Here is a 55,565-nt window from a genome sequence, read left to right on the forward strand (position 1 = left end):
CGCAGCTGGAGCGGCAGGGCAAGCTGACCCCGGACGCGATGGCGGGGGTCGAGGCCTATGCGCGCGGCGATTACCTGCGCGACCTGATGCGCGGGCGGTCGGATACCCAGGCCGTCGACCGGATGGTGACGCGCGTGACCGAGTTGACCGGGCTCGACCCGGCGCTGGTCCGTCGGTTGGGCGGGCGGATCGACACGCGGACGTACCTGCGTGAGATTCACCGCAACGATTCGACGATCGGCAGCATCTACGACTCGAACGTTACCGCTTTCGACCCCTTCCCCTGGTCGTCGCAGCAGCGCTCCAACGACCCGCTGCTCGACTCGCTGATCGCGCCGACGACCAGCGCGATGGTCGATTTCGTGACGCGCGAGGTGGGGTGGAAGACCGACGCTCGCTATCATGCGCTGTCCTATGAGGTGAACAGCGCCTGGGATCGTGGCAAGCCCGACGACACCCCCGTCACCGACCTGCGCAAGGCGATCGCCAACGATCCGAAGATGAAGGTGATGATCGTCCATGGCTGGGACGACCTGTCCTGCCCGTATTTTGCGTCGCGGCTGATCGTCGACCAGATGCCGAGCTATGGCGTGGCGCAGCGGGTGCATCTGAACGTCTATCCGGGCGGGCACATGTTCTATAGCCGCACCGACAGCGGCGCGGCGTTTCGGCGCGATGCAATGGCGATGTACGGGGGGTAACCATATCCCACAGCCGTTCAGGCTGAGCGAAGTCGAAGTGCAAGCCCAGCCCTGTGCACTGGGCGACGTTCTCCCTTGGCCTTCGACTTCGCTCAGGCTGAACGGGGGTTGGCGTGTGGATTACCCTCGGCTCCCCCGCTCCGTTCGGGCTGAGCGCAGGCGAAGCCCATGCCCCGTCTGGCGCCTCACGCCAACCCGCGCTAACACGCCAACCGTATACGAAACGGAGCGAGTGACATGGCGGGAATGATCGGCGGATCGACGGCGGAGCGCGAACTGGCGAGCTTGTCGCCTTGGGCGAACTCCGCGCCGGTCATCACCGCACAGGAACGCGCGCAGCGGCTGACCCGCGCCCGCGAGTTGATGGGCCAGATGGGCGCCGACGCGCTGCTGATCGGTACGGGGGCCAGCTTGCGCTATTTTACTGGCGTCGCCTGGGGCGCGACCGAGCGGCTGGTGGCGATGCTGCTGCCGATCGCGGGCGAGCCGGTGTTCATCTGCCCCGGCTTCGAACTGGGCTCGTTCGAGGCGAGCCTGTCGATCCCCGCCCCCGACATCCGCCTGTGGGAAGAGGATGAAAGCCCTTCCGCGCTGGTCGCCGACGCGCTGAAGGCGGCGGGGGCGAGGACGCTCGCGATCGACCCTGCCATGGCGTTCCAGTTCGTCGAGCGTATCCGCGCCGCCGCGCCGGGCGTGTCGCTGGTCGATGGCGGGCCGGTCGTCGATGGCTGCCGCCAGATCAAGTCGCCCGCTGAGATCGCGCTGATCCAGCAGGCGATGGACATCACGCTGGAGGTGCATCGTCGCGCCGCCCGCATCCTGCACGAAGGCATTCGCGCGTCCGAAGTGATCCGCTTCATCGACGCCGCCCACCGCGCGCTGGGCGCGTCGACCGGCAATACTTTCTGCGCGGTGCAGTTCGGCCGCTCGACCGCCTTCCCGCATGGCCTGCCGCAGGATGACGTGCTCCGCGACGGGGACCTGGTGCTGGTCGACACCGGCACGCTGATCGACGGCTATCACAGCGACATCACCCGCACCTATGCGTTCGGCGAGGTCGGCGATGAAGTCCGCCGCATCTGGGACATCGAAAAGGAAGCGCAGGCCGCCGCCTTCGCCGCCGTCCGGCCGGGCGAGCCGTGCGAAGCCGTAGACTACGCCGCCCGCGCGGTGCTGGAGCGCGCCGGGCTAGGCCCCGACTACCGCCTGCCCGGCCTGCCGCACCGCACCGGCCACGGTATCGGCCTGTCGATCCACGAGCCCGCCTATCTGGTGCGCAGCGACAAGACGCCGTTGACGCCGGGCATGTGCTTTTCCAACGAGCCGATGATCGTCGTGCCCGACCGCTTCGGCGTGCGGCTGGAGGATCATTTTTACGTCACCGAGACGGGCGCGGCCTGGTTCACCGAGCCGCAGCCCGCCATCGACGATCTGGGCTGAAGGATCGCCTCGGCTGAAGCCGGGGCTGGTTCACGCGAAGCCGCGAAGAAGAAGAGGTTCGCGCGGAGACACGGAGACGCGGAGGGTTGGGACTCGCCGCGCCAGCGGCCCTGCCATCTCGACCTGTCGATGATGTCCAAGCGCTGCCGCGCGGGCCGTGATCTCCGTGCCTCCGCGTCTCCACGCGAACAAAGTCCTTCGCGACTTCGCGGCTTCGCGTGAGCGATGGCCTCATACCACCGTGAACCCCGCCCAGAACGGATCCTCGCGGTCGATCCAGATCGTGTTGTAGCCGGTCGACACCGCCGAGCCCTGGATCGACGGCACGATCGCCGCCTGACCGCCCAGTTCGGTCGCTTCCTCGACCCGGCCGATGAAGCGGCTGCGGATATAGCTTTCGTGGACGAAGCGGTCGCCGACCTTCAGCCGCCCCTTGGCCGCCAGATGCGCGAGCCGCGCCGAGGTGCCGGTGCCGCACGGGCTCCGATCGATCGCGCGCTCGCCATAGAAGACTGCGTTACGCCCGTCGGCATCCTCCGCAGAGGGCTTGTCGGCCCACAGCACATGGCTGACCCCCCGGATTGAGGGTTCGAGCGGATGCACGGGCTCGAACTTTTCGCGCACCAGCTCGCGGATCGTGCGGCTCAGCTCGACCAGCTTCGACGCGCCCAGATCGTCCAGCCCGGTATAGGCCCCCTGCGGCTCGATGATCGCGTAGTAATTGCCGCCATAGGCGACATCCAGCGTCAGCGGGCCGAAGCCCGGCACGTCGATCTGAATCCCCTCCGCCGCCAGATAGGCGGGCACGTTGCGGATGCGAACGGCGGTGACTTTCGCGCCGTCCTTTTCATATTCGATATGGATGGTGCCCGCCGGCACCTCAACCTTCAGCTTGCCGGGCTCGCGCGGGGTGATGAGGCCGTTTTCCAGGCCGAAGGTAATCATCCCGATCGTGCCATGCCCGCACATCGGCAGGCAGCCGCTCGTCTCGATGAACAGGATGGCGGCGTCGCTGTCGGGCTCGCAGGGCGGATAGAGGAAGCCGCCCGACATCATGTCATGCCCGCGCGGCTCGAAGCACAGGCCGGTGCGGATCCAGTCGAACCGCTCCAGGAAATCCAGCCGCCGCTCGGCCATGCTGGCCCCGCGCAGCAGCGGCGCGCCGCCCGCCACCAGCCGGACGGGATTGCCCGCCGTGTGGCCGTCGATGCAGAAAAAGGTATGGCGGATCGTGGGTGACGTCATCGGGATTCCCTTGCTGTAAAATCCGTATACGATATGACCGGCGTCATGCCCAAGCCGGAAAATCACGCGTCCCCATCGGATCGTCGCAGCGCCATCGTCGTCGGTGGCGGCGTCATTGGCACCACCACGGCGCTCGCCCTGCAACGCGCAGGGTGGACGGTGACGCTGATCGAGGCGGAGGAAACCCCGCGCGCCGCCTCCTGGGGCAATGCGGGCCATATCGCGACCGAACAAGCCGAGCCGATCGCCTCGCCCGCGATGGTGCGCGGTTTCGCCAAGCGACTGTTCTTCCGTGGCGGTGCGCTCGCCCTGCCGCCGCGCGAGATGGCGACGTGGCTGCCCTTCTCGCTGCGCCTGCTGAAGGCCGCCCGCCCCGCCCGCTATGATCGCGCGCATCAGGCGCTGGCGGGGCTGCTCGCCCAGGCCATGCCCGCCTGGCAGCGGCATGTCGCGGCACTCGGCGCGCCGGACCTGCTGCGCGCCGAGGGTCATGTCGTCCTGTGGGAAACGCCGGAAAGCGCCGCGCGAGGCCTCGCCAGCTGGCAAGCGGCGGACACCGGCACCGCGCGCTTCCGCCCGCTGACCCCCGCGGAGCTGGACGACTGGCGCGCCCGCGTGCGCGCGCCGATCGCAGGCGGCATCCGCTTCGAGGGCAGCGGCCAGATCGCCGACCCGACCCGCCTCGCCGAAACCACGACCGCGCGCTTCGTGGCGGACGGCGGCACCCGCCTCGTCGCCCACGTCGAGGCGGTCGGCGACGGCGAGGTTCGCCTGACCGACGACCGCCGCCTGACCGCCGACCAGATCGTCGTGACGGCAGGCGTGGCGAGCGCGGCGCTGCTCCGCCCCTTCAGCCTGAAGGCCCCGATCATCGCCGAGCGCGGCTATCACCTCCAGACCGGCCCGGACGTCGACTGGCCCGCCGACCTGCCCCCTGTGGTGTTCGAGGACCGATCGATGATCGTCACCCGCTTTGCAGGCGGCTTACGCGCCGCCAGCATCGTCGAGTTCGCCCGCGCCGAAGCCAGGCCCGACCCCGCCAAGTGGAACCGCCTGCGCCACCACATCGCCGCGCTCGGCCTGCCGATCGGCGAGGATGCCAAGCCTTGGATGGGCGCGCGGCCGACGCTGCCGGATTACTTGCCCGCGATCGGTCGGGTGCCGGGGACGCGCGGGGTGTCCTATGCGTTCGGGCACAACCATCTGGGCCTGACGCTTGCCCCGATTACGGGAGAGTTGGTGGCGGCGATGCTGGATGGAGGCGAAACTGCGGTGCCGATGACTCAGTTTGGATTGGCCCGGTTCAGATGACCGTCAGCCTGTCCCATCCTCCGAAAGGATGACCGGAATTGGTGGAAAGCTGCCGTTCAGCCCAGCGCCGCCAGCGCAGCCAGCGTCTCCGTCTGAGAAGGACACCACTCATCGTCGCCTGTGGCAAACCGTGCGGTATCATCTTCGATGAAGAAGAAAGCGTCTCTCGTCGCTTCATCTGCGAACTCGAAGTCGTCGTTCATGACGATACAGTCCGCAAGGTAGCTCGCCGTATCGTAGGGCAGACGATTATACGCCACGGCTTCAAGCAGGCGTCGTGCACCCTGTCTTGTGACCACGAACGGCGGTCCAGCCAAGGCTGGGACTCGGCCTTCCCCCGTCTTCTTCAACGTCGCCCTAAAACGAGCGACCTCCGGTCTAATCTCCGCAGCCAGAGTTTCCGGAGAGAGAGTTCCTGAGAGGAAGGCGACGATCGAGCCGTATTGCATCCCGCTAGGCTGCACGCTCGAGCCAAAGTCCGCAATCGAGAACCGAACATTTGTCCGCAATTGGGCGGAAGCCGCCATGCTACAATACCGCACTCCGATAGCTCACCCCTCGACATCCCGCCCCCATTCGCTATCGGTTAACCACACATCGGGGGAGCGGCGACCGGGTCCGTGCAGATCAAGCGGCTTCGCATTTCGGGTTTCAAGAGCTTCGTCGATCCGGCCGATCTGGTCATCGAACCGGGGCTGACCGGCGTTGTCGGGCCCAATGGTTGCGGCAAGTCCAACCTGCTCGAAGCGCTCCGCTGGACCATGGGCGAGAACAGCGCGCGATCGATGCGCGGCGCGGGCATGGAAGACGTGATCTTCGCAGGTACCGCCACCCGCCCGCCGCGCGACTTTGCCGAGGTGACGATCCTGGCCGAGCGCGAGGGCGAGGAGACCGAGATCGTCCGCCGGATCGAGCGCGGCGCAGGGTCCGCCTACCGGATCGACGGGCGCGACGTGCGGGCCAAGGACGTGGCCCTGCTCTTCGCTGACGCTGCGACCGGCGCACATTCGCCCGCGCTGGTCAGCCAGAACCGGATCGGCGCGGTCATCGCCGCCAAGCCTGCCGAACGCCGCGCGATGCTGGAGGAAGCGGCCGGGATCGCCGGGCTCCACGTCCGACGCCGCGATGCCGAAACCAAGCTGCGCGCGACCGAGGCGAACCTGACCCGGCTGGACGAGGCGATCGCCGACCAGGACGCCCGCATCGCCACCCTGCGGCGACAGGCGCGCGCGGCGGAGCGCTATCGCCTGCTCTCCGACCAGATTCGCGTGGCCGAGGCGCGGATGATCTTCGCCCGCTGGCGCGACGCGGCCGAGGCGGCGGGACAGGCAAAGATCGAGGCCGAGGCCGCCGAGCGCCGGGTGGCCGAAACCACCGCCGCCGAGCGCGAAGCCGCCGCCGCGCAAGCGCAAGCGGTGGAACGTGCCGCCCGGACCCGCGCCGCTTCGCTCGCCGCGCGCGATGCGCTGAGCGAGGCGGGTCACGCCCTGTCGCGCACCCGCGACCGCCGCCACGGGCTGCAACGGCGGATCGAGGAACTGGCCGCCGCGCGTACCCGGATCGACGAGGATCGCGCGCGTGAGGACGCGCTGGCGCATGACGCGGCCGCCGCGATCCGGCGGCTGGCCGAGGAATGCGAGGATCTGGAGGCGCGCATCGCCCATGCGGTGCAGGCCATGCCCCGGCTCGACGCGCTGCTGGCCGAGGCGGAGACGAAGAACCGCAATGCCGAGGTCGCGCTGGCCCGCGCCCTGTCGGCCCAGGCGGCGGAGGCCGCCGAGCGCCGCATCGCCGAGGCCGCACTGGCCGCCGCCCGCGCGCGCCATACCCGCGCCGAACGCGATGCCCGCGCCGTTGCGTCGGCGATCGAGGCACTGCCCGACATGGCCGAGCAGGAAGCGACACGCGAAGCGGCGATCGCAACCCAGGCCGCCGCCAGGGTCGATGCCGACAAGGCGCGCGCGGCTTTGGGCTGGGCCGAGGAAAGCGAGCTGACCGCCACGGCCGAACGCGATTCCGCCGAGGGAGCCCGCGCCCGTGCCATCGCCGCCCTTGCCGCGCTGGAGGCCGAGGCCGCGACGCTGATCCGCGCGACCGCGAGCAAGGGCGGCGACCGGCTGCTCGACGAGGTGCAAGCCGAGCCGGGGTTCGAGCGCGCGCTGGCCGCCGCCCTGGGTGACGAACTGGAGACGCCGCTGGTCGACTGGCATGGCTCCCCCGTCGCGCCCGACGATCCCGCCGCGCCGGTCGGCACGCTGCCGCTGGGCGAACGGATCAAGGCGCCGTCGACGCTCGCCCGGCGGCTGTCGCAGATCTTCCTGGTCGAGGCGGATTCGGGCCAGCATCTCAGCGTCGGGCAGCGGCTGGTCACGCGCGAGGGGCGGCTGCGGCGCTGGGACGGCTATATCGGCGAGGGCGGCGGCGCGGCAGCGGCGGAGCGGATGGAGCGGCGCAACCGGCTCGCCGCGCTGGAGGCCGAACGTCCGGCGACCGAGACGGCGGTGCAGACCGCGACCGAGGCGCGCGCCGCGATCGAGGATCGGATCGCCCGTGCCCGTGCCGCCGCCGCCAGCGCGCGCAACCTCCATGCCCAGGCCGAGGCGTCGCTTCGCGATGCCCAGCGCGCCGAGGACCGGGCCCAGGCGGTGATCGAACGGCTGTCCGCGCAACGCACCGATCTCGCCACCCGCGCCGAACGGATCGCCGCCGAGATGGACGAGGCGCTGGCCGAATGCGACCGGGCGCAGGCGACGCTCGCTGGACTGCCCGACGGCACCGCCAGTGCCGCAGAGACGGCACGGCTCCAGCAGGAAACGCAACTTGCCCGCTCGGCGGTGGCGCTGGCGCGGTCGGAGCGGACGACGCTGGAGCGCAGCCTGGCGCAGACCCGCGACCGCCTGTCCGCCGCCATGGCCGAGGCGCAGGGCTGGGACCAGCGGGCGGGTCAGGCGGCGGGCCGGATCGCCGAGATGGACGACCGCGCCGCGACGCTCGACCGTGACACCGCCGCGATCGCCGACCAGCCGGACCTTTTGGCCGACGAGATCGCCCGGCTCGCCGCCGCGCACGACACCGCCAAGGCCGAGGCGGAACGGACACAAATCGAGGAAGCCGACGCCGAACGCGCGCTGCGCGCCATCGAGGCGGCCCATGCCCAGACCCACGCACTGTTGTCCGCCGCGCGAGAGGCGCGGGCGGGGGCGCTGGCGCGGGTCGAAAATCACGAACTCCGCCGGGTCGAGCTGGGCCGGGTATCGGGCGAACGCTTCGCCTGCCCCGCGCCGGTACTGCCCGAGAAACTGGCCTTTGACAGCGCCGGTGTCGGCTCGCCCCAGGCCGAGGCGGCGGCGCATGACAAGCTGTCCGCCGACCGCGAACGCATCGGCCCGGTCAATCTGGTCGCCGAGCAGGAACTGGCCGATCTGGAAGCGAGCGGCGCGGCCAGTGCCGCCGAGCGCGAGGATCTGGTCCAGGCGGTCGCGCGGCTGCGCGGCTCGATCGGGCTGCTCAACCGGGAGGGACGGCAGCGGCTGCTGGAGGCGTTCGAGGCGGTGAATGGCCATTTCCAGACGCTGTTCGCGACGCTGTTCGACGGCGGCTCGGCGCATCTGGCGCTGATCGATTCGGACGATCCGCTGGAGGCGGGGCTGGAGATCATGGCGCAGCCGCCGGGCAAAAGGCTCCAGTCGCTGACCCTGTTGTCGGGGGGCGAACAGGCGCTGACGGCGGTGGCGCTGATCTTCGGGCTGTTCCTGACCAACCCGGCGCCGATCTGCGTACTGGACGAAGTCGACGCGCCGCTGGACGATGCCAATATCGACCGCTTCTGCGGCCTGCTCGACCGGATGACGCGCGAGACCGATACGCGCTATCTGATCGTGACCCACAATGCGGTGACGATGAGCCGGATGCACCGCCTGTTCGGGGTGACCATGATCGAACGCGGAGTCAGCCGATTGGTGTCGGTGGATTTGCAGGCGGCGGAGACGTTGCTGGCGGCGGAGTAGCTCCATTCCTCCCCATCTCTGATGGGGAGGGGGACCGCCCGGCATAGCCGGGTGGTGGAGGGGCCTTACCCGCCGCTTCTCCAGTCAGGGACGGCGACGCCCTGCCCCTCCACCACCGCTTCGCGATGGTCCCCCTCCCCAAGCGAGCTTGGGGAGGAATAAAGCTTACGGCAGCAGGAACGCCCCCTCGATCACCGTGACGCATCCACCGCCCAGCACCACCCGGTCGCCCTCAAGCCGACAGGTCAGCCGCCCGCCCCGCGCACTCGCCTGCTCCGCAACGAAGAACTGGCTGCCCAGTTTTTCCGTCCAATAGGGGGTCAGCACCGCATGCGCCGCCCCCGTCACCGGGTCCTCGTCGATCGCGAAGGCGGGGACGAAGACGCGGCTGACCACATCCGCCTCCCCCGCCCCGCCGCGTGCGGTGAGGATCACGACATAGCGCCCGGCCTTGGCCAGCGTGGTGAAGTCCGGCGCACAGCCGCGCACCGTCTCGGCGGCGTCCACGACCACGACCGCATAGCCCGCCGGATGGCGCAGCGTCTCGACCACGCCGTCCACCCCCAGCGCCTCGACCACCCCCGGCAATGCCTCGGGCAATGGCGTGCGTTCCGGTAGGGACAGACTGTAGCCCAGCCCGTCACGCGCGACCTCCAGCACCCCGGCATGACGCGTTGCGAACCGCACCCGCTCGCGCGTGGTATCCGACGACAGCACGACGTGCCCGCTCGCCAGCGTGGCGTGGCCGCACATCTCCACCTCGTCGCCCGGCGTAAACCAGCGCAGTTCGAAATCCGCCTCGCCGCCGTCCACCGCCACCAGGAAGGCGGTTTCCGACAGGTTGTTCTCCTGCGCGATTCGCAACAACGTGGCGTCGTCCAGCCACGACGGCAACATCATCACCGCCGCCGGGTTTCCGCCGAACGCGGCATCGGCAAAGGCATCGACCTGGGTGAAGGGAATGCGCATCAATAGCCGACGCGCTTGCCGAACCAGTGCGGGGTCACGTCCGCCTCGACCAGTGGATTGTCGGTGTCGACATGACCCTCGGGATCGAGATGGATCAGCACCTCGACCTTGGGGAAGGCGCGGCGCAGCGCGCGCTCGACACCCTCGACCACGTCATGCGCGGCGGCGACCGTCATGTCGCGGTCGACCTCCATGTGGAACTGCGCGAAGTCGTGGCTGCCCGAGCGGCGGGTACGGAAGTCGTGGATGCCCTTCAGCCCAGGCTGGCGCGCGGCGACGTCGAGAAAGGCGGCGCGCTGGTCGTCGGACCATTCCTTGTCCATCAGCTGGTCGATCGCGGTCGAGGAGGCCTGGAACGCGCCCCAGGCCAGCCACAGCGCGATGGCGATGCCGAAGATCGGGTCCGCGCCGTGCCAGCCGAGATACTGGTCGAGCACCATCGCGACGATGACCGATCCGTTCAGCATCACGTCGGACTGGTAATGGACATTGTCGGCCAGGATCGCGACCGATCCGGTGCGGCGGATGACGCTGCGCTGATAGGCGAGCAGGATGATGGTCGCGGCAATCGCGATCACCGACACGCCGATGCCGAACTCGGCGTCGCCGGTCGGATTGTCCGAGCCCAGCGCCATGACCGCGCGCCACGCGATGCCCGCTGCCGAGGCGGTGATGAGCGCCACCTGGAACAGCGCTGCCAGCGCCTCCGCCTTGCCATGGCCGAAGCGGTGGTCATGATCCGCCGGAGTCGCCGCCAGCCGGACACCGTACAGCGTCACCAGGCTGGCGAGCAGGTCGAGCGCGGTGTCGGCCAGCGACCCCAGCATCGCGACCGAGCCGGTTCGCCAGGCGGCAAAGCTCTTCAGCGCCAGCAGGGACAGCGCCATGCCGACGCTGGCCAGCGCCGCCTTGGTCGCAAGCGGAATGACTCTTTTACGTTCGTCCTGGGTCACGGAAACAGCAATCCTTCGTCCCAGCCCTGTTCGCTGGTGCGGGTAAAGACACGGCGCTCATGCAGCCGATGTTCGCGGTCGAGCCAGAACTCGATCCGCTGCGGAGTGACACGGTATCCGCCCCAATGCGGCGGGCGCGGAACGTCGCCCCCTTCGAAGCGGGCGCGCATTTCTTCGAAGCGCGCCTCGAACGTCTCGCGGGCATCGAGCGGGCGCGACTGGTCCGAGGCCCAGGCGCCCAGCTGCGAATCGCGGCCACGGCTGGCGAAATAGGCGTCCGATTCGGCATCATCGACGCGTGACACCGGACCTTCGATGCGGATCTGGCGGCGCAGCGATTTCCAGTGGAAGAGAAGCGCGGCCTTGCTGCCCTCGCTCAGTTCCTGCGCCTTGCGGCTTTCGCGGTTGGTATAGAACACGAATCCGCGAGGATCATGGCCCTTGAGCAGGACCATGCGTACCGAGGGTTGCAGGCGCGCATCGACCGTCGCCAGCGCCATCGCGTTGTGATCGTTGATTTCGCTCGCTCGCGCCTCGGCAAGCCACGCATCGAACAGGGCAAAGGGATCATCAGCCATGCGCCCGCCCATACGCCCCTCCCGGGCGAAAACCAATGTCAGGAACGGAAACGGCGAATCTCGCCGCGCGCTCCCATGCACGCCACCGATTTCGGTCCCGAAGCCTGCCGCCTCGCCAATCGCCTGTTGCAACCTTGCGCCGATGCGGCGATTTTCCCCGCCGATGGACCCCTCCGAGGACAGCCCCGCACAGGCCGCCGCCTGGATCGACGCCTATCGTGCGAGCGCCGCCGGGGCGGACGTGCTGGCGGGCTCGACCGACCCCGCTTGGCCCGCCATGCTGGAGGAACTGGCCGCCGTCGCCAGCAACCTGGCCCATGCACGCGAGCGGGTGCAACGCCATGCGGCGGACATCGGCACCGGCTTTCGCATCATCGGCGAAACCGACGAGCGCCCCTGGCCCGTCTCCCCCGTCCCCCTCCTCATCGACTCCAGAGAATGGAAGGGGATCGAGGCGGGTGTGGTCCAGCGTGCCGCGCTGCTGGAGACGGTCCTCGGCGATCTCTACGGCCCCGGACGGCTGGTGGCGGAGGGGCATATCCCCGCCGCGCTGGCGACCGGCAGTCCCTATTTCCTGCGCCCCATGGTCGGGGTGACGCCGCCGGGCGGCCATCATCTGAGCTTCGTCGCCTTCGACCTGGCGCGCGGGCCCGACGGCGAGTGGCGGGTGCTGGCCGACCACCTGCGCAATCCGGCAGGTGCGGGCTATGCGCTGGAGAACCGGCTGGCGGTCAGCCGGACGCTGGGCGGGCTGCAGAACCGGCTGAACGTGCAGCGTCATGCCCCCTTCTTCGCGGCCTTTCGCGCCGGGCTGGCCGCGCAGTGCCGTCGCGCCGATCCCCGGATCGGCCTCCTGACGCCGGGCCGGTTCAACCCGAGCTATCCCGAACAGGCGCATCTGGCGCGTTATCTGGGCCTGTTGCTGGTCGAGGGCGCCGACCTCGCCGCGATCGAGGGGCAGGTCTATGTCCGCACCGTCGCGGGGCTGAAGCGGATCGACGCGCTGTGGCGGCGGCTCGATCCCCGGATGCTCGATCCGCTCGCGTTCGACAGCCATTCGCAGATCGGCGTCCCCGGCCTGATCGACGCCTATGTCGACGGACAGGTGGTGATCGCCAATGCCCCGGGCGCAGGCGTGCTGGAAAGCCCGGCCTTCTCCGCCTTCCTGCCGATGCTGGCCCGGCATCTGGCGGGCGAACCGCTCAAGCTGCCCAACATCGCGACCTGGTGGTGCGGCGGGTCGGCGCAGGCGACCCATGTCGCGGAGCATCTGGACGATTTGCTGATCGGCCCCGCCTTCGGTCCCAGGCCGCTGGGCCTGCCGCAGGGTGCGCGACCGGGGTCGAGCCTGTCGCCGGAGGAGCGCGCGGTCCTGCTCGCCGACATGGCCCGGCGTCCGCAGGACTATGTCGGGCAGGAAATGGTGCGCCTGTCGACCATGCCCGTCGTGATCGGCGACCGGCTGGAACCGCGCCCCTTTACCCTGCGTGTCTTTGCCGCGCGCGACGGCGAAGGACGATGGACCGTCATGCCCGGCGGTTTCGGCCGGATCGGCGACCACCCGGAGGCGACCGCCGCGATGATCGGCGAGGGGCTGTGGTCCGCCGATGTCTGCATCCATGGGCCCGAGCCGGTGGTGCCCATATCGCTGCTCGCCGATCCCGATTCGCTGCATGTCCGGCGCAACCCGGGGACGCTGCCCAGCCGGGTCGCCGACAATTTCTATTGGCTCGGCCGCTATCTGGAACGCGGCGAGTCGCTGCTCGCCGCGATCCGGGTGATGCTGGGCAATTCGATCGATGTCGATGGCGGCGCGGTGCTGGACCCGCGCACCGTCGGGCGGCTAGTCGGGCTCATCACCGGCGGCGGCGCGGCCCCGCATCCCGACAGCCTGCACCGTGCCGCGCTCACCCAGTTCGCGCGCACCGCGATGGAGGATGAGGGCTTTCATTCGGTCGCCCGCATCAATCGCCTCGCGCGTGGGATCAGCGAAGGCTCGCGCGACCGCCTGTCCGCCGACATGGTGCGCCTGCTGGAGGCGCCCTTCCCCAGCCATGTCGGGATGCTCGACCGGGCGGGCTCGCTTCAGCGCCGCTATGCCGCCATCGCCGGGCTGTCGGCCGAGCACATGGTGCGCACCGCCGCCTGGCGATTCCACGACCTGGGCCGCCGGGTGGAGCGTGCCATCGCGGTCGCGCGCGCGACCCGGCTGTTCGGCATGGCGGGCGCATCGGCAGACGACCTCTCCACCCTGCTCGACCTCGCCAACAGCCAGATCAGCTATCGCCAGCGCTATCCGACCGGCCTGGCGCGCGTCGCGGTGGTCGATCTGGTCGCGCTCGATCCCAACAATCCGCGCGCGCTCGCCTATCAGACGGCGCGCATCGCCGACTGTCTGTCGCGCCTGCCCGTCCTGTCCGACGACGACATGGCCGAGCCGCAACAGGCACAGGCCATCGCCATCCGTGCCGCGATCGAGACGGCGGATGCGCGCACCCTCGATGCCGACACGCTGGGCGATGTCGAGCGGCGGCTGGGCCTGCTGTCCGAGGCGATCGCGCGCCGCTATTTCCTGCAAGGGGCAGAACCTCTCCGCGCCGGAGGCCTCACACTCGCATGATACAGGGGCGCATGATCTACGACATCCGCCACATCACCCGCTTCGATTACGGCGCGCAGGTCAAATATGCGCGCTGCAATCTGCGGCTGAAACCCATCGACTGGCCGGGCCAGACGCTGGAAAGCTACGACCTGATCGTCGAGCCGGTCGGCCGCACCCGTGCCGCCCATGCCGAGGTCGGGCTGGCGCATGTCACGCGGCTGGTCGTCGACCGCCCGGTGCGCAGCCTGACGATCGAGAGCCGCGCGCGCATGGTCGTCGACCGGCCGGTGCCGATGCCCTCGCCGAACGACCCGACGCTGGCCGAGGTGTCCCTGCTGGCCCGGAGCAGCCGCGATCTGTCTGCGGCAGGCCCGGCCAACTATATTTTTCCTTCGCCGCTGATCCCGCTCGACCCCGCCATTGCCGAATGGTGCGCCGCCGACCTGTCGCCGGAGCGCGGTGCGCTGGAGGCGGGATTCGCGCTCGCCAACCGTATCCAGCGTGAATTCGCCTTCGATCCCGCCGCGACACTGGTCGACACCCCCCCGGCGGAGGCCTTTCGCCAGCGACGCGGCGTGTGTCAGGACTTCGCGCAGATCATGATTACCGGCCTTCGTGCCGCGGGTATCCCGGCGGCCTATGCCTCGGGCTATATCCGCACCCTGCCGCCGCCGGGCCAGGCGCGACTGGTGGGGGCGGACGCGACCCATGCCTGGGTACTGATCTGGGGCGGGCCGCAAATTGGCTGGGTGGGGGTTGATCCCACCAACGGCATCTGGATGGCGGGCGACCACATCATCGTCGCGGTCGGCCGCGACTATGCCGAGATCGCGCCGGTCGACGGCGTGGTGCTGGGCTCGGGCGCGCAGAAGATGGACGTCAGCGTCGACGTCGCGCCACTGGAGGAAATGGTGGCGGGGTAGAGCCATCCCCCCTTTCCTTCAGCCTGAGCGAAGTCGAAGGCCAAGGGAAAACGCTCGCGACTAAGCGCGGGGCGTGCACTTCGACTTCGCTCAGTGCGAACGGAGCGGGCGGGGTGGGGTTAGCCCTCCTCGGTCACCGCATTGGGATTGTCCTTGTCGGGATCGGGGTGGCCGCCCTTGCCATGGTACGCCGCCTCGCTCTGGCCGCCGTGGAAGTCGCCGTCCCGCTTCGGCGCCCCCTCGTAACCGCCGCCCTGGCTCTCGCCGCCATGTTTGCCCGGCGTATCCGACACGCCGTCGGGCGCACCCTTCTTGCCGTCCTTGTCCACCGCCTGCATCGGCTGTGTCATGTTCCGTCTCCTTTGTCATGACTCAACGCATGGGCAACGGATTGCGCTCCGACACGGACTTCCCCACATAGAAGGGTAATACACTGCCAACGGGGAACAGAGTGGCCGATCCATATCAGACGCTGGGCGTGAGCCGCATGGCCAGCGAAGCGGATATCAAGAAAGCCTATCGCAAGCTGGCGAAGGAACTGCATCCCGACCGCAACAAGGACAATCCGAAGGCGGCGGAGAAGTTCAGCCAGGTCACCAACGCCTATGATCTGCTGAACGACAAGGACAAGCGCGCCCGGTTCGACCGGGGCGAGATCGATGGCGACGGCAATCCCACCTCGCCCTTCGGCTATGGCGGCGGGGCGGGCGGCTTCGGCGGCGGCGCGCGGCCCGGCGCGGGCGGCAGCGGGGGTTTTCGCCAGCAATTCGATTTCGGCGGCGAAGGCGCCGACATGTCCGATATCTTCGAGGGGATGTTCGGCGGCGCCGGACGTGGCGGCGGCGGTTTCTCGGGCGGCTTCGGCGGATTCGGCCGGGGGCGCTCGGCCCCCAAGGGTGCCAATTCGGCCTATGCGTTGCGCGTCCCCTTCGTCGATGCGGCGACACTCAGCCCGCAGCGGATCACGCTGGCCGATGGCAAAACGATCGACCTGAAACTGCCCGCCGGGGTCGAGAGCGGCACCCAAATGCGCCTCGGCGGCAAGGGCGAGCAGGGTCCGGGCGGCGCGGGCGATGCGATCATCACGATCGAGGTCGTCCCCCATGCCTTCTTCACCCGCGACGGCGACGATGTCCGCCTCGACCTGCCGATCAGCCTGACCGAGGCGGTGCTGGGCGGCCAGGTGAAGGCCCCCACCGTCGAGCGCCCGGTCATGCTGACCATCCCCAAGGGCACCACCTCGGGCAAGACGTTGCGGCTGAAAGGCAAGGGCTTTCACAAGAAGGATGGCGGACGCGGCGATCAGCTCATCACGCTGATGATCGACATCCCCGCCGATGATGCCGCGCTGCAACGCTTCGCCGCCGAATGGACCGACGGCAGGAACCCGAGGGCCGCCATGGGCGTCTGATCGTTCCATGAGCGATGCGAACGGCCTGACCCCAGAAGAACGCGCCCATCACCCAGGCAAGGCCCGCCAGCGGCTGGACCGGCAGATCGCCAAGGTCCGGCCCGGCTCCTATGCTTTTGAAATCCTAAAGCGAACCAGCCTGGGCGTGTTCAACGACGGCTTCATCCATGCCGGGAACCTCGCCTATCTGGCGCTGATGACGCTGTTCCCTTTCTTCATCACCACCGCCGCGCTGCTGTCGCTGTTCGGGCAGAGCAACGAGACGCAGCATGCAGTGGAGAGCTTCCTCCACGTCCTGCCCCCCGATGTTAGCGACCTGTTGCGCAAGCCCATCGCCGACGTGCTGGCGGCCCGGACTGGCTCTCTCCTCTGGCTGGGCGGGCTGGTCGGGCTGTGGACGGTGGGCGGGTTCATCGAGACGATCCGCGATATCTTCCACCGCGCTTACGGCGTGAAGGCGACGGCCGCCTTCTGGAAATCGCGGCTGTCGTCGACGCTGGTGATGATCGCGTCGGTCGTGGTCGCGCTGCTGTCCTTCCTGGCGGCCGGTATCCTGACGGCGGCGGAGCAGTTCATCTATCGCCTCGTCCCCTTCTCGCAGGACGTGGCGGGCTGGGTCGGCCTGTCGCGGATGATCCCCGGCGTCGTCATGTTCGGCGCCCTCTACCTGCTCTTCTATTCGGTCACGCCGGGCAAATATCGCGAGAGCGACTGCCCCAAATGGCCGGGTGCTTTGTTCACCGCCGCCTGGTGGGTCAGCATGACCGCGCTCCTGCCCTGGGCATTGTCGCAACTGGGCGGGTACGACCTGACCTATGGCAGCCTGGCGGGTGTCGTCGTGATGCTGTTGTTCTTCTATCTGATCGGCTTGGGCCTGGTTTTCGGCGCCCATTTGAACGCGGCACTGGCGGAACCACCGGAAACGGCGCTAGAGAGGGGGATTGATGGAAGTGAACCGGCAGGAGCGGTAACGGCGTGAACGGATTGATGGCAGGCAAGCGGGGGCTCATCATGGGCCTGGCCAATGACAAGTCGCTGGCCTGGGGCATCGCCAAGCAGCTTTCGGAGGCGGGCGCGGAGCTCGCCTTTTCGTATCAGGGCGCGGCGATGGAAAAGCGGGTCCGCCCGCTGGCCGAACAGCTGGGCGTGGCGCGCCTGTTCGATTGCGACGTGTCCGAGATGGAGTCGCTGGATAAGCTGTTCGCCGATCTGAAGGCGGAATGGCCGACGATCGATTTCGTCGTCCATGCCATTGGCTTTTCGGACAAGTCGCAGCTGCGCGGGCGTTATTACGACACCACGCTCGACAATTTCCTGATGACCATGAACATCTCGGCCTATTCGCTGGTCGCGGTGGCCCAGCGCGCGCGCACGATGATGCCCGAGGGCGGCTCGATCCTGACGCTGACCTATTATGGCGCGGAAAAGGTCATCCCGCATTACAACGTCATGGGCGTGGCCAAGGCGGCGCTGGAGACCAGCGTGAAGTATCTCGCGGTCGACCTCGGCCCGGAGAATATCCGCATCAACGCCATCTCGGCCGGGCCGATCCAGACGCTGGCCGCGCGCGGCATCGGCGACTTCAACTATATCCTGAAGTGGAACGAGCTGAACTCGCCGCTGCGTCGCACCGTGACGATCGAGGATGTGGGCGGTGCGGGCCTCTATATGCTGTCCGACCTGTCGTCGGGCGTGACGGGGGAAATCCACCATGTCGACGCAGGCTACAACGTCATCGGCATGAAGGCCGAGGACGCGCCGGATATCGCGCTGGCGTAATAAACTTTTCCTCCCCTGTAAGGGGAGGGGAACCAGCGAAGCTGGTGGGGGGGTGTAACCGGCAGCGAGGGCAGACTGCCATCGCCAACCGTGACACCCCTCCGTCAGGCCTGCGGCCTGCCACCTCCCCTTCCAGGGAAGGAATGCCCGCCAACATTATCTATCGCGCCTTGTCCGGCGGCCTCGCTAAAGACGATCCCATGTCCGACCAGCCTATCGCCGCCATCACCATCCGCCCCGCGCAAGGGCAGGACGTCGCCGCGCTCGACGCGCTGCTCGTCGCCAGCTTCCCAGCCCCCGCCGAAGCCGCCCTGGTCCGCGACTTGTGCGTCGAGGGCGACATGGTGCTGATGCTGATCGCGATCGACGAAGCCACGGACGCCCTGATCGGCGCGATCGCGTTCAGCCGTATGGGGGCCGAGATCGGCGGCAAGCCGATCAATGCGGTCGCCCTCGCCCCCATCGCGGTCGCGCGCGACTGGCGACAGCAAGGGGTCGGCGAGGCTTTGGTGGCCGCCGGGCTGGAGCGGCTGGAGAAGGAAGGCGTCGTGCTCTGCTTCGCGCTGGGTGATCCGGCCTTTTACGGCCGGTTCGGCTTTGCCGCCGATGTCGCGAGCGGTTTCGACAGCCCCTATGCGGGCGAGTATTTCCTGGCCGTCCCGCTCCAGGGCGGCCTGATCCCCTGCGGCGTGCGCGGGGCCGCCACACATGCGCCGGCCTTTGCCCGGCTGGGAGATGCTGCGTGAGCTTCAACAGTTTCGGCCACCTGTTCCGCTTCACCACCTGGGGCGAGAGCCATGGGCCCGCGCTGGGCGCGGTGGTCGACGGGTGCCCGCCGGGCATCGCGCTGTCCGAAGAAGACATTCAGCCCTGGCTCGACAAGCGCCGCCCCGGCACCAGCCGCTTCACGACGCAGCGCCGCGAGCCCGATCAGGTGCGCATCCTGTCCGGCGTGTTCGAGGGGCGGACGACCGGCACGCCGATCAGCCTGATGATCGAGAATGTCGACCAGCGATCCAAGGACTATGGCAACGTCGCGCTCGCCTATCGCCCCGGCCATGCGGACTATGCCTATGACGCGAAATACGGTTTTCGCGACTATCGCGGCGGTGGACGCTCCTCGGCGCGTGAGACGGCGGCGCGGGTCGCGGCGGGCGCCGTCGCGCGCGCGGTGATCCCACAGGTCAAGATCCGCGCCTGGGTCGAATCGATCGGCGGCGACCGGATCGACTATGACGCGTTCGACGATGCGCAAATCGACGCCAACCCCTTCTTCTGCCCCGACGCGGCGGCGGCCGAGCGCTGGGAAGCGATCGTCGACGGCGCGCGCAAGTCCGGCTCCTCGGTCGGCGCGGTGGTCGCGTGCGAGGCGATCGGCGTGCCCGCAGGCTGGGGCGCGCCGCTCTATGCCAAGCTGGACAGCGAGCTTGCCTCGGCCTGTATGAGCATCAATGCGGTCAAGGGTTTCGAGATCGGCGACGGATTCGCCGCCGCCGCGCTGACCGGCGAGCAGAATGCCGATCCGATGCGTAGCGGCAATGGCGGCCCGCGCTTCCTGGCCAATCATGCGGGCGGCATCGCGGGCGGTATCGCCACCGGCCAGCCGGTCACGATGCGAGTCGCGTTCAAGCCGACCAGCTCGATCCTGACCCCGGTCGACACCATCACCCGCACCGGCGAGGAAACCCAGATCGCGACCAAGGGGCGTCACGACCCGTGCGTCGGCATTCGTGGCGTTCCGGTTGTGGAGGCGATGGTCGCACTGGTTTTGGCCGATCAGGCGTTGCTTCATCGCGGCCAATGTGGTTAAATAAAGGAACGGACGTTCTCCTGCCTCGTTAACCACACGAGAAAAGCAGGAGAGAAACAATGCGTTACGTCCATGTGATCGCCGCCGCCGCACTTGTGATCCCCGCCGCGGGCTTCGCCCAGGTCTCGGGCGGCACCACTGGCGGAATGGCGGGTGGCGGTATGTCCGGACAGACCACCACCATGCCGGGTCAGATGCCCGGTCAGACCGGCACCATGCCCGGCCAGACCACCATGGGTCAGCCCGACACCATGACCACGACGCCCGGCACCACGACTCGCTCGACCACGCGTGGCAAGAACCGTAGCCGTACGACCACGCCGGGCAGCACGGTCAACACGCCGTCGACCATGCCCGATACGATGGGTTCGTCGACCACGACCGGCAGCGGTTCGATGAACGGCGGCACGATGGGCGGCGACATGACGACCAGCGGTCAGGTCGGCACCGGGACCAGCGGTGGCACCACCACTCCGCCGGGCAGCAGCGGCGGTATGTAAGCCCTTTCGGGTTCGTCACTACGGCAAAGGCCCGGTTGCGAAAGCGGCCGGGCCTTTTGCTTGGGTTAGACCGTGATGACGTTGCGTTGAACCAAGGTGAGCCCCTCCCCTTCAGGGGAGGGGTTGGGGTGGGGCCTCGCCACCGGCTGCAAGCTTGCGGAGGCGCCCCACCCCCGGCCCCTCCCCTTCAGGGGAGGGGTGAGTTAATCTCATGTCATCATGCTCTAGGTGGTGGCGTGGCCTTCGACTTCGCTCAGGCTGAACGGGGTTAAGTACCAAGCTCCGTTCAGCCTGAGCGAAGTCGAAGGCCACGTGATACCCGCCAATAAAAAGGCCCCGACATCCGCCGGGGCCTTTCCAGATCAATCCGCGAAGGGATCGCGAACCAGGATCGTGTCCTCACGCTCCGGGCTGGTCGACACCAGCGCCACGGGACAGCGGATCAGTTCCTCGATCCGGCGGATATACTTGATCGCCTGCGCGGGAAGATCGGCCCAGCTGCGTGCCCCCGCGGTCGATTCCTGCCAGCCTTCCATCGTCTCATAGACGGGGACGACCTTGGCCTGATCCGCCGCATGGGTCGGATAATAGTCCAGCGTCTCGTCGCCCAGCTTGTAGCCGACGCAGATCTTCACCTCGTCGAACCCGTCGAGCACATCGATCTTGGTCAGCGCGATGCCGGTGATGCCGCCGACCGCCGCCGACTGGCGCACCAGCACCGAGTCGAACCAGCCGCAGCGCCGCTTGCGGCCCGTGACGGTGCCGAACTCATGCCCGCGCTCGCCCAGACGCTGGCCGGTCTCGTCCTCCAGCTCGGTCGGGAACGGGCCCGAGCCGACGCGGGTGGTATAGGCCTTGGCGATGCCCAGCACGAAGCCGACGCCCGACGGCCCCAGGCCCGAACCGCCCGCCGCAGCACCGGCAATGGTGTTGGACGAGGTGACGAAGGGATAGGTGCCATGATCGATGTCGAGCAGCACGCCCTGCGCGCCCTCGAACAGGATACGCTTGCCGCCCGTCCGCGCCTCGTTGAGGTCGCGCCACACCGGCTTGGCAAAGGGCAGGACGAAGGCCGCGATTTCGCGCAGATCGGCGAGCAGCCGTTCGCGGTCGACCGGCGGCTCGCCGAAGCCCGCACGCAGCGCGTCATGATGCGCGCACAAACGGTCGAGCTGCGGGCCGAGGTCATCGAGATGCGCCAGGTCGCAGACGCGGATCGCGCGGCGGCCGACCTTGTCCTCGTACGCCGGGCCGATGCCGCGCCGCGTCGTGCCGATCTTGCCCGCGCCGCTGGCATCCTCGCGCAGACCGTCCAGGTCGCGGTGGATCGGCAGGATCAGCGGGCAGTTGTCGGCGATGCGCAGCGTCTCGGGGCTGGCGTGCACGCCCTGTTCGCCCAGCCGCTCGATCTCGGCCTTCAGCGCCCAGGGGTCGAGGACGACGCCGTTACCGATGACGCTGGGGGTGCCGCGCACGATGCCCGAGGGAAGCAGCGACAGCTTGTAGACATTCTCGCCGACGACCAGCGTGTGACCGGCATTATGCCCGCCCTGGAAGCGTACGACCATGTCGGCGCGCTCGGCCAGCCAGTCGACGATCTTGCCCTTGCCTTCGTCGCCCCATTGCGCGCCGATGACTGCTACATTTGCCATGGATGCTATGCTCCGCCTGCCGGACGGACCCCATGCGCCCTTCGACAGGACTCGGCGGATGGGGGTTTCCAATAATGTGCGGGGCGCGCCTAGCGGGACGCGGCCCCGTGTGTCAACCGGCGATGGCGGTCGGCTGGCCATCCTTGAGGATATGGGTGCACAGCTGCGCCTGTGGCGTGTCGCCTTCCTCCAGCGCCTGCACCGTCACCCAGCCCTGCGCGCGGAGCGACGCGCCGGTTTCAGGCGCGGTGCCAAAGGGCAGGAACAGCCGCCGCCGCTCGGTCGGCGGCGCGGTGGCGACGATGGCGTCGGCATAGAGCGAGAAGCCGGTCGCCTTCTCCTCCGCCCCATCCTCGTGGAAGATGGTGTAGGTGCCGCCGCGCCCGACCTCGCGCGGGGGACCGGCCACGAACAGCGAGAAGCCCAGCCAGCTCTGGAACTCGAAGCCATGGCGTTCGGTCGGGTCGAGCGTCATCGACACCCCCTCACCCAGCGCGGCGGCGATCGCCTCCAGCGCATCGAGACGGCTCGCCAGCACGCCTTGGGAATCAAAGGCACGCAGCCGCTCCATCGCGGTCGCAAACGACCCGGCGGCCTCGACCAGCGGCAGATAGTCGGGCGCGATCGCGGCGACCCCGCCCGCATCCTTGGCGTCCAGCCGGTCGCGCAAGGCCGCCACCTGATCCGCCGCGACCGGCAGCGGCCCGGCGGCGAGCAGGTCGACCAGATCGGGCAGCGTGAAGTCGATCGAAATCCCGGTCGTACCTGCCGCGACCAACGCCTCGACCGCCACGCGCACGACTTCCGTCGCCGCCGCCGTCGAGTCGAGCCCGATCAGCTCCGCCCCGATCTGCCGCCACTCGCGGGCGGGCGCGAGTTCGGAGCCACGCAGGCGGACAACCGTGCCCGCATAGGACAGGCGCACCGGGCGCGGGTGATGGCCCATGCGGGTGGCGGCGATCCGCGCCACCTGCGCGGTCAGGTCGGGCCGGATGGCGAGCGTGCGCTGAGACACCGGATCGACGAAACGCACCGCGTCATGCAGGCCGCCCGCCTTCAACCGCGAGCCCAGCGCCTCGGCAAACTCGATCGACGGCGGATCGGCGCGCTCATACCCATGCAGCCGCGCCGCCTCCAGCACCCGCGCCTCCACCGACGCGGCGGCATCGGCATAGGGGGGAAGACGGTCGTGATAGCCTTCGGGAAGGAGCGCGGTCATCGGGCATTGTCCTTGAAGCATTCACGGGCGGAGGTGGGGAAGCGGATCACGCGCGAAAAACCCTGTCGTTCGATCGTCGGCCTGCGACGGATGGGGTTCGTGATTGGTCACTCAAGTCAGCGGCGTCAACCGCGATTGCCCCTGCCTTTTCTCGTTACGCATGCAACCCCTTGGTCGCCCGATGTTTTTCGCATCTGTTGGCGGCGCGATGATAGATGACCGCCTGCCTGAAGGAGGAGCATGTTGAAGACAACCGACTACGGTCTTCCCGACCCATCGGGGCTGCTGCCCGCGCGGCCCATCAAGGTGCGGCGGGCCGGATTTGCCGATCATTACAGGCTGCTGGTGTTCAGCATCCTGCTGGGTTTGGGCGCGCTTGCCATCGTCGCCACCATCTGGCCCGGCCTGTACGCCGACTACCGCATCCTGCGCGCGCCGGTCGAGGTGCCGCAAGCCTCGATGGTCGATGGCGAATGCCGGATGCGCAAGTTCAGCGTCCGCTGCAATGCGACCATCGCCTATCCCCGCGACGGCGCGATCCGATCGCGGGCGGTCAGCTTCTCCTATATGGCGTTCCGTAACGAGGATCGCGAAACCCGCATCATCGCCGAGCGCGGCCATCCGGATAATATCACCCTGTCGCTGGCGATTGAGGAGTTCTGGAACCGCTTCCTCGGCTCGCTGCTGGTCGTGATCGTCTTCGCGGTGTTCTCGGTGCTGATGATGCGGCGCTTCCTGCATCAGTCGGCATCGATCAAGGCCATGCGTAAACCGGCGCTGCTTCGGCCGGTCTGGGCGCGGATCACCCAGCGCAGCGACAAGAAGAACCGCAGCCGGATCACCTATGCGCCGATCGCCCCGACGATGACCGGCAAGGCGATCGCCAGCGGCTTCGCCAAAGACGAGCGCCCTTGGACGCATTACGACGCAGCCCAGGATGAGACTTTCACGCTCGCGGTGGTGCACCCCGATGCCACGCTACCCGTGTTGCTCGACGAGCGTCTCGACCGGCTGGACCTGACACCAGACGAGGCAGACGCTATCCGCGCGCGCCGTGATGCGTTGCTGCCGCAGGAACCCGTCGCGTAAGGCGAAGGGGCGGGACGATAGAAGGTCCCGCCCTTCCCGTCCGGGATCATGATCGTCGCGCCATTCGCCGAACCATGCTATCGTGCGGACGTCTGAATCGCCTGAGGATCGCCCATGCCGATCAAGGATCTCAACGGCCCGCCCCGCATGTCAGACGCGAAGCGGGAAGCGATACGAGCCGCGATAGCCGCGATTTTTGCTGCGGGCGGTCGTCCGCCGCCGAAATTTCCTCCACTGCGCCGCGACAATGGCCTCGAACCCACAAAGCCACCGTCCGGCCCCACGCCGCGTCCCCTTCTCGGTGGAGCAGAAACGACGCTCGACTGACCGCAAATAAAAAGGGGCCGAATGCCTTTTGGCACCCGACCCCTTTTGCCGACATCCGATCCTATCGGATCAGAACGCCAGACCCATCGCGGTCTTGACGCCCGGCAGCGCCTTGACCTTGGCCAGCAGGACTGCGTCCACCGCCTCGTCGACCGAGAGCAGCAGGACCGCCTCGCCGCCCGCCGAGCGGCGGCCGAGGTGGAAGGTGCCGATATTGACGCCCGCCTCGCCCAGCGTGGTGCCGAGACGGCCGATGAAGCCCGGCGCGTCCTCGTTGACGACGTACAGCATCGGCCCGGCCAGATCGGCCTCGACCTTGATGCCGAACAGCTCGACCAGGCGCGGCGCCTGATCGCCGAACAGCGTGCCCGCGACCGAGCGCTCGCCGTCCGCCGTCGTCACCGTGACGCGGACCATGGTGTGGTAATCGCCCTCGCGGTCATGACGCACTTCGCGCACGTCGAGGCCACGCTCCTTGGCGAGGAACGGCGCGTTGACCATGTTCACCGTGTCCGAATGGACGCGCATGAAGCCTGCCAGCACCGCACCCGTGATCGGCTTGAGGTTGAGCGCGGCGGCCGCGCCCTCCGCCTCGATCGCGATGCCCGTCACCGCGCCGTGCGACAGCTGGCCGACCAGCGAGCCGAGCTTTTCGGCCAGCGCCATATACGGCTTCAGCTTGGGGGCTTCCTCGGCGGTCAGGCTGGGCATGTTGAGCGCGTTGGTGACGCCGCCCGAGACCAGGAAATCGGCCAGCTGCTCGGCGACTTGGATCGCGACATTGACCTGCGCTTCAGTGGTCGACGCGCCGAGATGCGGGGTCGAGATGAAGTTCGGCGTGCCGAACAGCGGGCTTTCCTTGGCCGGTTCGACCTTGAACACGTCAAGCGCAGCGCCGCCGATATGGCCCGAGTCGAGCCCCGCCTTCAGCGCATCCTCGTCGATCAGGCCGCCACGCGCGCAGTTGATGATGCGCACGCCCTTCTTGGTCTTGGCGAGGTTCTCGGCCGACAGGATGTTGCGGGTCTGGTCGGTCAGCGGCGTGTGCAGCGTGATGAAGTCGGCACGCGCCAGCAGCTCGTCCAGCGTCACCTTCTCCACGCCCATCTCCAGCGCGCGCTCGGGCGTCAGGAACGGATCGAAGGCGACGACCTTCATCCGCAGGCCCAGCGCGCGGTCGGCGACGATCGAGCCGATATTGCCCGCGCCGATCAGGCCCAGCGTCTTCGACGTCAGCTCGACGCCCATGAAGCGGTTCTTTTCCCACTTGCCGGCTTGCGTCGAGGCATCGGCCTCCGGGAGCTGGCGGGCGAGCGCGAACATCAGCGCAATGGCGTGTTCGGCGGTGGTGATCGAGTTGCCGAACGGGGTATTCATCACCACCACGCCCTTGGCGCTGGCGGCGGGGATGTCGACATTGTCGACACCGATCCCGGCGCGGCCGACGACCTTCAGGTTCGTCGCGTGCTCCAGGATTTCCTTGGTCACCTTGGTCGAGCTGCGGATCGCCAGGCCGTCATATTCGCCGATGATCGCCTTCAGCTCTTCGGGCGTCTTGCCGGTGATTTCGTCGACCTCGACCCCGCGCTCGCGGAAAATCTGGGCGGCCTTGGGGTCCATTTTGTCGCTGATGAGAACTTTGGGCATGGTTCACCTCGTCACCCCGGCACGGCCGGGGTTGTGGAATGGGGAAGGTCCCCGGCTCATTTGGCCGGGGGTAATTCGCGAAAGGATCAGGCCGCCTTGGCGGTCGCGTAGGCCCAGTCGAGCCAGGGGCCGAGCGCCTCGATATCGGCGGTTTCGACCGTGGCGCCGCACCAGATGCGCAGGCCAGCGGGCGCGTCGCGGTAGCCCGCCACGTCATAGGCCGCACCTTCGGCTTCGAGCAGCGAGGCCATCTTCTTGATGACTGCCTCGTCCGCGCCCTCGACCGTCAGGCAGACGCTGGTGGTCGAGCGGATCGCCGGATCGGCCGCCAGATGGCCGAGCCAGTCGCGCTCCTCGACGATCCTGTTCAGCGCCGCCGCATTGGCGTCCGAGCGCTTGACCAGCGCCTCTGGGCCGCCCAGGCCCTTGCCCCATTCGAGTGCGAAGATCGCATCCTCGACGGCCAGCATCGAGGGCGTGTTGATCGTCTCGCCCTTGAACACGCCCTCGGCCAGCTTGCCCTTCGACACCAGGCGGAACACCTTGGGCAGCGGCCAGGCGGGGGTGTAGGTCTCCAGACGCTCGACCGCGCGGGGGCCGAGGATCAGGACGCCGTGCGCGCCCTCGCCGCCCAGCACCTTCTGCCACGAGAAGGTCGCGACGTCGATCTTGTCCCAGGGCAGGTCATAGGCGAACACCGCGCTGGTCGCGTCGGCGAAGGACAGGCCTTCCCGGTCGTCGGCGATCCAGTCGCCGTTCGGCACGCGCACGCCCGAGGTGGTGCCGTTCCAGGTGAAGAGCACGTCGTTCGACCAGTCGACCGCGTCCAGGTCCGCGATCTGACCGTAATCGGCGCGCAGGACGGTGGGGTCGAGCTTCAACTGCTTGACCGCGTCGGTCACCCAGCCCTCACCGAAGCTTTCCCAGGCGAGCGTGGTGACAGGGCGCGCGCCCAGCATGGTCCACATCGCCATCTCGAACGCGCCGGTGTCGGAGCCGGGGACGATGCCGATGCGGTGGGTGTCGGGGAGCTTCAGCAGCTCGCGCATCAGGTCGATGCAATATTGCAGCCGCTGCTTGCCAATCTTCGAGCGATGCGAACGGCCGAGGCTGTCCGTCGCGAGCTTGGCCGCATCCCAACCGGGAGGCTTGGCGCAGGGACCGCTGGAAAAATAAGGACGCGCCGGTTTGGTGGCGGGCTTCGCGGGCGCAAGAGTGGCGTCAGCGGCAGTCATATCAGTCATTTAAGACTCTCCTCACAGAGAGCACGCGCGGCGTTGGGACCGCGTGGCCCGTCGACGGCCCTAGCGATGTCGAACGAAGATGACAACCACAATCGCGATGGCGCAATTTTACTTATACCGGGCGGCTTCGCGCGGGGCTTTTGCAATGTTCGGCCCTCCTATCGCTTACCGCGCATTGCCGAAGACCAGCGTGCCGGTAGCCCCCGGCCGACAATCCCAATAATTTTTCATATCGAATTTCAATATGAGTATTGAATGATATTCAATCAGATATTATCGAATATCAATATAGCTTCAGGTTGAAGGATAAGACGCATGACACGCTTCGCCAGTCACATCAGTACGTTGCTTTATGGGACGTTGCTCGCCGTACTGGCGTTCGTTACGGTCATCATCCTGACGTCGGTCGGGGTGCTGATCGTCGATGCGATCTCACCGGGTGCGCTGGGTGCGGTGCATGTCAATGCGGAGGCAATCGACACCAGGGTGCCCGGCGTGGTCGCGGCGGCGATGGCCGTCATGCTGCTGGCTCTGGCCCTGGCATGGGCTGCTCTGTTGCCCCTGATCCAGATGCTGCGTAGCACGGCAGCGGGCCACCCCTTCACGATGGCCAATGTCAAGCGGCTGAACTGGATTGCGGGGACGATCGCGGCGGCCTTTCTGTTGCAGTTCATCCTGCCGCCCCTGCTGCCCTTCGAGTCGCAGGACATGATCAAGCCGATGGGCGTGGACGGGGTATTCGCCATCCTGCTGACCCTGGTGCTGGCACAGGTCTTCCGCGAGGGCGTGCGCCTGCGCGAAGACGCCGAGGGCACGATCTGATGGCGATTCGCATCAACCTCGACCGGCTGTTGCTTGACCGGCGCATGTCGCTGACCGAGCTGGCCGAGCGGGTCGACCTGACGCTCGCCAATCTGTCGATCCTGAAGACCGGCAAGGCTCGCGCGATCCGCTTCACCACGTTGGACGCGATCTGCACCGTGCTCGACTGTCAGCCGGGGGATATCTTGGAGCATGTCGCAGACACGCCTCCGCATGGCTGATCGGGGCTGGCCAAAACGGCGGTAAAGGGCGCAAGTGGCCGCATGGTTCGCGTCCCCCTGTTTCTCGTGGTTCCGATTCTGGGGGCAGCGCTGCTCTCCGCCTGCGGCCGTCCCGAGCGAGCCGAGAGGCCGGTCCAGCAGGCCTCGCGCCCCGAACCTTACCGCCCGCCGATCCGCGAGACCGCGCAGTGCGAGGCCGATCTGCGGCGCGAGGGCGTGGATTATCGCCGCCTGCCGGACAAGGATCTGGGGCCGGGCTGCGGCCTCTATGGCGCGGTGCAGCTGACCGATATCGGCGTGCCCGTCACCGGCGTCACCGCGATGCGATGCGGCAATGCGCGCGCCTTTGCCGGATGGGTGCGCAACGCCGTCGCGCCCGCCGCCTGGCAGATCCTCGGCTCGCCGCTGGTCAAGGTCGAAGGCATGGGCACCTATGCCTGCCGCAACATCGTAGGCACCAGGCGGATCGGCGACCGGCGGTCGGGCCATGCGCTGGCCAATGCGGTGGATGTCGGCGGCTTCGTGCTGAAGGACGGGCGGCGGATCACGCTGCTGGGCGACTGGTATTCCACCGATCCGCAGGTTCGCCAGTTCTGGACGGTGATCCGCGCCTCGGCCTGCAAGCGCTTCGGCACGGTGCTGAGCCCCGACTATAATGCGGCGCACCGCAACCACCTGCATCTGGAGGACGACGCCGCGCATTTTTGCCGGTAGCGCGTGGGCTTGCGATCGCCTACATCATCCGAAATGACCGATAAGACCCAAGTACCGAACCGCGTCTTCCCCAATGCCAGCCAGGACGCCGAGAGCGCCAAGACGATCGTCTCGACGCCGCAGACCGAAAGCCCCGCCTATACGCTGGCCTTTCAGGACATGGACTTCCTGCTGCGCGAAGACCTTCGCCCCGTGCGTTTCCAGCTGGAACTGCTGAAGGCGCAGCTGCTGCTCGAAGAGGCCAAGATCGCCTCGACCTTCGTCTTCTACGGCTCGGCGCGCATCCCGGAGCCTGCCAAGGCCGAGGCGCTGCTGGCGCTGGCGCATGACGACAAGTCGCGCAAGATCGCCGAGAACCTCGTCGCCAAGAGCAAATATTACGACATCGCGCGCGAGCTGGCCCAGATCACCAGCCGCCTGCCCCGCGACGATCGCGGGATGCGCCAGTTCGTCGTGTGCTCGGGCGGCGGCCCCTCGATCATGGAAGCGGCCAATCGCGGCGCGGCTGACGTCGGCGCCGAGTCGGTCGGCCTGAACATCGTCCTGCCGCACGAGCAGGCGCCCAACCCGTACGTCACGCCGTCGCTGTCGCTCCAGTTCCACTATTTCGCGCTGCGCAAGATGCACTTCCTGCTCCACGCGCGCGCGCTGGCGGCCTTCCCCGGCGGCTTCGGCACGTTCGACGAGCTGTTCGAGCTGCTGACCCTGATCCAGACGGGCAAGATTCAGCCCATCCCCGTCCTGTTGTTCGGCCGCGCCTTCTGGGAGCGCGTCGTCAATTTCGAGGCGCTGGTCGAGGAAGGCGTGGTGTCCGAGCGCGACCTGGGCATCTTCACCTATGTCGAAACCGCCGAAGAGGCCTGGGACGTGGTCCGCAACTTCTACGAGGAACGCGCCCGCAAGGAAGCCGAGCAGGCGTAACGCCGGGCGGAAAGCCCCTCCCCTTCAGGGGAGGGGTTGGGGTGGGGCCTTGCCACAGGCGGCGCGCTTACGGAAGCGCCCCACCCCCGGCCCCTCCCCTAAAGGGGAGAGGGGACTCACCCCTTTCGTGCCATCGCCCGCGACGCGGTGCACAGATTGCGGCTCGCATCGCGCGGCACCGGCGCCGCGACGCTTACCCCCTTGGCCGCATCGCGAAAGGCCAGCAGGCGGAAGTCGTGCCCGACCCCGCCCTTCTCGACCCAGACCAGCCACAGGTCCCGCACCCGGTAGGCGCGCAAGAAACGGACGCGTGGCGGGGAGTTCGGCCGCACCACGTCCGAGGCATGGAACGGCGCCCCAGCCTCGGCGACGGGCTGGCCGACCGAGGCGAACAGGGCATCACGTACCGGCGTCGGCAGGTCCGCCATCCGCCGGGTCGCGGGCCGGGCGCCAGGAATGGCGCAACTCGGCAAGGCGGGCATCGGCGAAACATGCCCGGCATCGATCATCAGCATAGTCCCGCCACCCTTTTCGTTCGCCGAGCGTTCAGCCGCCCGGTGCCAAAGACTATGATAGGGACTTTCAAGCTCGCTCGAAACCCGCCCGAATCCCGTCCGAATCCCGCCCGAATCCCGGTTGTGTCGCGCAACCGACCCGTCGATAGAGGAAGCATGAAGCGCCTGATCGCCGCCTTCGCCGTTACGGTCTTGGTCTGGGCACAACCGGCCGCCGCGCAGTCGATCCTGCGCGATGCCGAAACCGAATCGCTGTTCGCCGACATGTCCGCGCCGATGATAAAGGCCGCCGGGCTCTCACCGCGCGACGTGAAGATCGTCCTCATCAACGACGACTCGATCAACGCGTTCGTCGCGGGCGGGCAGATCGTCTATGTCCATTCGGGCCTGATCCAGGCGGCGGACAATGTGAACGAGGTGCAGGGCGTCGTCGCGCACGAGCTGGGCCATATCGCCGACGGCCATGTGATCCTGGGCGAACAGGCGATGAAGCCCGCGATGAAGATGCAGCTGCTCTCGATGGTGCTGGGCCTCGCCACCGTGGCGCTGGGCGGCGGGGCGGCGGGCATGGGCGTGATGGCGGCGGGGCAGCAGGCGGCGATGAGCAACGTCCTGGCCTTCAGCCGCAACCAGGAATCGGCCGCCGACGCCGCGGGCGCGCGCTACCTGACGACGGCGGGCGTCACCGGCAAGGGCATGCTGAGCTTCTTCAAGAAGCTGCAGAACCAGCAATATCGCTATGGCTACACCAATATCGATCCGTTCGCGCAGACGCATCCGCTGTCGTCGACCCGTATTCAGTCGCTGACCGCCGATCTCCAGGCTTCGCCCGCCTGGAACAAACCGATCGACCCGAAGCTGCAGGAACGCTTCCTGCGGGTGAAGGCCAAGCTGTTCGGCTATGTCTCCCCGCCCGAGACGACGCTCAGCAAATATCCCGAGAGCGATCAGTCGGTCTATGCGCATTACGCCCGCGCCTATGCCTATCACAAGGCCGCCTATCCCGACAAAGCCGAGGCGGAGGCCGCCGCACTGATCGCCAAGGACCCCAAGGACCCCTATTTCGAGGAAATCCAGGGCCAGATCCTGCTCGAATCGGGCAAGCCCTTGGAGGCGCTGGCGCCGCTGCGTGCGGCAACCATGGGGTCGGGTCAGAACGCGCTGATCGCCACCACCTTCGGCCATGCGCTGATCGCCACCGAGGACAAGCGCAACCTGCCCGAGGCGGTGAAGGTCCTGAAGGTCGCGGTCCAGCGCGACGAGGACAATCCCTTTGCCTGGGTCCAGCTCGGCACCGCCTATGAACAGATGGGCGACGAACCCCGCGCGGCACTCGCCACCGCCGAGCGGGCGAGCATGATGGGCGACAACCGCACCGCCATCCAGAGCGCCCGCTATGCGATGGCCAATCTCACCCCCAACACGTCCGAATGGATTCGGGCGCAGGATATCGCCATGACCTCTGCCGACGCCGCCGCCAGTTCCAAGAAGAAGCGCCGCTGATGGGTGTGAAGACGTTGGCCGCCGTCGCGGTCCTGGGCGGCCTGGTCGGTGGCGGCACCGCCATGGCGCTCGCCCCCCTCGTCGCGCCGAACGCCGCGTCGGGCGACATGGTCCGCGCCTATCTGCTCGACCATCCCGAAGTGATCCCGGAGGCAATGCAGCGCCTGCAGGACCGGGAACAGGGCAAGGCGGTCGCGGCGATCGGCGGCGACCTGACCAAGCCGTTCGGCAACGCCTATACCGGCAATCCGAAGGGCGATGTCACGCTGGTCGAGTTCTACGACTATAATTGCGGTTATTGCCGGGCCAGCCTGCCGCTGCTCAAGCAGCTGACCCAGGCCGACCCCAAGTTGCGGATCGTCTATCGCGAGCTGCCGATCCTGGCGCCGTCGAGCAAGGCGGCGGCGCGCGCCAGCCTGCTCGCCGCGTCGCAGGGCAAGTTCGCCGCCTTCCACGACGCGCTTTATGCCGGTGGCCCGGTCAGCGACGCGACCATCGCCGCCGCCGCCGCCAAGGCGGGCGTCGACATGAGCAAAATGGCCGCCTTCCAGCCCCAGGCCGATGCCGAGATCGCGCGCAATCTGGAGGCGGCCGGGCGGCTGGGCCTGACGGGCACGCCGAGCTGGATCGTCGGCAACCGCATCCTGTCGGGCGCGTTGCCGCTCGAACAATTGCAGAAGGCCGTCGCCGAAGCGCGAAACCGTTGATACAGCGGCGGTCTTCCAACGGGGGACTGCCGTATGACCGACCCGATCCTGTCCGTCGAGGGCGTGACCAAAACCTATAAGGGCGGCTTCACCGCTCTGCAGCCGGTCGACCTGGAAATTCGACGCGGCGAGATTTTCGCGCTGCTGGGGCCGAACGGCGCAGGCAAGACGACGCTGATCTCGATCGTCTGCGGCATCGTCACGCCCTCGGCCGGGACCATCCGCGTCGACGGGCACGATGCCCTGCGTGATTACAAGGGCGCACGCCGCAAGATCGGGCTGGTGCCGCAGGAACTGTCGGTCGACATGTTCGAGCGGGTCATCGACACGGTGAATTTCAGCCGGGGCCTGTTCGGCCGCGCGCCCAACCCCGCTTATGTCGAACAGGTGCTGCGCGACCTGTCGCTCTGGGACAAGCGCCATGCCAAGTTGATGGAGTTGTCGGGCGGCATGAAGCGCCGCGTACTGATCGCCAAGGCGCTGAGCCACGAACCCGACCTGCTCTTCCTCGACGAACCGACCGCGGGCGTCGATGTCGAGCTGCGCCGCGACATGTGGAAGCTGGTCCACCGGCTTCGCGAGCGGGGCGTCACCATCATCCTGACCACGCACTATATCGAAGAGGCCGAGGAGATGGCCGACCGGGTGGGCGTGATCGCCAAGGGCAAACTCCTCCTGGTCGAGGAAAAGGCCGAGATGATGAAGAAGCTCGGCAAGCGCGAAATGGTGCTGACGCTGGCCGAGCCGATGACGGCGATCCCGGCGGACCTCGATGAGTGGAACCTGACGCTGGAGGATGAGGGCAAGCGCCTGCGCTACATCTTCGACGCGCGCGCGGAGCGAACCGGCATCCCCTCGCTGCTGCGCAAGCTGGGCGACATGGACATCGGCTTCAACGATCTGGAAACCTACAAATCCTCGCTGGAGGATATCTTCGTCGATCTGGTCGAGGGGACACGCGCATGAACCTGCATGGCATCTGGTCGATCTATCGCTTCGAAATGGCGCGCTTCCGGCGGACGGTGTGGACCAGCCTGATGGTGCCGGTCATCACGACGACGCTCTATTTCGTGGTGTTCGGCACCGCGATCGGATCGGCGATGAACCAGGTCTCGGGCGTGCCCTATGGCGCGTTCATCGTGCCGGGCCTGATGCTGCTGTCGATCTTCTCCGAGAGCATTCTGAACGCGAGCCTCGGCATCTACATGCCCAAGTTCACGGGCACGATGTACGAAATCCTGTCCGCACCACTGTCGCCGATCGAGACGGTGCTGGGCTATGTCGGCGCGGCGGCGAGCAAGTCGATGGTGATCGGGCTGGTGATCCTCGCCACCGCCTATCTGTTCGTCGACCTGTCGATCCTGCATCCGGTGGCGATGGTCTTCTACCTGTTGCTGGTCGCCGTCACCTTCTCGCTGTTCGGCTTCGCCATCGGCATCTGGGCGCGCGGGTTCGAGCAGTTGCAGGTCATTCCGCTGCTGATCGTCACGCCCCTCACCTTTCTGGGCGGTGCCTTCTATTCGGTGACGATCCTGCCAGAGCCGTGGCGGACGGTGACGCTGTTCAACCCGGTCGTGTACCTCATCAACGGCTTCCGCTGGACCTTCTTCGGCACCTCGGACGTGACGCCGGAGGTCAGCCTGGGGGTGACGGCGCTGTTCCTGCTGGCGTGCCTGGCGTGGATCGGCTGGATCTTCCGCACCGGCTGGCGACTGAAGAATTGACTTACATTCCTCCCCTGTAAGGGGAGGTGGCAGGGCGAAGCCCTGACGGAGGGGGGCTGGCCACATAGGGAGTCCCCCACGGCACGCCCCCTCCACCAGCCTAGGGCTGGTCCCCCTCCCCGTGCCGGGGAGGATTTTTGTGGAGCACTCCGCCCAACACCGGGGTCACCACCAGCCCGTTCAGGTCCACCAGCACATGGACCAGCATCACCACCGACAGGCTGCCGGTCATCAGGTACAGGCCGGTCATCACCGCCCCCAGCGCGGTGGTGGCGAGCACCCCGACCCAGCCCTGATAACGATGCATCGCCCCGAACAGGATCAGCGAGGCGACAAAGCCGAGCCCCGCCTGCCCCGTCACCATCGCGACCAGCAGCGGCAGATAGAGGCGGAAGAACGCCTCCTCCGTCACCCCCGCCATGACGCTGAGCGCAGCGGCATATTTCACCTCGCGCCGCTCGCGCGGCAGCAGCGTGGAAATATTGCCCAGCGGCTTGCGCTTGCGCACCCGCGCCAGCACCGCGCCGACGACCAGCCCGCCGATCGCGCCGCCGATCAGCATCCCCTGCATCGCTTCGCCGCTGTCGAAAATCGGCGGCATGATGGTGGCGATGGCGGCGAACTCGCCCGGCATCACGGCCAGCGCATCGATCCGGCCGAGCAGCGTCAGCCCGACCAACACCGGCAACAGGAACGCCAGCGCCGAGCGGACCAACCATAGCCGGAACCGCATCCGCCGCGAATGGCTGTCGCTCAGCGCGCTGAACCGCCGATACTCGCCCAGATCGCCTTTCTGAAACCACCAGATGCCGCCTAGTGCGGCGAGGAGAAGGAGGGCGGCGGTTATAGCGAGAGACATGGGTATCAATCCCCCCTCCCCTTCAGGGGAGGGGCAGGGGGTGGGGCGCTTCCGCAAACCGGACGCTGATGGAAAGGCCCCACCCCAACCCCTCCCCTGGAGGGGAGGGGCTTGATCCAGACGATGCCCTCATCTCCCCCAATCAAAGCCGATGCTGCCCCTTCACCCAGCGCACCGTGCCCGACGAGGCGCGCATCACGACGCTTTCGGTCGTCATCACCTTGGGCCGACGCTTCACCCCGGCCAGCAACGACCCATCGGTGACGCCGGTCGCCGCGAAGATGCAGTCGCCGCGCGCCAATTCGGTCAGGTCATATTGCTTGTCGAGATCGGTCACGCCCCATTTGTGCGCGCGGGCCCGCTCGGCATCGTTGCGGAACAACAGCCGCCCCTTGAACTGCCCGCCGACACAGCGCAGCGCGGCGCAGGCCAGCACGCCCTCCGGCGCGCCGCCCGAGCCCATATAGACGTCGATCGTCGTGTCGGGATCGGTCGTCGCGATCACGCCGGCCACGTCGCCGTCGCCGATCAGAACCACGCCGCAACCCAGGCCGCGCAATTCGGCGATCAGCGCCTCATGACGCGGCCGGTCGAGCACGCAGACCACGACGTCCTTAGCCTCCACCCCCTTGGCGGCGGCGATGGCGCGGATATTGTCGCTGGGGCTGCGGTCCAGGTCGATCACGCCCGCCGGATAGCCGGGGCCGACCGCGATCTTGTCCATATAGACGTCGGGTGCGTTGAGGAGATGGCCTTTCTCGGCGATCGCCAGCACCGCCAGGCTGTTCGGCCCCGCCTTGGCGCAGATGGTCGTGCCCTCCAGCGGGTCGAGCGCGATGTCGATCTCGGGGCCGTTGCCGGTGCCGACCTTCTCGCCGATGAACAGCATCGGGGCCTCGTCGCGCTCGCCCTCGCCGATCACCACGGTGCCGTCCATGTCGAGTTCGTTGAGCGCGGCGCGCATCGCCTCGACCGCCGCCGCGTCCGCCGCCTTCTCGTCGCCGCGCCCGACCAGCGTCGACGCCGCGATCGCCGCCGCCTCGGTCACGCGTACCATTTCGAGGACGAGGACGCGGTCGAGCACCTGGCTCGCGGTTTGATCGGTCTGGCTCATAAACTCTCCTGCCGCTGGCATGCGGGCATGTTGAACGTGTTTTACAGCCCCTTATCGCGCGTGCCGCGACAGGCATAGCCCGAAAGCCGCGCGCCGGTGCAGCGAAACGGCACCCTGCCGCGTTTGACGCGCTTGTGCTTCCTCCCCAGAATGGCCCCATGCCCAAACCGATGATCGTGCTGGAGAATGTCAGCCGCCGCTATGGTACGGTCGCGGCGGTCGACGCCGTATCGCTGACCGTCGAGCAGGGCGCGTTCGTCGCGCTGGTCGGGGCATCGGGATCGGGCAAGTCGACCCTGCTGCGGACCATCAATCGGCTGGAGCAACCCGATACGGGCCGGGTCCTGATCGACGGACAGGATGTCACCGCCGAGCCGCCGCCCCTGTTGCGTCGCCGGATCGGCTATGTCTTTCAGCAACATGGCCTGTTCCCGCACATGACGGTCGCGGCCAATATCACCATTGGCCTGCGCATTGCCGGGCGCGCGGTCGGCGACCGGGTGGACGAACTGCTCGATCTGGTCGACCTGCCGCGCGACGTGGCGGAGCGAATGCCCGATGCGCTGTCGGGCGGCCAGCGCCAGCGGGTCGCGATCGCGCGTGCACTGGCGACCGAACCACCGATCCTGCTGCTCGACGAGGCGCTGGGCGCGCTCGATCCCGTCACGCGCGATGCGGTGGCGGGGCGGCTGGTCGAACTGCACCAGCGGCTGGGGCTGACCACCATTCTCGTCACGCATGACATGGCCGAGGCGCTGCTGACCGCGTCCCGCGTGCTGGTGATGGAGGCAGGCCGGATCGTCGCCGACGCCACCCCCGCGCAACTGGTGCGCGGCGAAGGCGGTGCGGCGGCGCAAGAATTGATGGCGGTCCCGCGGCACCAGGCCGAACGGCTGGCGGCGCTACAGGCATGAGTGCCTTTCTCGACGCCCTCACCCGCGTGCCGCCTTTGCTGGCGCAGCATGTGCTGGTCAGCATGGCCGCGTTGCTGCTCGGCATCCTGATCGCGGTGCCTTTGGCCTTTGCGTGCGCACGGCGACCAAGGCTGTCGCGGGTGGCGCTGGGCTTCGCCAGTCTGGTGCAGACCATCCCGGCGCTGGCGCTGCTGGCGCTCTTCTATCCGGTGCTGCTCAGCCTGTCGGGACTGGCGGGCGGCGGCATACCGGCATTGGGCTTCCTGCCCTCGCTGCTCGCGCTGACGCTTTATGCGCTGCTGCCGATCCTGCGCAACGGCGTGACGGGGCTGGTCGGGCTTGACCCGGCGGTGTTGCAGGCGGCCGATGCGGTGGGGATGACACGAGGCCAAAAGCTGCGGCTGGTCGAGGCGCCGCTGGTCGCGCCGGTGCTGGCGGCGGGCATCCGTACGGCGGCCGTCTGGACGATCGGCGCGGCCACCCTGTCGACGACGGTAGGCCAGCCTTCGCTGGGCGACCTGATCTTCGCCGGGCTCCAGACCCAGGCCTGGGCGCTGGTGCTGGCCGGATGTTTCGCCGCCGCCGCGCTGGCGTTGGTCGTCGATGCACTGATCGGGCTGATCGAGCGCGGACTGGCGACGCGGCGGAAAGGCCTTTGGATCGGCGGACTGGTCGCGCTGGCGATGGGAATTGCGCTCGCGACCCAGCCGCTCTGGCCGCGTGGTGGCGACGCGCGGCGGCAAGTGGTGATCGGCGCGAAGAACTTCTCCGAGCAATATATCCTGACCCGGCTGATCGGCGACCGGCTGACACGCGCAGGCTATGACGTCAGCTATCGCGACGGGCTGGGTTCGACCGTCGCGTTCGAGGCCACGGCGGGCGGGCGTGTGGATGTCTATGTCGATTATGCGGGGACCTTGTGGACCACCGCGATGCACCGGCACGACTCCCCGCCCCGCGCGGCGATGCTGGACGCGCTGAAAGACTGGGCCGCGACGCGGGATGTCGCGATGCTGGGGCCGCTGGGGTTCGAGAATGCCTATGCCTTCGCCATGAAGGCCCCGCTGGCGAAGCGGCTGGGCTTGCGCTCGCTCGCCGATCTGTCGGCCGCCGCGCCGCGATTGAAGCTGGGCAGCGACCTGGAGTTTCTCGACCGACCCGAATGGGCGGCGGTTCGCGATGCCTACGGCCTGCGCTTCGCCAGCATGACGCCGTACAGCCCGACCTTCATGTACCGCGCGCTGGAAAGCGGACGGGCGGACGTGATCTCGGCTTTTTCGTCCGATGGGCGGATCGCGGCGGAGCGGCTGACCGTACTGAGCGATCCGAAACGGGCGATCCCCGGTTATGATGCGGTGCTGCTGGTGGCGAAGGATCGCGCGGGGGACACGAAGTTCGTCCAGGCGCTACAGCCGATGCTGAACCGGATTCCGGTCGAGGCGATGCGCGAGGCCAACTACCGGGTCGACCGCGACGACGCGGCGAAGGAGAGCCCGGAGGCGGCGGCGCGATGGCTGGCGAAGCGGGTGGGGTTGTAGGGAAACCCTCTCCCCACACGGTAAGCCCCTCCCGCAGGCGGGAGGGGTTTGGGGAGGGCCCGGAGTCTCACCGAGACTGTCGCCTGGGGCATGCCCTCCCCCATCCCCTCCCGTAAACGGGAGGGGCGTGCCAAGGGTCAGGCGTTCAGATCAAAGGTCAATCGCGCAGCAGGTCGTTGATGCTGGTCTTCGACCGCGTCTGCGCGTCGACGCGCTTGACGATCACCGCGCAGTACAGCCCCGGCTTGCCGTCGACCGACGGCGTCGTGCCGGGCACCACCACCGAATAGGGCGGCACATGGCCCCGGAAGACTTCGCCCGTCTCGCGGTCGATGATCTTGGTCGAGGCGCCGAGGTAAACACCCATCGACAGCACCGCGCCCTCGCCCACGCGCACGCCCTCGGCCACTTCGGCGCGTGCCCCGATGAACGCGCCGTCTTCGATGATGACCGGATCGGCCTGCAGCGGCTCGAGCACGCCGCCGATGCCCGCACCGCCCGACAGGTGGACGTTCTTGCCGATCTGCGCGCAGCTGCCCACGGTCGCCCAGGTGTCGACCATCGTGCCCTCACCGACATAGGCACCGATATTCACGAAGCTGGGCATCAGGATAGCGCCCTTCGCCACATGCGCGCCGCGCCGCACGACCGAGCCGGGCACCGCGCGGAACCCGGCGGCGCGGAAGTCGGCCTCCGACCAGCCGCTGAACTTCGACGGCACCTTGTCGAACCAGTGGCCCGCGCCCGGACCATTGTCGATCAGGACATTGTCGTTGAGGCGGAACGAGAGGAGGACCGCCTTCTTCAGCCACTGGTTGACGGTCCAGCCGCCATTCCCGTCCGGCTCGGCCACGCGCGCCTCGCCCCGGTCGAGCAGCGCCAGCGCGCGGTCGACGGCGATCCGCTCTTCGCCTTGCGTTGCGAAGTTCAGCTCGGCCCGGTTTTCCCAGGCGGCGTCGATGGTGGCGGCGAGGTCCTGGCTCATGGTTATTCCTCCAATATGCTGGTCAGCCACGGCGTCAGTGCGTGGACGGTATAGTCGATATGGTCGCGGGCGCCCTCCGGTCCCTGTTCGGAGCCGTTGTCGACCCACACGGTCGTCATGCCGATCGCCTTGGCCGGGATCAGGTTGCGCGCCATGTCCTCGAAGAAGATCGCGCGCGTCGGATCGATGTCGAACGCCGCGCACAGCCCCGCATAGGCCGATGGCTGCGGCTTGGGGACGAGGCCCATGGCGGTGATGTCGTGCACCGCCTCGAAATGCGCGCCCAGCCCCAGCCGGTCGAGCACCTTCAGCGCATAGGGCTTGTCGCCATTGGTAAAGACCAGCTTGCGCCCCGGCAGCTTCGCCAGCGCGGCGGCAAGCGGCGCATCCGCCTCCAGCACGTCCATCTCGATATCGTGGACATAGGCCAGGAAGGCGGCGGGATCGACGTCATGCTCGGCCATCAGGCCCGCCAGCGTCGTGCCGTGCGCGTGGAAATATTCCTTCTGCACCCGGAACGCCTCGGCCGGGTCCACGCCCAGCAGGTCGCCGACGAACTGCGTCATCCGCCGGTCGATATGCTCGAACAGGTTCGCGCTCGCCGGATAGAGCGTATTGTCCAGATCGAAGATCCAGGCGTCGATATGGGCAAGCGCGGGCAGCATGGCGGCAGCGTGTAGGCGCGAGGCCTTATGGCCGCAAGCCGCCCCGTCGCCGACGCAACCGTCCCAGCCCCGGTCACTGCCCGCAAAATCCAGCTTTCCCAATGCACACACCCACTCTTATGACGATGGCCAAAGGGGTGCGTAAAAGGGATGAGGGGGCTGGGGTTGCGAGGGCGGAATGCGCATGGTGCGGGGGGCATCGCACCCCTGTGGTGCATGGTCGTCGGCGCGGGCACGATGGTGGCGGGCTGCGGAGGCAGCGGCACCGGCGTGCAATCGATGCCGACCCCGGTCGCCGGCTCCACGCCGGTCGCGGCATCCACGCCGACGCCCGCCCCTGCCCCGACCCAGAATTACGATACGGCGGGCTATCGCGCGACGGCGGGCGCCGTCGCGATGAACGCGCTGGCCGCCTATCAGCGCGGGGTGACAGGCGCCGGAGTCGCGCTGGGCGTCATCGATTCGGGGGTGGACGACCGCACCGGCGCGTTCACCGGACGGATCTCGACCGCCTCGACCGATGTCGCGGGGACGCGCGGGATCGGCGATGAGGACGGGCACGGCACCGCCGTCGCCTTCACCGCGCTCGGCGGGCGGGGCGGCAACCGTGCGCAGGGCGTGGCGTTCGATGCCACGCTGGTCGCCTTGCGCGCCGACAAGCCGGGCAGTTGCACCGATACGGCGGGCCAGGGTGGCCTGGGCGGCCATTGCAGCTTTTCCTCGGACGCGATCGCGCTGGGGCTTGATACGGCACGCAAGGCGGGTGCGCGGGTCGTCAACATCTCGCTCGGCTCCAACGACACGCCGCCCAATGCCCTGCTCGCGGCCATCAACCGGGCGACGGCGGCGGGCATGGTGATCGTGATCGCGGCGGGCAATGACGGCGAGTCGAACCCGACCCTGATGGCGCAGATCGCCAACAATGACGCGGTCGCGCGTGGACAGGTCATCATCGCCGGATCGGTGAACGCCAGCGGCACCATCTCGTCGTTCAGCAACCGGGCGGGCCAGTCGGCCGCCCATTATCTGACCGCGCTGGGCGAGCGGGTGGAGGCGCCCGACGCGGCCGGGACGCGAATGCTGTGGTCCGGCACGTCCTTCGCCGCGCCGCAGATCAGCGGAGCGGCCGTGCTGCTGGCCCAGGCCTTTCCCAACCTGACCGGCGCGCAGATCGTCGACCTGCTGCTGCGTACGGCGCGCGAAGTGGGGACGAGCGGCACCGACGATGTCTATGGCCGGGGGGCGCTGGACCTGACCGCCGCGTTCCAGCCGGTCGGCGGCACCAGCGTCGCGGGGACCGGCGCCGCCATCGCGATGGGGATCAATGCCCGGCTGTCCCCGGCGATGGGCGACGCGCGGGCCGAGGGGCTGAGCCTCGTGGGGCTCGACGGCTATGCGCGCGCCTATCGCGTCGATGTGTCCGCCACGGTGGCACAAGCCGCGCCGCGTCCGATGCTTGCCCCCTCGCTGCTCGGCCGGATCGAGGGAACGGTGGTCAGCGACGGCGCGCGCACGGTCGCGCTGACCCGCGCGATCGCCATGCCGGGCGAAGCGCGGCTGCGTGCCATCGTCCCCGCCGACGCGCCCCATGCCGCGCAGCGCATCGTCGCGGGCAGCATCACCCAGACGCTCTCCCCCGACACCGCGATCGGCTTTGGCTTTGCCAGCAGCGGCGATGCGATGGTCGCGGGGTGGACGGGCCAGACAGGCCCCTCCTATCTGATGACCGATCCTGGCGCGGGCATGGACCGCGTGCCGCGCACCGCCGCCGCGCTGCATCATGTCATGGGCCGCCTGGGGCTGAGCGTCACGGCGGAGACGGGACGCTTCGCCGCGCCGATGCCGGGCATGGCCGCGCCCGGCTATGACCAGATGGCGGTAACGTTCGACCGGCGGATCGGGCCGGTCGCGGCATCCTTCGGCGTGACCCGGCTCGACGAGCAGGCGACGGTGCTGGGCGGCTGGTTCGGCGGCACGCTGGGGCAGGCGCGCGGGGTCAGCTGGTTCGCCGACACGGCCGCGCGCTGGCAGGACGATGGCGGCTGGACGCTGGCCGCGCGCTGGCGCAGCGGCTGGACCCACGCGGTGGGCGCCATGGGCGGCGGGATGCTGGCCAGCCGGGCCTGGTCGGTCGAGGCGGGCAAGGCCGGGCTGTTCGGCGGCGACCGGATCGACCTGCGCCTGTCGCGGCCCCTGCGGGTCAGCGGCGGCGGGCTCGACCTGCGGCTGCCGGGGCATTGGGATTATGCCAGCGGGCAGGTCGATGGCTGGACGACCAACCGCCTGTCGCTCGCCCCCACGGGGCAGGAAACATTGGTCGAGCTGCGCCATGGCATCCGGCTGGGCGGCGGTGAATGGTCGACGCATCTGTTCTGGCGGCGCGACCCCGGCAATATCGCGATGCTACCGCCCGAGCGGGGCATGGCGGTGAAGTATGGCTTGACCTTCTGATACGCGGTCTTGGCTGGCGGGGGCGGCACGTCGTCCCCATCTTGTTGCCATGACACGTTATTCCCTGCTCGATCTGGTGCCCGTCATCGAGGGCGGCACCGTGCCCCAGGCGCTGGCCAACGCCGCCGACCTGGCCGCCCATGCCGAGGCGGTCGGCTTCCACCGCTACTGGACCGCCGAGCATCACGGCATGGCGGGCATCGCGTCCGCCGCGACCGCCGTGGTTCTGGCGCATGTTGGGCAGGCGACCAGCACGATCCGCATCGGCGCAGGCGGCATCATGCTGCCCAACCATGCGCCGTTGACCATCGCCGAACAGTTCGGAACGCTCGACGCGCTGTTCCCCGGCCGCATCGACCTGGGGCTGGGCCGCGCGCCGGGATCGGACCAGCGCGTTGCCCGCGCGCTGCGCCGGACGCTCGACAGCGATCCCAACGCCTTTCCGCGCGACGTGATGGAGCTACAGAGCTATTTCGCGGATGACGGCCAGACCGGCATCGTCGCGACGCCAGGCGCGGGCGCCAAACCGCAGATGTGGATTTTGGGATCGAGCCTGTACGGCGCGCAACTCGCCGCCGCTTTGGGCCTTCCTTACGCTTTCGCCTCGCACTTCGCGCCCGATGCGCTGGACGACGCGCTGGCCATCTATCGCCGCGATTTCCGGCCCTCGGCGGTACTGGACAAGCCCTATGCGATGGCGGGTTTCAACGTCTTCGCCGCCGATACGGACGAAGAGGCGGAGCTGCTCGCCAGTTCGCAGCAACAGGCCTTCGTCGCGCTGCGCACCGGCCGCCCCGGCAAGCTGCCCCCGCCCGTACCCGGCTATCGCGAGAGCCTGGGCGTTCAGGGGTCGGCGATCCTCGACCATGTCCTGTCCTGCTCGGCGATCGGCTCGCCCGCCGCCGTCGAGCGGCAACTCGCCGCCTTCGTCGAACGGACCAAGGTGGACGAGGTGATGATCGTCAGTTCGATCTTCGACCATGAGGCGCGGAAACGGTCCATCGGGATCGCGGCGCGGGCGATGGATGCGCTGGAGATGGTGGCGGCCTGACGGGGCCGCCACCCAAATTTTAGAACTGGGCTTTCAGGCCAAGCGCATAATAGCGATCGCCGATGCTGCCCTTCAAACGCAGATCACCGCCGATGGGAAAAGCCACCGTGCCATAGCCGCGGACTTTATCTGCGCTGAAGCGCGCGCCGCCGCCAAATTCCATGCCTTGCGGGATGACATAGGTCAGCTCGGCCTTGCCGTACCAATCGACGGCAACACTATTGCAACGGTCCTTGTCGGCAAATGCCCCGGTGGAATAGTCGCGACAGACGGTGCGCCCTCCGCTGATGGTGTCGTTACGATATCGGCCGTTTTCATCACCGTAGATGAATGCGCCGCCGATGGGGCGAACCCGAAACCGACCGAGGTCAAACGTATAGCCCAGTCCCAGTTCGCCGCCCCAACGCTCCTGCGCGCGCGCACCGTTCGCTTCCAGCATCACCCCGTCCGCCAGTGCCGGAGATGCGGCACACAGGCTCACGATGAGCGCCAGCCCTTTGACGATCTTCATGGATTTCCCCCGTTGCCGACGCCCCGCGCATCGACAGGCGGGCGCCGCTAACGGATCGGCGGGGTATCGGCAATCCGGGATTCACCCGGATATCGCCGAACCGGACCAGACTTATCCCACCGCCGCCGGAAGCCGCAGCCGCACCAGCAACCCGCCCAGGTCCTCGCTTTCCTCCAGCGCGACGGTGCCGCCGTAAATCTCCGCCACGTCGCGCACGATCGCGAGGCCCAGGCCCGTGCCGGGCTTGCCCGTGTCCAGCCGGACGCCACGATCGAAGATGCGGACGCGTTCGTTCTCGGGGATGCCGGTGCCGTCATCCTCGACCAGGATCTCGACGAACCCGGCCTGCGCGCCGACTGTCACGAAGACGCTGCCGCCGCCATATTTGGCCGCGTTCTCGACCAGGTTGCCGAGCATCTCGTCCAAGTCCTGGCGCTCGACATGGACCGCCAGGTCCTTCGGGCCGTCGATATCGATGCGGACATGGCGATAGAGGCGGCCGACCGCGCGCTCGACCGATTGCAGGCTGGGCCAGACCTCCGCCCGGCTGTGCGCCGAGCCGCGCCGCCCGACCGCGCGGGCGCGTGCCAGATGGTGGTCGACCTGGCGGCGCATCGTCCGCGCCTCGCGGATCACCGTCTCCGCCAGATCGTCGGCCTTGGCGGTCGCGGCGTTCATGATGACGGTCAACGGGGTCTTGAGCGCATGTGCCAGATTGCCCGCATGACGTCGCGCCTCCTCGGCCTGTTTCTCGTTATGCTCGATGAGCGCGTTCAACTCCTCGACCATCGGCGCGACCTCGTTGGGCATTGCGTCGGAGATGCGATCGGCCTTGCCTGCGCGCATCGCCGCAATCTCCTCGCGCACGCGGCGCAGCGGATAGAGCCCGTAAAAGGTCTGCATCGCCGCCATCAGCAGCAAGCCGACGCCCAGCAGCGCAAAGCTGCGCACCAACGTCCGTCGCAGCGCGCCGATCTGCGCATCCAGCCCGGTCGTCCGCTGCGCCACCTGAAACCGCCAGCGCACGTCCGAGCCGGGCAGCTTCACATCGCGTTCGACGACGCGCAGTTTCTCGTCGGCAAACTGGTTGCTGGTATAGACATGGATCGTATCGTCATTGTGCGGCGTGCCGTATGCCAGCCGACGATCCCAGAGCGAGCGTGACGGAAAAGGCTCATGCCCCTTGCCCGAAACCTGCCAATAGACGCCCGAACCTGGCTCCAGAAAGCCCTGATCGGCGGGCTCGCGGGTAAACCAGACTTCGCCCTGCGAGTCGATCGCCGCCGATACCAGCAACGACTGAAGCACATAGGCTTGGCGGTCATCGAAATTCTGGGTGACGGCGGACACGAGCACCCGGTCGAGCGCAAAACCGCCGCCGGTGAGCAGGACCAGAATCCACCCTGCGGCGATCAGGATCATGCGCCGCGACAGCGATCCCGTGCGCAGCGTCGGGCGCGTGGTGGTTCCGTCCGTCACTGGAAAGACCGGATCAGTCTGCCGCCACCGCAGAACCGCCCGCCGCCGGATCGTCCAGGCTGTAGCCCAGGCCGCGGATGGTGGTGATGACGTCCTGGCCCAGCTTCTTGCGGATGCGCGTCACGAACACTTCGATCGTATTGGAATCGCGGTCGAAATCCTGGTCGTAGATATGTTCGATCAACTCGGTGCGACTGACCACCTTGCCCTTGTGATGGAGCAGATAGCTGAGCAGCTTATATTCCTGCGCGGTCAGCTTCACCGGCTCGCCCGCCCGCGTGACCTTGCCCGAGCGGGTGTCGAGGCGGACGTCCCCGGCGGTCAGCTCGGACGAGGCATTGCCGCTGGCGCGCCGGATCAGCGCGCGCAGACGGGCGATCAGCTCCTCGGTCTGGAACGGCTTGGCGACATAATCGTCCGCGCCCGCATCCAGCCCCGCCACCTTGTCCGACCAGCTGTCGCGCGCGGTCAGGACGAGGACGGGCGTGGTCTTGCCCTCCTTGCGCCAGCGGTCGAGGACGGTCAGCCCGTCGATCTCGGGCAACCCTAAGTCGAGCACGATCGCGTCATAGCTTTCGGTCGAGCCCAGGAAATGCCCCTCTTCGCCATCGGTGGCGAGGTCGATGGCATAGCCTGCGCCTTCCAGCGTGGACTTCAACTGCTGGCCGAGATTGGGCTCGTCCTCGACGATCAGAACGCGCATCGCAAAACTCCCTGTATATTCATGGGGCTGTCCGACCGGCCGGTCATCAGCCGTCGGTACGGCCGATGACCTTGCCGGTGCGGGCGTCCACCTCCACCCAGATGACCGTGCCATTGCGCAGGAACTTGAGCGTGTAAACCGCCGCCGACGCATCATAGTCGAAGCCGATATACTGCGCGTCGCGCATCGTCGGCACCACCCGCGCCTCGATCTCGCGGAGCGACAGATTGCCTTCCTTGCGCTGCTGATAGGCGCGCATCTGGTCGCCGCGACGTTGATCGAGTGACGCTTCAATCAGCGGCGGCGAACCCATCGGTGCGGCAAGCAGAGCCAGGAGGACGGTCATCGACATGAAACTGGCATAGCGGTCAACCGTTGAACAGCCTCTGAATGGATCGTGCAGGTGCCTGACAGCGCATGGACCGCTTGCCGGGTTCCGCATCCGCCCCTAACTGCCGATCCATCATGGCAGCACCCGTTCTTTCCTACGAAGACCTGGGCCTTGTTCAAGGCTCGGGCTGGCTCTTCCGGCATCTCGACATCCATGTCGGTCCTCGCGACCGGCTGGCGCTGATCGGGCGCAACGGCGCGGGCAAGTCGACCCTCCTCAAGCTGATGGCCGGGATCATCGATTCGGACGAGGGACGCCGGGTGATCGTGCCGGGCACCCATGTCGTCTATCTGGAACAGGATCCCGACCTGACCGGCTGTTCGAGCTTGAGCGATTACGTCCTGTCGGGCGAGGATGCGCCGGAAGCCTATGAGGCGGATGCTATCGCCGGACAGCTGGGCATCGACCTGACCCGCGAGGCATCGACCGCCAGCGGCGGCGAGCGGCGCCGTGCCGCGATCGTGCGCGCACTGGCGATGAACCCGGACGTGCTGCTGCTCGACGAGCCGACCAACCATCTCGACCTCGCCGCCATTGAATGGCTGGAGGACTGGCTGAAGCGCTTTACCGGCGCATTCATCGTCATCAGCCATGACCGCACCTTCCTGACCCGGTTGACCAAGTCGACGCTATGGCTCGATCGCGGCCAGATGCGCCGCAACGAGGTGAGCTTCGGCGGCTTCGATGCGTGGACCGAACAGGTCTATGCCGAGGAACAGCGCGCCGCCGAGAAGCTCGACGCGAAGCTCAAGATCGAGGAGCATTGGCTCCATCGCGGCGTTACCGCGCGGCGCAAGCGCAACCAGGGCCGTCTGGAAAAGCTGGTCCAGATGCGCGCGACCCGCGCCGCGATGATCGGGCCGCAGGGCGCCGCCAAGCTCGGCATCGCCTCGGACGATGTGAAGACCAAGGAGGTCATCAAGGCCGAGCATGTCACCAAGCGCTACGGCGACCGCACGATCATCAAGGACCTGAGCCTGAAGGTCACGCGCGGCGACCGGATCGGCATCGTCGGCTCGAACGGCGCGGGGAAAACCACCCTGCTGCGCCTGCTGACCGGCGAGATCCAGCCCGACGAGGGCAGCGTCTTCCAGGCCAAGACGCTCGACGGCGTCATCATCGACCAGCAGCGCAAGCTGATGGCCCCCGAAAAGCGCGTGCGCGAGGTGCTGGCCGACGGCGGCGACTGGATCGACGTGCGGGGCACCCGCAAGCATATCCATGGCTATCTGAAGGAGTTCCTGTTCGACCCTTCGTTGGCCGAGGCGAAGATCGGCACGCTGTCGGGCGGCGAGCGCTCGCGCCTGCTGCTCGCCCGCGAGTTCGCGCGCGAATCCAACCTGCTGGTCCTCGACGAGCCGACCAACGATCTCGACCTGGAGACGCTCGACCTGTTGCAGGAGGTGATCGGCGATTACGAGGGCACCGTCCTGATCGTCAGCCACGACCGCGACTTCCTGGACCGCACCGTCACGGTGACGCTGGGCCTCGACGGGTCGGGCACGGTGGACGTGGTGGCGGGCGGCTATGCCGACTGGGTCGCCAAGCGCAAGGCGGCGCCGGATGCGAAGAAGGCCGCGCCCAAGGCCGCCCCCTCCCCCGCCGCGCCCGTGCAGGCGAAGACCAAGCTGAGCTACAAGGACCAGCGCGATTACGAGCTGCTGCCCAAGCGGATCGAGGAGCTGGAAGCCGGGATCGCGCGCGACGAGGCCAAGCTTGCCGACCCCGATCTCTATGCGAAGGACCCCGCGCAATTCGACCGGCTGATGAAGGCGATCGAAAAGGCACGCGAGGAAAAGGACGAGGCCGAAATGCGCTGGCTCGAACTGGCCGAACAGGTCGAGGCGCTGGCGGGGTGACGTGGGTGAGGCGGGATGATCCCCGCCCTACGTGTTACTGCGTGATGCGCGCGGTCGCCACGGCGTTCCGGAAAAGCGCGGCCATCGCTGCCGATATGTCCTGGTCGGTCGACACCTTGGTATAGAGGCCGGGCGATGCACAGGCCTGAAGAGCGGGTTCGACCTTGTAAAGATTGGGCTTGATATTTCTTTGCGACCACCCGTCGTTGTCGAGTGATTGAGGTAGATATTCAGTATATAGTACTGCAATCCGCAATCCACGCGCCTTTATCATATTACATTTGGCAACTTCGATTTGCACCTCGGGCAATCCACCAGGGCGATACTCGTCACGCATTCCATCTGTTACGATAAACATGACGCCTTGCGCCGCTGACTTATTAATTCCCGATCCAGGCGTCCTGATCAACTTTGCATTGATCTGGTCCATGGCATCACTGGTTCCCGTATCCTTATCCCCGGATCCGGGATCATTCGGATTTGCCACGGCGTTCGGCTGACCATCTTTATAATATTGGAAAGGTTTCAGATTTTTCGTCGTCAGAGCCGTCGCCGCCATATCGTACGAAAGGTCCTGAAGGATAGAAAAAGCCCCTTTGCCCCGAAACGTGGCAATAGCGATCCGATATGTCGCACCAACCTTGCTCGATGTGGCGATCGCGCTTTCCGTCAATTTGGAAACCGCCTTACCCTCTTCATCAATTCTCAAAGGCAGATCATAAGATTTGGCCACGCCGTACAAATCGGTTATTTTTCCTGTCGCATCTCTACCTGTAATGTAACTATTGGACGCATGGCAGGCGAATTGGCATTTGCTCGAATTGCTGGCCGCCACCTTTGCCAGCCCCGCCGTAGTGGTCGGCAGCGCCATGGAACTGGATACATCGAGGAGCATGTAAAAATCGATATCGGGCGCGACCGCGTTCGTCGTTTGCGACTGCCCGGCAATGGCCAGCGTGTTCAGGCCCAGGATATTGGCGAAGACGTTGTTCGACACGGCCTTGTAGACGACCGTCGCATTGCGGCGGCCGTTGCCGTCGGTCGGCGCGTTGATCGTCACGTCCCCCATGACGATGTCACCCGCCTGGGTTAACACTTGCGCCTGCGCGTCGAAGATCTTTCGCGCATAGGCGACCGCATCGGCGTCCTTCATGCCCATCCCGACCTTGCTGACCGCCGACAGCGCGGCGGAGTCGGCCACCGCGTTCATCCTGGTCTGCGCCTTCATCGCGCGGGCATAATCGATGCCCATGCCGATCGCGAAGATCAGGACGGGCAGCGCCATGGCGAACATCATCATCACCGCACCACGACGATGACGCAGCACTCCGAGCACGGGGCGGTAGAGAGAAGAGATCATGGGCATCAGCAATCCGGGCAGGCGATCTGGTCGGTGTTGCGCGGGACCATCCACAACATGTCGCTGAGCGTCATCGGGCCGAATTGACCGAAACTGGTCGGCGGGCTGTAGGGATAGCTGACCTCCGCCAACAGGAAGGTGGACTTCGGGGTCTTCATCGCAGGCGGAATGGCGATCGGCTGTCCTTTGGGATAACCGGCGACCTTCTGCCCCCGGCTCCACACGACGGTGGTGTTGCCGCTCGCATCGGTGAAAACCTCGCTCACGCGGATCTGTGCGTCCCCGGTCGTGTAAGGCTGCATCACCTGCGACGCGGCGATCAGGTTGGACTGGACCTCGGCCCCGGTCATCTGGCCGGTGGTGTTCTGCGAGATCAGATCGACGGCGGCCCGCGCGGTGATCGTCACCTTGCGCTTGCAGGCCATTGCATCCTGCAACTGCACGCCGCCCAGATACAGGATCAGCATCACCGGCAGGATGAGCGCGAATTCGACCAGCGCGACGCCGCGCGCATCATCGCGCAACGCCCGGAAAAGCGGCCGCGTCACAGATAGGCCTCGGTCTTGGACACCGACGTGGCGACCAGCACGGTGGGCTTGCTGCTCAGCGGCGAGAGGTCCGCGGCGGGTGCGATCGGCAACGGCCACAGATAGATGAAGCGCACGGTGACGAGCGACCCTTGCGACCCCACGTCATAGGACAGATCGGTGAACTTGCCCGTCCCGGCATCGAAGGTCAGCGGCGAGGCGCCGGTCGTCGGAAGGCTGCCGCCCGCCGCCACGCTCTTCACGTCGACGAACAGGCGCGAGCAGGATAGGAAACTGGGAAGCGACTGGCATCCCTTGCTGCGGAACCGCTCGGCCAGTTGGCCCTTCGTCATGCCCAGGCCGCCGCCCGCCAGATCGGCTGCCTGGGTCTGGCCGGTGACGATGCCGCGCGCCGCGACCTCGACCGCGCTCTCCAATGCCTCCTGCGCCAGATAAGCGAGGCTCGACTGGAGGATCGCCAGCAGCAGCGCGATGAAGGGGGCCGCGACTAGCGCGAACTCTACGAGCACCGCCCCCCGCCGATCGGTCAGGATCATAGGCCGGGAGCCGCAGAGACGGCGAAAACAGGGAGGGGCGAACATGGGCGGGCGGATATCCTTCCCGCCCATATTGGTCAGATTCGGTTAAACTTCCGCAAACATGGACGATCTGGACCGTGATGACGTTGCGTTGAACCAAGGAGAGCCCCCTCCCCTTCAGGGGAGGGGTTGGGGTGGGGCCTCGCCAGGGGCTGCACGCTTGCGGCGGCGCCCCACCCCCGGCCCCTCCCCTGAAGGGGAGGGGTGAATTAATCTCATGTCATCATGCTCTAGCGCAGCGCGCGGGCGTAGAGCGCCAGCGTCCAGCTCATCGCCTGAAGGAACAGCGCCGGGTCATAGCGCGGTCCTTCGTCGCGCAGAAAGGCGTGCTGCCCGGCGACTTCATGCCATTCATAGGCCGCGCCGACCTCCTCCAGCCGTGCCCGAATCGCTTCACGCCCGGCAAAGGGCACATGCGGGTCCTGCCGTCCCCAGACGAACATCGTCTCGGCCTTCAGTTCGTCCATCCGCGCCAGGCTGTCGTCGCGGCGTCCCTCGCCCAACGTGCCCGAGTGGATGTCGGTCGCGTAGAAGCATGCCGCCGCCGACACGCGCGGGTCGAGCGCGGCGCGGTACGCCAGATGCCCGCCCAGGCAGACGCCGAACGTGCCGAGTCGCCCGTTGCACGCCGGATGCGCCGCCAGCGCGCTCAGCGCGACCTTGGCATCGGCGTCATAAGCCGCCACCGGCTTGGCAAATTTCAATGCGTTGCCGCGATCGGTGCCCGGCTTGTCATAGGCGAGCACGGTCCCGGCGGGTTCATATTCGTGATAGACCTCCGGGACCGCCACGACATAGCCCTGCCCGGCGAGCATCGCCGCCAATCGCCGGATCGGCGCCGTCACCTGATAGATTTCGGAAAACAGCAGGATGCCGGGGAAGCGCCCCTCGATGGCCGGGCGGAACAGGTGCATCCGCATCATGCCGTTGCCCGGCACCTCGACATCCTGGGTTTCGTCGCTGCGTATAATCATGGACCTGCCCTTCGCATTCCCGTCCGGTCGGGGCAATCGGGTTGCGCCCATGATCCCCGTCGCTATCCTCGGGCCATGACGGGGAGCGGGATGCGACTGGCGCTGCTGAGCGCGGTCTGGGTGGCGGGGCTGGTCGCCTCGGGGTTGCGTCCGTTCGATCGGGCGACCTGGTGGATGGAAGTCGCGCCGGTGCTGATCGCGCTGCCTCTGTTGTGGGACCTGCGGCGGCGGTTTCCGCTGACCGGGCTCGCGCTGGTCCTGATCGGGGTGCACGGCCTGATCCTGATGCTCGGCGGGGCGTATAGCTATGCGCGGGTGCCCGCCGGCTATTGGGTGCAGGACTGGCTGCATCTGGCACGCAATCCCTATGACCGGCTGGGCCATTTCGTGCAGGGGTTCGTGCCCGCCATCGTGTTTCGCGAGTGGCTGATCCGATGGGGCGGGTTGCGGCGTGGCGGGCTGCTGACATTCCTGGTCGTCGCATGCTGTCTGGCGGTGAGCGCGGCGTATGAACTGATCGAGTTCGGCGCGGCGATGGCGCTGGGCCAGGGCGCGGACGAATTTCTGGGGACGCAGGGCGATCCGTGGGATACGCAATGGGACATGCTGATGTGCCTTATCGGAGCGGTCGTGGCGGTGGGGACGCTGTCGCGGGTGCATGATCGGCAGATGGCGGGGATGGTCGAGCGGTAATTTTTCGCGCGGAGGCGCGGAGACGCGGAGATGTCTCGCCCAGCCGCAGGCTGCCTCCATTCCCAACGAACCGGCTTCGTCTTCCGATTGAGAGGGTCTGCGACAGCGCGGCCGATCCAGACACCTCCGCGTCTCCGCGCCTTCGCGCGAACAAAAGAGATGAAGCGGACACCGCTCCGTGATAAAACCGGCCCAACACGAGGAGTTCTCGACATGGTCCAGCGGCACCGCTGACGCGGCACAGGTAAACATGGCGGCCCGCTCCGCCCCCCTGCCCCATCATTTCGAGAGTTTTCATGCCACGCTTGCAGAACAAGACGTGCGTCGTCACCGGCGCCGCGCGCGGGATCGGCCATGCCATCGCCCGACACTTTCAGGACGAAGGCGCGACCGTCATCCTGACCGATCGCGATGCCGACACCGGCATCGCGGCGGCGGAGAGCATCCGCTGTCGCTTCGAGCCGCTCGACGTTTCGGATGAAGCCGACTGGGCGCGCCTCGCCGATATTGTCCCCGCCGCCGATGTCGTCGTCAACAATGCCGGGATCACCGGGTTCGAGGACGGCTTCGTGCCGCACGACCCCGAACATGCCACGCTGGAGGACTGGCGCGCAGTGCACCGGGTCAACCTCGACGGCACCTTCCTGGGCTGTCGCTATGCCATCGGCGCGATGAAGGCCAAGGGCACGGGTTCGATCATCAACATCTCGTCGCGCTCGGGGCTGGTCGGGATACCGGGCGCGGCGGCCTATGCCTCGTCCAAGGCGGCGATCCGCAACCACAGCAAGACGGTCGCGCTGTATTGCGCGCAAAGCGGGTGGACGATCCGCTGCAACTCCATCCACCCCGCCGCGATCCTGACCCCGATCTGGGAGCCGATGCTGGGCGACGGCCCCGACCGCGCGGCAAAGATGGCGGCGCTGGTCGCCGACACGCCGCTCAAACGCTTCGGCGAGCCCGACGAGGTCGCGGCGATCGCGGTCATGCTGGCCTCGGACGAGGCGACCTATATCACCGGATCGGAGTTCACCATCGACGGCGGCCTGCTGGCGGGATCGGCGGCGAGCCCGGGCTAAACCTATGGTGTCGGGCGGTTTCGGCCGATAGGCTGTCCCGATGAATCGCAACCTCACCGAAGACCGCCCGACCTTCGTCACCCATCTGGAATGCTCGCTGACCGGCGAGCGCTATGAAGCCGACCAGCTTCACGGCCTGTCGCGCGCAGGCCGCCCGCTGCTGGTGCGCTACGATCTGGAGGCGCTGGGCCGGGCGGTGTCACGCGACACCATCGCCGCGCGCGAAACGGACCTATGGCGCTGGCGCGAACTTTTGCCGGTGCGCCGGACGGAGAGCATCGTGTCGCTGGGCGAGATCGAGACGCCATTGATCCCGATCCCGCGCTCGGGCGGCGGCCAGGTGCTGGTCAAGGATGAGGGGCGGCTGCCGACCGGATCGTTCAAGGCGCGCGGGCTGGTCATGGCCGTCGCCATGGCGCGCGAGCTGGGCGTGAACCGGATCGCGATGCCGACCAACGGCAATGCGGGCGCCGCGCTGGCCGCCTATGCGGCGCGCTGCGGGATCGAGACGGTGATCCTCTGCCCCGAGGAAACGCCCGAAGTGAATGTCCGCGAGATCGCCGCGCAAGGCGCGCGCGTCTGGCGGGTCAACGGCCAGATCGACGAGTGCGGCGCGATCGTCGGGCGCGGCGCGGCGGAGGGACGCTGGTTCGACTTCTCGACGCTGAAGGAGCCCTATCGGATCGAGGGCAAGAAGACGATGGGCCTGGAACTGGCCGCTCAGTTGGGCTGGGAACTGCCCGATGCGATCTTCTATCCGACCGGCGGCGGCACCGGCCTGATCGGCATGTGGAAGGCGTTCGACGAGATGGAGCGGCTGGGCTGGATCGGCTCCAAGCGCCCGCGCATGTATGCGGTACAGGCAAGCGGCTGTGCGCCCATCGTCCGCGCCTATGAGGCGGGCGAGGAACATGCTGAGCGTTGGGAAGATGCCGCTACAGTGGCAGCAGGCATCCGCGTGCCCAAAGCCGTCGGCGACTTTCTGATCCTGCGCGCAGTGCGCGAGTCCGGCGGTGCCGCACTGGCGGTGGGCGACCCGGCGATCCTCAAGGCCGTCGAGGATTGCGCGAAGAAGGATGGCCTGCTGCTCTGCCCCGAGGGCGGGGCGACGTTGGCGGCCTATAATCAGGCGGTGCGCGACAATCTGGTCGACGAGGATGAGCGGGTGGTGCTGTTCAACTGCGCCACCGGGCTGAAATACCCGATGCCCGAGGCGGGGCAGTGGCTGGACAAGAACGGGGCGATCGACCTGGGGGCGCTGTAATCCCCAAACTCCGTTCGC

General features: G+C 67.5%; 53 protein-coding genes (1 of these 53 running past the window's edge). 30 read left to right on the forward strand and 23 right to left on the reverse strand.

Going from position 1 to position 55,565, the window contains the following annotated elements; all coding sequences use genetic code 11:
• Both AC1GI4_RS08010 and AC1GI4_RS08015 read left to right on the forward strand, forming a co-directional pair.
• Window positions 1-701, forward strand: partial view of a S10 family peptidase gene (locus AC1GI4_RS08010; RefSeq protein WP_479629157.1) — the 3' end only. The gene continues 808 nt to the left of window position 1, outside the view; 701 of the gene's 1,509 nt are visible here — the last part of the coding sequence; the start codon falls outside the window, past its left edge; its stop codon occupies window positions 699-701.
• 237 nt (window positions 702-938) lie between these two features.
• The gene (locus tag AC1GI4_RS08015; RefSeq protein ID WP_479629158.1) at window positions 939-2,141 is read left to right on the forward strand and encodes a M24 family metallopeptidase; all 1,203 of its coding nucleotides are present in this window, start codon (window positions 939-941) and stop codon (window positions 2,139-2,141) included.
• A 231-nt stretch (window positions 2,142-2,372) separates the two neighbouring features.
• Here AC1GI4_RS08015 and AC1GI4_RS08020 read toward each other — a convergent pair whose 3' ends face one another.
• Window positions 2,373-3,386 (reverse strand): 4-hydroxyproline epimerase, encoded by a 1,014-nt coding sequence (locus AC1GI4_RS08020; RefSeq protein WP_479629159.1) that lies wholly within the window; start codon window positions 3,384-3,386, stop codon window positions 2,373-2,375.
• Window positions 3,387-3,419: 33 nt separating this feature from the next.
• Here AC1GI4_RS08020 and AC1GI4_RS08025 point away from each other — a divergent pair, with 33 nt between their 5' ends.
• Window positions 3,420-4,697, forward strand: a complete 1,278-nt coding sequence (locus AC1GI4_RS08025) for an NAD(P)/FAD-dependent oxidoreductase (protein WP_479629160.1) — start codon at window positions 3,420-3,422, stop codon at window positions 4,695-4,697.
• Window positions 4,698-4,753: 56 nt separating this feature from the next.
• On the opposite strand, the gene AC1GI4_RS08030 is transcribed toward AC1GI4_RS08025, so the two are convergent.
• The gene (locus tag AC1GI4_RS08030) at window positions 4,754-5,224 is read right to left on the reverse strand and encodes a hypothetical protein (protein WP_479629161.1); all 471 of its coding nucleotides are present in this window, start codon (window positions 5,222-5,224) and stop codon (window positions 4,754-4,756) included.
• Window positions 5,225-5,317: 93 nt separating this feature from the next.
• On the opposite strand from AC1GI4_RS08030, the gene AC1GI4_RS08035 reads away from it, so the two are divergent.
• The gene (locus AC1GI4_RS08035) at window positions 5,318-8,704 is read left to right on the forward strand and encodes a chromosome segregation SMC family protein (protein ID WP_479629162.1); all 3,387 of its coding nucleotides are present in this window, start codon (window positions 5,318-5,320) and stop codon (window positions 8,702-8,704) included.
• 165 nt (window positions 8,705-8,869) lie between these two features.
• Here the strand turns inward: AC1GI4_RS08035 and AC1GI4_RS08040 are convergent, their stop codons facing one another.
• The 3 genes from AC1GI4_RS08040 to pdxH are packed head-to-tail and all read right to left on the reverse strand — an operon-like array spanning window position 8,870 to window position 11,204.
• On the reverse strand, window positions 8,870-9,673 hold the full coding sequence (locus AC1GI4_RS08040; protein ID WP_479629163.1) for a PhzF family phenazine biosynthesis protein: 804 nt from the start codon (window positions 9,671-9,673) through the stop codon (window positions 8,870-8,872).
• Entirely contained in the window at window positions 9,673-10,626 is a 954-nt protein-coding gene (locus tag AC1GI4_RS08045) for a cation diffusion facilitator family transporter (RefSeq protein ID WP_479629164.1), read from the reverse strand. Before AC1GI4_RS08045 ends, AC1GI4_RS08040 begins: the two co-directional genes overlap by 1 nt.
• On the reverse strand, window positions 10,623-11,204 hold the full coding sequence (pdxH, locus tag AC1GI4_RS08050; protein ID WP_479629165.1) for a pyridoxamine 5'-phosphate oxidase: 582 nt from the start codon (window positions 11,202-11,204) through the stop codon (window positions 10,623-10,625). The genes AC1GI4_RS08045 and pdxH overlap by 4 nt, the downstream gene beginning before the upstream one ends.
• Window positions 11,205-11,346: 142 nt before the next feature.
• Between pdxH and AC1GI4_RS08055 the strand changes: the two genes are divergently transcribed.
• On the forward strand, window positions 11,347-13,824 hold the full coding sequence (locus tag AC1GI4_RS08055) for a circularly permuted type 2 ATP-grasp protein (RefSeq protein ID WP_479629166.1): 2,478 nt from the start codon (window positions 11,347-11,349) through the stop codon (window positions 13,822-13,824).
• Window positions 13,825-13,835: 11 nt separating this feature from the next.
• Entirely contained in the window at window positions 13,836-14,729 is an 894-nt protein-coding gene (locus AC1GI4_RS08060; RefSeq protein ID WP_479629167.1) for a transglutaminase family protein, read from the forward strand.
• A 119-nt stretch (window positions 14,730-14,848) separates the two neighbouring features.
• Here the strand turns inward: AC1GI4_RS08060 and AC1GI4_RS08065 are convergent, their stop codons facing one another.
• Window positions 14,849-15,079: a hypothetical protein gene (locus AC1GI4_RS08065; RefSeq protein ID WP_294273572.1), complete on the reverse strand. Its 231-nt coding sequence runs from the start codon at window positions 15,077-15,079 to the stop codon at window positions 14,849-14,851.
• A 101-nt stretch (window positions 15,080-15,180) separates the two neighbouring features.
• Between AC1GI4_RS08065 and AC1GI4_RS08070 the strand changes: the two genes are divergently transcribed.
• The 6 genes from AC1GI4_RS08070 (at window position 15,181) to AC1GI4_RS08095 (ending at window position 20,229) form a co-directional block, all read left to right on the forward strand.
• On the forward strand, window positions 15,181-16,140 hold the full coding sequence (locus AC1GI4_RS08070; protein ID WP_294273570.1) for a DnaJ C-terminal domain-containing protein: 960 nt from the start codon (window positions 15,181-15,183) through the stop codon (window positions 16,138-16,140).
• A 7-nt stretch (window positions 16,141-16,147) separates the two neighbouring features.
• The gene (locus tag AC1GI4_RS08075) at window positions 16,148-17,119 is read left to right on the forward strand and encodes a YihY/virulence factor BrkB family protein (RefSeq protein ID WP_479629168.1); all 972 of its coding nucleotides are present in this window, start codon (window positions 16,148-16,150) and stop codon (window positions 17,117-17,119) included.
• An 8-nt stretch (window positions 17,120-17,127) separates the two neighbouring features.
• Window positions 17,128-17,919, forward strand: a complete 792-nt coding sequence (gene fabI, locus AC1GI4_RS08080) for an enoyl-ACP reductase FabI (protein ID WP_294242685.1) — start codon at window positions 17,128-17,130, stop codon at window positions 17,917-17,919.
• Between the two features lie 143 nt (window positions 17,920-18,062).
• Window positions 18,063-18,665, forward strand: coding sequence for a GNAT family N-acetyltransferase (locus AC1GI4_RS08085; protein ID WP_479629169.1), 603 nt, complete (start codon window positions 18,063-18,065; stop codon window positions 18,663-18,665).
• Window positions 18,662-19,729 carry a chorismate synthase gene (aroC, locus tag AC1GI4_RS08090; RefSeq protein ID WP_479629170.1) on the forward strand — a complete coding sequence of 356 codons (1,068 nt, stop codon included), beginning with the start codon at window positions 18,662-18,664 and terminating at the stop codon, window positions 19,727-19,729. Before AC1GI4_RS08085 ends, aroC begins: the two co-directional genes overlap by 4 nt.
• A 59-nt stretch (window positions 19,730-19,788) precedes the next feature.
• Window positions 19,789-20,229 (forward strand): hypothetical protein, encoded by a 441-nt coding sequence (locus AC1GI4_RS08095; protein WP_479629171.1) that lies wholly within the window; start codon window positions 19,789-19,791, stop codon window positions 20,227-20,229.
• 362 nt (window positions 20,230-20,591) lie between these two features.
• Here AC1GI4_RS08095 and AC1GI4_RS08100 read toward each other — a convergent pair whose 3' ends face one another.
• Together AC1GI4_RS08100 and AC1GI4_RS08105 are read right to left on the reverse strand one after the other, a co-directional pair.
• The gene (locus tag AC1GI4_RS08100) at window positions 20,592-21,881 is read right to left on the reverse strand and encodes an adenylosuccinate synthase (protein WP_294203840.1); all 1,290 of its coding nucleotides are present in this window, start codon (window positions 21,879-21,881) and stop codon (window positions 20,592-20,594) included.
• A 112-nt stretch (window positions 21,882-21,993) separates the two neighbouring features.
• On the reverse strand, window positions 21,994-23,100 hold the full coding sequence (locus AC1GI4_RS08105) for an ATP phosphoribosyltransferase regulatory subunit (RefSeq protein ID WP_479629172.1): 1,107 nt from the start codon (window positions 23,098-23,100) through the stop codon (window positions 21,994-21,996).
• A gap of 240 nt (window positions 23,101-23,340) precedes the next feature.
• Here AC1GI4_RS08105 and AC1GI4_RS08110 point away from each other — a divergent pair, with 240 nt between their 5' ends.
• A complete protein-coding gene (locus AC1GI4_RS08110; protein WP_479629173.1) occupies window positions 23,341-24,189 on the forward strand; it encodes a hypothetical protein in 849 nt (282 codons plus the stop codon).
• A gap of 114 nt (window positions 24,190-24,303) precedes the next feature.
• A complete protein-coding gene (locus AC1GI4_RS08115; RefSeq protein ID WP_479629174.1) occupies window positions 24,304-24,516 on the forward strand; it encodes a hypothetical protein in 213 nt (70 codons plus the stop codon).
• 69 nt (window positions 24,517-24,585) lie between these two features.
• Here the strand turns inward: AC1GI4_RS08115 and serA are convergent, their stop codons facing one another.
• Together serA and AC1GI4_RS08125 are read right to left on the reverse strand one after the other, a co-directional pair.
• Window positions 24,586-26,163, reverse strand: a complete 1,578-nt coding sequence (gene serA / locus AC1GI4_RS08120) for a phosphoglycerate dehydrogenase (RefSeq protein ID WP_479629175.1) — start codon at window positions 26,161-26,163, stop codon at window positions 24,586-24,588.
• Between the two features lie 86 nt (window positions 26,164-26,249).
• Window positions 26,250-27,407 (reverse strand): phosphoserine transaminase, encoded by a 1,158-nt coding sequence (locus AC1GI4_RS08125; RefSeq protein WP_479629176.1) that lies wholly within the window; start codon window positions 27,405-27,407, stop codon window positions 26,250-26,252.
• 315 nt (window positions 27,408-27,722) lie between these two features.
• Here AC1GI4_RS08125 and AC1GI4_RS08130 point away from each other — a divergent pair, with 315 nt between their 5' ends.
• The 4 genes from AC1GI4_RS08130 to AC1GI4_RS08145 are packed head-to-tail and all read left to right on the forward strand — an operon-like array spanning window position 27,723 to window position 30,085.
• Window positions 27,723-28,229 carry a DUF2975 domain-containing protein gene (locus AC1GI4_RS08130; protein ID WP_479629177.1) on the forward strand — a complete coding sequence of 169 codons (507 nt, stop codon included), beginning with the start codon at window positions 27,723-27,725 and terminating at the stop codon, window positions 28,227-28,229.
• Window positions 28,229-28,450 carry a helix-turn-helix domain-containing protein gene (locus tag AC1GI4_RS08135; protein ID WP_007406809.1) on the forward strand — a complete coding sequence of 74 codons (222 nt, stop codon included), beginning with the start codon at window positions 28,229-28,231 and terminating at the stop codon, window positions 28,448-28,450. The genes AC1GI4_RS08130 and AC1GI4_RS08135 overlap by 1 nt, the downstream gene beginning before the upstream one ends.
• 42 nt (window positions 28,451-28,492) lie before the next feature.
• The gene (locus AC1GI4_RS08140; protein ID WP_479629178.1) at window positions 28,493-29,164 is read left to right on the forward strand and encodes an extensin family protein; all 672 of its coding nucleotides are present in this window, start codon (window positions 28,493-28,495) and stop codon (window positions 29,162-29,164) included.
• Window positions 29,165-29,197: 33 nt separating this feature from the next.
• Window positions 29,198-30,085 (forward strand): LOG family protein, encoded by an 888-nt coding sequence (locus AC1GI4_RS08145; protein ID WP_042490639.1) that lies wholly within the window; start codon window positions 29,198-29,200, stop codon window positions 30,083-30,085.
• A gap of 116 nt (window positions 30,086-30,201) precedes the next feature.
• Here the strand turns inward: AC1GI4_RS08145 and AC1GI4_RS08150 are convergent, their stop codons facing one another.
• Window positions 30,202-30,600: a hypothetical protein gene (locus AC1GI4_RS08150; protein ID WP_479629179.1), complete on the reverse strand. Its 399-nt coding sequence runs from the start codon at window positions 30,598-30,600 to the stop codon at window positions 30,202-30,204.
• Between the two features lie 156 nt (window positions 30,601-30,756).
• Between AC1GI4_RS08150 and AC1GI4_RS08155 the strand changes: the two genes are divergently transcribed.
• Genes AC1GI4_RS08155 through AC1GI4_RS08170 form a run of 4 tightly spaced genes read left to right on the forward strand, consistent with a single transcriptional unit; the run spans window position 30,757 to window position 34,534 of the window.
• Entirely contained in the window at window positions 30,757-32,103 is a 1,347-nt protein-coding gene (locus AC1GI4_RS08155; protein WP_294268541.1) for a M48 family metalloprotease, read from the forward strand.
• A complete protein-coding gene (locus tag AC1GI4_RS08160) occupies window positions 32,103-32,810 on the forward strand; it encodes a DsbA family protein (protein ID WP_294268540.1) in 708 nt (235 codons plus the stop codon). Before AC1GI4_RS08155 ends, AC1GI4_RS08160 begins: the two co-directional genes overlap by 1 nt.
• A gap of 33 nt (window positions 32,811-32,843) precedes the next feature.
• On the forward strand, window positions 32,844-33,776 hold the full coding sequence (locus AC1GI4_RS08165) for an ABC transporter ATP-binding protein (RefSeq protein WP_433909750.1): 933 nt from the start codon (window positions 32,844-32,846) through the stop codon (window positions 33,774-33,776).
• Complete coding sequence (locus AC1GI4_RS08170; protein ID WP_479629180.1) at window positions 33,773-34,534, forward strand: ABC transporter permease; 762 nt, start codon at window positions 33,773-33,775, stop codon at window positions 34,532-34,534. Before AC1GI4_RS08165 ends, AC1GI4_RS08170 begins: the two co-directional genes overlap by 4 nt.
• Window positions 34,535-34,634: 100 nt before the next feature.
• On the opposite strand, the gene AC1GI4_RS08175 is transcribed toward AC1GI4_RS08170, so the two are convergent.
• Together AC1GI4_RS08175 and glpX are read right to left on the reverse strand one after the other, a co-directional pair.
• Window positions 34,635-35,393, reverse strand: a complete 759-nt coding sequence (locus AC1GI4_RS08175; RefSeq protein WP_479629181.1) for a CPBP family intramembrane glutamic endopeptidase — start codon at window positions 35,391-35,393, stop codon at window positions 34,635-34,637.
• Window positions 35,394-35,535: 142 nt separating this feature from the next.
• The gene (gene glpX, locus AC1GI4_RS08180; RefSeq protein WP_294268532.1) at window positions 35,536-36,507 is read right to left on the reverse strand and encodes a class II fructose-bisphosphatase; all 972 of its coding nucleotides are present in this window, start codon (window positions 36,505-36,507) and stop codon (window positions 35,536-35,538) included.
• A gap of 158 nt (window positions 36,508-36,665) precedes the next feature.
• On the opposite strand from glpX, the gene AC1GI4_RS08185 reads away from it, so the two are divergent.
• The gene (locus AC1GI4_RS08185; protein ID WP_479629182.1) at window positions 36,666-37,421 is read left to right on the forward strand and encodes an ATP-binding cassette domain-containing protein; all 756 of its coding nucleotides are present in this window, start codon (window positions 36,666-36,668) and stop codon (window positions 37,419-37,421) included.
• Window positions 37,418-38,959 carry a glycine betaine ABC transporter substrate-binding protein gene (locus AC1GI4_RS08190; protein WP_479629183.1) on the forward strand — a complete coding sequence of 514 codons (1,542 nt, stop codon included), beginning with the start codon at window positions 37,418-37,420 and terminating at the stop codon, window positions 38,957-38,959. Before AC1GI4_RS08185 ends, AC1GI4_RS08190 begins: the two co-directional genes overlap by 4 nt.
• A gap of 157 nt (window positions 38,960-39,116) precedes the next feature.
• On the opposite strand, the gene dapD is transcribed toward AC1GI4_RS08190, so the two are convergent.
• On the reverse strand, window positions 39,117-39,944 hold the full coding sequence (gene dapD, locus AC1GI4_RS08195; protein WP_479629184.1) for a 2,3,4,5-tetrahydropyridine-2,6-dicarboxylate N-succinyltransferase: 828 nt from the start codon (window positions 39,942-39,944) through the stop codon (window positions 39,117-39,119).
• A gap of 2 nt (window positions 39,945-39,946) precedes the next feature.
• A complete protein-coding gene (locus AC1GI4_RS08200) occupies window positions 39,947-40,609 on the reverse strand; it encodes a pyrimidine 5'-nucleotidase (RefSeq protein ID WP_294268523.1) in 663 nt (220 codons plus the stop codon).
• 216 nt (window positions 40,610-40,825) lie between these two features.
• Here AC1GI4_RS08200 and AC1GI4_RS08205 point away from each other — a divergent pair, with 216 nt between their 5' ends.
• Both AC1GI4_RS08205 and AC1GI4_RS08210 read left to right on the forward strand, forming a co-directional pair.
• On the forward strand, window positions 40,826-43,060 hold the full coding sequence (locus AC1GI4_RS08205; RefSeq protein ID WP_479629185.1) for a S8 family serine peptidase: 2,235 nt from the start codon (window positions 40,826-40,828) through the stop codon (window positions 43,058-43,060).
• Window positions 43,061-43,109: 49 nt separating this feature from the next.
• Window positions 43,110-44,111: an LLM class flavin-dependent oxidoreductase gene (locus AC1GI4_RS08210; RefSeq protein ID WP_479629186.1), complete on the forward strand. Its 1,002-nt coding sequence runs from the start codon at window positions 43,110-43,112 to the stop codon at window positions 44,109-44,111.
• A gap of 19 nt (window positions 44,112-44,130) precedes the next feature.
• Here AC1GI4_RS08210 and AC1GI4_RS08215 read toward each other — a convergent pair whose 3' ends face one another.
• The 4 genes from AC1GI4_RS08215 to AC1GI4_RS08230 form a co-directional block, all read right to left on the reverse strand.
• On the reverse strand, window positions 44,131-44,622 hold the full coding sequence (locus AC1GI4_RS08215) for a hypothetical protein (RefSeq protein WP_479629187.1): 492 nt from the start codon (window positions 44,620-44,622) through the stop codon (window positions 44,131-44,133).
• Between the two features lie 111 nt (window positions 44,623-44,733).
• Window positions 44,734-46,044 (reverse strand): sensor histidine kinase, encoded by a 1,311-nt coding sequence (locus AC1GI4_RS08220; protein ID WP_294268546.1) that lies wholly within the window; start codon window positions 46,042-46,044, stop codon window positions 44,734-44,736.
• A gap of 70 nt (window positions 46,045-46,114) precedes the next feature.
• A complete protein-coding gene (locus AC1GI4_RS08225; RefSeq protein WP_294268517.1) occupies window positions 46,115-46,804 on the reverse strand; it encodes a response regulator transcription factor in 690 nt (229 codons plus the stop codon).
• Window positions 46,805-46,850: 46 nt separating this feature from the next.
• On the reverse strand, window positions 46,851-47,156 hold the full coding sequence (locus AC1GI4_RS08230; protein ID WP_433909743.1) for a PepSY domain-containing protein: 306 nt from the start codon (window positions 47,154-47,156) through the stop codon (window positions 46,851-46,853).
• Window positions 47,157-47,269: 113 nt separating this feature from the next.
• Between AC1GI4_RS08230 and AC1GI4_RS08235 the strand changes: the two genes are divergently transcribed.
• On the forward strand, window positions 47,270-49,054 hold the full coding sequence (locus AC1GI4_RS08235) for an ABC-F family ATP-binding cassette domain-containing protein (protein ID WP_479629188.1): 1,785 nt from the start codon (window positions 47,270-47,272) through the stop codon (window positions 49,052-49,054).
• A 34-nt stretch (window positions 49,055-49,088) separates the two neighbouring features.
• Here the strand turns inward: AC1GI4_RS08235 and AC1GI4_RS08240 are convergent, their stop codons facing one another.
• The 4 genes from AC1GI4_RS08240 to AC1GI4_RS08255 form a co-directional block, all read right to left on the reverse strand.
• Window positions 49,089-50,414, reverse strand: a complete 1,326-nt coding sequence (locus tag AC1GI4_RS08240) for a TadE/TadG family type IV pilus assembly protein (RefSeq protein ID WP_479629189.1) — start codon at window positions 50,412-50,414, stop codon at window positions 49,089-49,091.
• Between the two features lie 5 nt (window positions 50,415-50,419).
• Window positions 50,420-50,962 (reverse strand): TadE/TadG family type IV pilus assembly protein, encoded by a 543-nt coding sequence (locus tag AC1GI4_RS08245; protein ID WP_294268509.1) that lies wholly within the window; start codon window positions 50,960-50,962, stop codon window positions 50,420-50,422.
• Complete coding sequence (locus tag AC1GI4_RS08250) at window positions 50,959-51,498, reverse strand: TadE/TadG family type IV pilus assembly protein (protein ID WP_479629190.1); 540 nt, start codon at window positions 51,496-51,498, stop codon at window positions 50,959-50,961. The genes AC1GI4_RS08245 and AC1GI4_RS08250 overlap by 4 nt, the downstream gene beginning before the upstream one ends.
• Before the next feature lie 272 nt (window positions 51,499-51,770).
• Complete coding sequence (locus tag AC1GI4_RS08255) at window positions 51,771-52,514, reverse strand: dienelactone hydrolase family protein (RefSeq protein ID WP_479629191.1); 744 nt, start codon at window positions 52,512-52,514, stop codon at window positions 51,771-51,773.
• 75 nt (window positions 52,515-52,589) lie between these two features.
• Between AC1GI4_RS08255 and AC1GI4_RS08260 the strand changes: the two genes are divergently transcribed.
• From AC1GI4_RS08260 to AC1GI4_RS08270, 3 genes are all read left to right on the forward strand, one after another.
• Window positions 52,590-53,207 carry a DUF2238 domain-containing protein gene (locus AC1GI4_RS08260; protein WP_479629192.1) on the forward strand — a complete coding sequence of 206 codons (618 nt, stop codon included), beginning with the start codon at window positions 52,590-52,592 and terminating at the stop codon, window positions 53,205-53,207.
• A gap of 296 nt (window positions 53,208-53,503) precedes the next feature.
• The gene (locus tag AC1GI4_RS08265) at window positions 53,504-54,283 is read left to right on the forward strand and encodes an SDR family oxidoreductase (RefSeq protein ID WP_479629193.1); all 780 of its coding nucleotides are present in this window, start codon (window positions 53,504-53,506) and stop codon (window positions 54,281-54,283) included.
• A 40-nt stretch (window positions 54,284-54,323) separates the two neighbouring features.
• Window positions 54,324-55,547 carry a threonine synthase gene (locus AC1GI4_RS08270; RefSeq protein ID WP_479629194.1) on the forward strand — a complete coding sequence of 408 codons (1,224 nt, stop codon included), beginning with the start codon at window positions 54,324-54,326 and terminating at the stop codon, window positions 55,545-55,547.
• The last annotated feature ends 18 nt before the right edge of the window (window positions 55,548-55,565 follow it).

Source organism: Sphingomonas sp. 77B (assembly GCF_056497825.1).

Bases quoted from the DNA above. Each gene is read 5' to 3' on its own strand.
- AC1GI4_RS08110 (WP_479629173.1), top strand. From the start codon at position 23,341: ATGTTGAAGACAACCGACTACGGTCTTCCCGACCCATCGGGGCTGCTG.
- AC1GI4_RS08060 (WP_479629167.1), top strand. From the start codon at position 13,836: ATGATCTACGACATCCGCCACATCACCCGCTTCGATTACGGCGCGCAG.
- AC1GI4_RS08165 (WP_433909750.1), top strand. From the start codon at position 32,844: ATGACCGACCCGATCCTGTCCGTCGAGGGCGTGACCAAAACCTATAAG.
- AC1GI4_RS08020 (WP_479629159.1), bottom strand. From the start codon at position 3,386: ATGACGTCACCCACGATCCGCCATACCTTTTTCTGCATCGACGGCCAC.
- AC1GI4_RS08220 (WP_294268546.1), bottom strand. From the start codon at position 46,044: ATGATCCTGATCGCCGCAGGGTGGATTCTGGTCCTGCTCACCGGCGGC.
- AC1GI4_RS08105 (WP_479629172.1), bottom strand. From the start codon at position 23,100: ATGACCGCGCTCCTTCCCGAAGGCTATCACGACCGTCTTCCCCCCTAT.
- AC1GI4_RS08160 (WP_294268540.1), top strand. From the start codon at position 32,103: ATGGGTGTGAAGACGTTGGCCGCCGTCGCGGTCCTGGGCGGCCTGGTC.
- AC1GI4_RS08155 (WP_294268541.1), top strand. From the start codon at position 30,757: ATGAAGCGCCTGATCGCCGCCTTCGCCGTTACGGTCTTGGTCTGGGCA.
- AC1GI4_RS08170 (WP_479629180.1), top strand. From the start codon at position 33,773: ATGAACCTGCATGGCATCTGGTCGATCTATCGCTTCGAAATGGCGCGC.
- AC1GI4_RS08235 (WP_479629188.1), top strand. From the start codon at position 47,270: ATGGCAGCACCCGTTCTTTCCTACGAAGACCTGGGCCTTGTTCAAGGC.
- AC1GI4_RS08085 (WP_479629169.1), top strand. From the start codon at position 18,063: ATGCCCGCCAACATTATCTATCGCGCCTTGTCCGGCGGCCTCGCTAAA.
- AC1GI4_RS08115 (WP_479629174.1), top strand. From the start codon at position 24,304: ATGCCGATCAAGGATCTCAACGGCCCGCCCCGCATGTCAGACGCGAAG.
- serA (WP_479629175.1), bottom strand. From the start codon at position 26,163: ATGCCCAAAGTTCTCATCAGCGACAAAATGGACCCCAAGGCCGCCCAG.
- AC1GI4_RS08240 (WP_479629189.1), bottom strand. From the start codon at position 50,414: ATGATCTCTTCTCTCTACCGCCCCGTGCTCGGAGTGCTGCGTCATCGT.
- AC1GI4_RS08270 (WP_479629194.1), top strand. From the start codon at position 54,324: ATGAATCGCAACCTCACCGAAGACCGCCCGACCTTCGTCACCCATCTG.
- AC1GI4_RS08100 (WP_294203840.1), bottom strand. From the start codon at position 21,881: ATGGCAAATGTAGCAGTCATCGGCGCGCAATGGGGCGACGAAGGCAAG.
- AC1GI4_RS08230 (WP_433909743.1), bottom strand. From the start codon at position 47,156: ATGTCGATGACCGTCCTCCTGGCTCTGCTTGCCGCACCGATGGGTTCG.
- AC1GI4_RS08185 (WP_479629182.1), top strand. From the start codon at position 36,666: ATGCCCAAACCGATGATCGTGCTGGAGAATGTCAGCCGCCGCTATGGT.
- AC1GI4_RS08250 (WP_479629190.1), bottom strand. From the start codon at position 51,498: ATGATCCTGACCGATCGGCGGGGGGCGGTGCTCGTAGAGTTCGCGCTA.
- AC1GI4_RS08260 (WP_479629192.1), top strand. From the start codon at position 52,590: ATGACGGGGAGCGGGATGCGACTGGCGCTGCTGAGCGCGGTCTGGGTG.
- dapD (WP_479629184.1), bottom strand. From the start codon at position 39,944: ATGAGCCAGGACCTCGCCGCCACCATCGACGCCGCCTGGGAAAACCGG.
- AC1GI4_RS08065 (WP_294273572.1), bottom strand. From the start codon at position 15,079: ATGACACAGCCGATGCAGGCGGTGGACAAGGACGGCAAGAAGGGTGCG.
- AC1GI4_RS08175 (WP_479629181.1), bottom strand. From the start codon at position 35,393: ATGTCTCTCGCTATAACCGCCGCCCTCCTTCTCCTCGCCGCACTAGGC.
- pdxH (WP_479629165.1), bottom strand. From the start codon at position 11,204: ATGGCTGATGATCCCTTTGCCCTGTTCGATGCGTGGCTTGCCGAGGCG.
- AC1GI4_RS08205 (WP_479629185.1), top strand. From the start codon at position 40,826: ATGGTCGTCGGCGCGGGCACGATGGTGGCGGGCTGCGGAGGCAGCGGC.
- AC1GI4_RS08015 (WP_479629158.1), top strand. From the start codon at position 939: ATGGCGGGAATGATCGGCGGATCGACGGCGGAGCGCGAACTGGCGAGC.
- AC1GI4_RS08140 (WP_479629178.1), top strand. From the start codon at position 28,493: ATGGTTCGCGTCCCCCTGTTTCTCGTGGTTCCGATTCTGGGGGCAGCG.
- AC1GI4_RS08145 (WP_042490639.1), top strand. From the start codon at position 29,198: ATGACCGATAAGACCCAAGTACCGAACCGCGTCTTCCCCAATGCCAGC.
- AC1GI4_RS08190 (WP_479629183.1), top strand. From the start codon at position 37,418: ATGAGTGCCTTTCTCGACGCCCTCACCCGCGTGCCGCCTTTGCTGGCG.
- glpX (WP_294268532.1), bottom strand. From the start codon at position 36,507: ATGAGCCAGACCGATCAAACCGCGAGCCAGGTGCTCGACCGCGTCCTC.
- AC1GI4_RS08095 (WP_479629171.1), top strand. From the start codon at position 19,789: ATGCGTTACGTCCATGTGATCGCCGCCGCCGCACTTGTGATCCCCGCC.
- AC1GI4_RS08215 (WP_479629187.1), bottom strand. From the start codon at position 44,622: ATGAAGATCGTCAAAGGGCTGGCGCTCATCGTGAGCCTGTGTGCCGCA.
- AC1GI4_RS08040 (WP_479629163.1), bottom strand. From the start codon at position 9,673: ATGCGCATTCCCTTCACCCAGGTCGATGCCTTTGCCGATGCCGCGTTC.
- AC1GI4_RS08135 (WP_007406809.1), top strand. From the start codon at position 28,229: ATGGCGATTCGCATCAACCTCGACCGGCTGTTGCTTGACCGGCGCATG.
- AC1GI4_RS08150 (WP_479629179.1), bottom strand. From the start codon at position 30,600: ATGCTGATGATCGATGCCGGGCATGTTTCGCCGATGCCCGCCTTGCCG.
- AC1GI4_RS08030 (WP_479629161.1), bottom strand. From the start codon at position 5,224: ATGGCGGCTTCCGCCCAATTGCGGACAAATGTTCGGTTCTCGATTGCG.
- AC1GI4_RS08025 (WP_479629160.1), top strand. From the start codon at position 3,420: ATGACCGGCGTCATGCCCAAGCCGGAAAATCACGCGTCCCCATCGGAT.
- AC1GI4_RS08130 (WP_479629177.1), top strand. From the start codon at position 27,723: ATGACACGCTTCGCCAGTCACATCAGTACGTTGCTTTATGGGACGTTG.
- AC1GI4_RS08125 (WP_479629176.1), bottom strand. From the start codon at position 27,407: ATGACTGATATGACTGCCGCTGACGCCACTCTTGCGCCCGCGAAGCCC.
- AC1GI4_RS08265 (WP_479629193.1), top strand. From the start codon at position 53,504: ATGCCACGCTTGCAGAACAAGACGTGCGTCGTCACCGGCGCCGCGCGC.
- AC1GI4_RS08210 (WP_479629186.1), top strand. From the start codon at position 43,110: ATGACACGTTATTCCCTGCTCGATCTGGTGCCCGTCATCGAGGGCGGC.
- AC1GI4_RS08255 (WP_479629191.1), bottom strand. From the start codon at position 52,514: ATGATTATACGCAGCGACGAAACCCAGGATGTCGAGGTGCCGGGCAAC.
- AC1GI4_RS08075 (WP_479629168.1), top strand. From the start codon at position 16,148: ATGAGCGATGCGAACGGCCTGACCCCAGAAGAACGCGCCCATCACCCA.
- fabI (WP_294242685.1), top strand. From the start codon at position 17,128: ATGGCAGGCAAGCGGGGGCTCATCATGGGCCTGGCCAATGACAAGTCG.
- AC1GI4_RS08225 (WP_294268517.1), bottom strand. From the start codon at position 46,804: ATGCGCGTTCTGATCGTCGAGGACGAGCCCAATCTCGGCCAGCAGTTG.
- AC1GI4_RS08200 (WP_294268523.1), bottom strand. From the start codon at position 40,609: ATGCTGCCCGCGCTTGCCCATATCGACGCCTGGATCTTCGATCTGGAC.
- AC1GI4_RS08055 (WP_479629166.1), top strand. From the start codon at position 11,347: ATGCGGCGATTTTCCCCGCCGATGGACCCCTCCGAGGACAGCCCCGCA.